We start from the raw sequence: 57,255 nt of genomic DNA, 5'->3' as shown, positions 1-57,255 counted from the left end.
GAGCCCCGCGTACTCACGCTTGGAGCGGTGGTACAGCGTCTTGGCTCGTTCAAGGAGCTCTTCTGTCATGCGGTCGTCTCGGAGCACCCTCGTGGCTTCGGCTACGGCAGACGTCTTTGTAAGCAGGGCTTCCACAGTGAGCGGCATAGCCGACGGGCCGACCGCTCGGATCAGCCCGGTGCCGCCGCTTGGTCCTGGAGCTCCCTCCTCCGGATGGCTGCCGTCATGCCCGTTGTGCGGATCTCGTGGGCCATCTGTGAGCCAGCAGGTCAGGCGAGAGAGACTGGGACGGCGTTCCAGCAGGTCACATGAGGTGGGGATGCGGCCAGAGTGACGCTCTTGAAAACCGTCGCATTCGGCACCTTCTGAACTTTCTCTGCCCCATCAAGCCCCGGCTGCGCGCCGCTCCGCCGGGCGCGCTTCCCGGCTCCGCTGCGGGCGCCGCTCCTGCCTCCGGCGGGGGATCGGCCGGCACCGGGATGGAGGGGCGCCGTTCGCGGGTGCGGGTCCGTAGTAGCGTGCGCGGGGAGCTGGGGAGGGTTGTTGGTTGAGGAAGTGGGCGGCTAGCGGCCTTGGTGAAGTTTGCTGCTGATGCTTGAAAGCCCCTACCCAACACAGCGTTGAGCTTCGCCCCCAGACCCTGCTTACGGCTGGAAGTACTCCGACATCAGGCGGCTGACCCATTCCGGCTGCTTGATGTTCACCGGGCGGAACTCCGCCATCGTCGGCTTCAGGTCGATGACCGGGGTGCCCGAGACCGCGTCGAGGCCCACCACCGTCAATTCGCGGCCGTGGACGGATTCGATGGCGCAGCACGTTACCCCGATGCGGTTCGGTCTGCGGGGGCCGCGGCCAGCGAATACGCCAACGGACGGGAGGTCGGAGCGGCCGCGGTAGGGGCGGGGTTCGCGGTAATCGTCGTGTTCCGGGAACTGGTCGAAGATGAAGAGGACCTCCACGTGGGAGAAGCCTTCCAGACCCTGGAGGCACGCCTCGCCGAAGCGCTCGTCGATGGTGATCGTGCTGCGGACGGCACCCCAGTTGTCCGTGTGCTGGACATCCGTCCTGTCGTTCCGGACCGTACCAATCGGTGTGATCTCGAAGCTCGGCATGGCTAGAGGCTATCCTCACCGCGCCCATACCAGCGTCGAGGCCATCGGCACCGCCGTCGACCACGCCCGAACCCGCCAACGAGACCGCATCCAAGGATCAGCAGCAAACTTCATCAAGGTCGCATCGCGCGCTGTGGTGGGTTTGTCAAGAGTGCCCCTCTTCGCTGACACCAGTACCTGACACCAACAGGGCCGGACAGCGGCGGACACCGCCGAACGTCGACGGATAGTCAGTCGAGGCGGGAGACGACTTGGCTGACGTTCCAGGGGCCCCATGATCGACCTGATAAAGATGCTGCCGAACCGCAAAACCTCGGCCCGCCAGGCGTCGGCTGAGTGGCCGTCAACAACAGCAACTGCGCTCCGCCGTCCAGGCAGTGGAACACCCCGGAACTCGGACCGCATGAACGACGCTTTCACCGCCCTGAAGCTGGCGGCCGGGACGGATATCGTGGCCGTGGCGCTGGCCGCTGGCATCATCACTGCCGAGCAGGGCGAACAGATCAAGACTGTATGGGCTACCCACTTGCAGACCTGACGAGCTGCGGCCTTGCAGCAACTAGGTCGCGCCCAGAGTGGGGGTCTAACTGCGTGACAACGCACACGCACAGCGGCGGACAACCGCGCACACTTGTGGACCATCACAGCAGGTGTGAGCCTCACTGGCCCGTGGTCACAACCCAATCCAAGTTGCTTCGGGACAAAGAGGTCATGGGTTCAAACCCCGCCACCCCGACAGTGAAGTACCAGCTCAAGTGCCAGATCCACCGGGTGGATCAGGCCCTTGAGTGGTTCCGGGGGCCGTTTTGGCAGCCGTACTGGTTGCCTGACGCGCCAGGCAAGGGTCAGAGAACAGGTGCTCAGGGCATGAGCGAAGGATCAGTTGTAGTGTCCCGTCGGCCTGAGAGGGGGCAGAGGAAACCAGGGACGGTTGGTGACTTGCCAGACGTCGATGGGACGAAGGGGCACGCAGGTCTGAAGTGGATTCGCCAACCGATGGCACCAACGAGCGAGAGGGGCGGAGCTCTCGGACTGGAGCAGATCTAGCCGCCAGTACCAACGGTGGTCCCGCAGCTGGTCGAGCAGACGCCGGAGTGCCGGACTGGGAGCCGGGGCATCGAAAATGGCCCCTTCCTCACCATCAGGGCGCCAGATCGGCTCGTGAAGGGCCGGACGCCGAGGACCGAGCTCCTTAAGGTGCAGCGTCATGCTCGCTCGTGACCATCGAGACCCAGGCCGCTGGGTGGCGCTTTCGCGCCTGCGGGCGTACCTGTCGACGAATTCCTCGACCCACCGCCTGTTCTCCAGAGGCGCTGGAAGCGGGGCAGGATCCGCCCAGTGGTCCCTGACGACGTAGGTTCGCGTACTTCCGTCCTCGCTCTGTCGCGCAACCCCCCGTTGGCGCATTCGATAGGCCGCTTGGCGGCAGGCACCGGAGCAGTATCGGCGCCGCCGACCGGTGGGAGGCTGCTGCAGCGGCGGCGAGCCACATCCTGGACGCTCGCAGCGCTGAACAGCGACTCGAGCAGCCTCAGCCCGAAGCACAGGCGAATGGCGTGGGCCGTGCGGGACCCGCAATTCCTGGTGCAGGGCATCGGCGTGCTCTGACCCAGCCAGCTGCTCAAGCGCGGCGGCAACGAGAACACGAAGTTCGAACGAATTAGAGAGCCCAAGCTCACAGGCGAGTTGCTTCGTGGGCGCTCCTAGCACGCTGTGGATGAGGGCCGTACGGACGGGCTCCTCCAGTTCGGACAGGGCGCGACCCAATACGTCTTCACCAGCGTGTCGGCCCACGGGATCCCAGTCCGGTCCAAATCCCTTGCGCCTCACGGAACATCCGCCATCTTGAATTCGCTGGTCACGGGGCTGGTGTGGGTGGTGGGTTGTGTACTCGCGCTGGTCGTGGGCGATTGTCTGGCGTCAAGATCGTCTGTCAGCGCGCGATCTCGATGTTGGTCAGTACGAGCAGGGCGCGCAGGAGCGTGGTGGCGTGACGGACGTGCAGGCGGAGCTTTGTGAGGATGCGCCAGTTCTTCAGGTGCGCGAAGGCGTGCTCGCAGACCGCGCGGACAGACGCGATCAGCTTATTGACCTGCTTCTTCGCAGGGATGAGTGGCTTGGTACGGGCGGCTTTGTAGCCGGTGATGACCACGGAGTTGTCCGGGTCGTCGTCCAGGCCGACGAAGCCGAGGTCACCGATGGCACCCAGCTCGACGGCCCGCAGGCGCTCGACGAGCTTGTTGTAACGGGCGGTGGTGATCTCCGAGGAGCGTCCCGGGCGGGCCGCGGACAGCCACAGCAGCCGGCCCTTGTCGTCGGTGAGGGCGAGGAAGAGCAGGCCGTGGGCCTTGTGTTTCCCGCTGTAGTTGCGGCGGTTGGCCGCTCCTGTGCGGCGCCGGGTGCGGATCAGGGTGCCGTCGATCAGGACGACGTGGCCACCCGTTCGGATGACTTTCTTCAGCACGCGCTCCAGGCGCTGGGCCCGAGCGGCAAGCAGTTCGATCACCTCCAGGACCCAACGACGCACCGTCGTGGCGGAGATGTGGTTGCCGCCCGCCATGTCGGCAAGCCGCTGGTCATGGCGGAGAACCGCGAGGACGATCGTGGCGATCTTCCCGGCCGGCAGCTTCCGCCACCGGGAGCGGATCTTCTTCAGATGGCCACGCAGCAGGTCGCCGAGGAAGGTCAGGGTGGCTGTGGACAGCTGCAGACTGGACTGGTAGACAACCGTCTCAGTGCCCCCGGCAGGGCTGGTTTTCTTTGACATGATCTATCAACTGCCGCCGGGGGCATCGGCGTTACGGCCCGGGCGCATGCCGTTGCTGGACCACACTCACAGCGTGGTGGTGAACTTCCCGTCGGCCAGCTTGCGCAGCCAGCCCCGCTCGGCCAGTCGGTTCAGCTTCGAGCGCATCGCCTCCGAGCGGGCCGGCTCTTTGGACATCCCCAGCTCACCGCAGACCTGCTTGACCATGACCGGCGTATCCGCCCGCCGCACCACGTCCATGATCCGCTGGTAGTCCGCGGGCAGTACCGTCTCGTCTGTGTCGCGCTCGCGCTGCGGCACCAGCAGCACCGCGCGGCCCGCGACCTGGCCGCTACCCCCAGGCGTCGTCCTCGTTTCGGCGTGCAGCTGCTCGGCCAGCCGACGCGCGACCCGCTCGGCGACGGTGAGTTCCTCGAGCTCGTCGCGCACCTCTTGAAGCTGCTGGCTCAACTTCTCTGCCTGCAGTTCCAGTTCGGCCCTGCGGGCCGTGATCAGTCCATGAAGGTCCGGTTCCGCATCCCTGGCCACCTGACGCACCTCCCGCCCGGATCGTACGGACAGGTACCTCGCTCACGCCGGGGAATCCGTGGATCTCTGATCACCTAAACGGCAGAGGATGCGGGAGTTCAGTGCGGCGTTCGCCGGACTTGATCAGCGGTTGGAAGACTAGGCGTACGGGAGGGCCAGATGTTCCTGATCAGGCCGGACGGCGAGTATGACGTCCTGTTGAGACGCGGGCGGGGCGGCCCGGAGCGTCTGCTCCGGGCCGCCCCGCCCATGCGACGTCAGCGTGCGGCGGGGACGGGGTCGTGGGTTGGTGCGGGTGTCTCCTTCGGATCGAGCTCGGCTGTCACCGCGGAGGGAGCGGGGGTGGGGGCGTAGGGGATCTCTCCGCGCAGGACGGCCTTGGCGCGGTCCTCGTCCAGCTCGCCCTCCCACCGGGCGACGGCCAGGGTGGCGACGCCGTTGCCGACCAGGCTGGTCAGGGCGCGGGCTTCGGACATGAACCGGTCGATGCCGAAGATCAGCGCGAGGGCGGCGACGGGGACGTGCGGGATGGCGCTGAGGGTGGCGGCCAGGGCGATGAAGCCGGAGCCGGTGACGCCTGCGGCGCCCTTGGAGGTGAGCAGCATGACGGCGAGCATGGTCAGCTGCTGGGTGAGGCTGAGGTCGATACCGAGGGCCTGGGCGAGGAAGACCGAGCCCATGGTCAGGTAGATGGCGGTGCCGTCGAGGTTGAAGGAGTACCCGGCGGGCAGCGTGATGCCGACGACCGGTTTCGAGGCGCCCGCGTGCTGGAGCTTGGCCATCATGCGCGGCAGAACGGGCTCGGTGGAGGAGGTGCCCAGGACGATCAGCAGTTCTTCCTTGATGTAGCGCAGGAAGGGCAGCAGTCGCAGTCCGTTCAGGCGCATCACGGTCCCGAGGACGACCAGGACGAAGAAGAGGGCGGTCAGCCAGAATGAGCCGACCAGCAGGGCCAGGTGGCGCAGGGTGCCCAGACCGTAGTTGCCGATGGTGAAGGCCATCGAGCCGAACGCGCCGATCGGAGCCAGCCGCATGATCCACCGGATGAGCGTGAACAGGACCGTGGAGAACTTCTCGATGCCCCGGGCGATGCCCAGGCCGGCCTCCCCGCTGGCGTGCAGGCCGAAGCCGAACAGCACCGACACCAGCAGCACCGGCAGGATCTCGTTGCCGGTCAGGGCGCTGACCAGGGTGGCCGGGATGATGGCGAGGACGAACTCGGCGAAGCCCTCATGGGCCGTGGTCGCCTCCGGCGGCAGGCCCTTGGCGGACAGGGTCGAGACATCAACGTGCAGACCGCTGCCCGGCTTGACGACGTTGACGACGACCAGGCCGATCACCATGGCCACGGTGGTCAGCACCTCGAAGTAGACCAGAGCCTTCAGGCTCACGCGGCCGACCGCGCGGGCGTTGCCCATGGAGGCGATGCCGTGGACGACCGTGCAGAAGATGATCGGCGCGATGAACATCTTCACCAGCGCGATGAAGCCGTCGCCGAGCGGCTTCAGGTCAGCGCCGACGGACGGCCACAGCCCGCCCACGGCGGCGCCGAGGAGGACGGCGATCAGGCACTGGATGTAGAGGTGGGACAGCATCCGGCGGATGCGGCCCGGTGGTGCGGTGACGGTACCCGGGGCGGCGTCGTTGCGGCTCATGCGGGGCGTCCTTCCAGGACGGGAACGAGGAGTTCGGCTCGGGCGATACGCCGGGCGGCGCGGTGCAGGAGCACCGTGGGGGACGCGCCGTCCGGTGCGGGGACGGCTTGGGTGGTGATCACGCCGGCGGGGGTGCCCAGGCGCAGCGTGCCGTCGGCGGTCTGCCGGGCGACGCGGTGGGCGAGGGTGCCAGGGATGGCGGCGGCCGCGGCCAGGGCCACGGCGGAGGTCAGGCCGATCGCCGGGTGCGGGGCGTGCATGGAGACCATGCGCACGGCCAGGTCGTACTCGTCCTGGTTGACGAGTATGCCCTGTGTGGTGCGATAGGGGGCAGGCCGGGCGACGATGCCCACCTTCGGCACCGCGTGGCTGACCGGATCGCCCTCGCGGGCCAGGCCCATGGCCAGCGCTGCCTGGCGGCGCAGCAGTGTCAGCGCGGGCACTGCGGTGGCGAACGCGGTGAGGGATTCCGTGCCATCGAGGCCGAACGCCTTGGCCTCGAACAGCGCGGCCGGAGCGCCGGCGTCCACCAGGGATGCCTCGACGGGACCGTCCGGGCCGGTCAGCTCGTCCAGTGCCCGGCCGGTCGGCAGTGCGCGGCCGGTCGTCGAGCCCGTCGGGTCCTGAAACCCGAGCAGGACCGGCACGCCGGGCGCCGAGGTACCCGGGACCACGGCCGTGCCCTCCTCCGGGGCCACGCCCGCGGGGGTGGGGATCGTGCCGGTGAGGCGGGCCCCGGTGTTGACGTTGAGCATGCGGACGGTGGTGGTGTCCGACGCGATCGGCACGAGATCGTGGTGGACGGCGTACAGGGCCACGGCGGTGGCGCAGTTGCCGCAGTTGCTGGCCCACTCCACGCGCTCGTCGCCGATTCCGACCTGTGCGAAGGCGTACTCGACATCCACACCGGCCTCGGTCGACGCCTGTACGACGGCGGCCTTGGAGGTGGTGGAGGAAGCGCCGCCCACGCCGTCGATCTGGCGGGGGTCGGCGGCGTTGAAGGCGGCGAGCAGCAGGGCATCGACGTCCACGCCCGTGGCGGCCACGCCGCGGTGGTCGAAGATCCAGCACTTGCTGGTTCCTCCGCGGATCATCTCGCCCTGCAGACGCAGCACAACTGACTCCTCACAGACGTGGAAGGGGAAGCCCACCGACGGTCTCGCCGTGCGTGGTGTCCTCCACGGTGGGTTACGGCAGCGTGAAGTACAATCTCGGAAATCTGCATGGCTATTAAGCTCAAGTGAACGCTGGAGGTGGCGGCATGCTCGACGTCCGGCGCATCCTGCTGTTCACGGAGGTCGCCCGGCGCGGCTCGGTGACAGCGACCGCCCGCGCCCTCAACTACACCCCGTCAGCGGTATCGCAGCAGATCAGCCGCCTGGAAACAGAGGCAGGCCAGCCCCTGCTGGAACGCCACGCCCGGGGCGTCACCCTCACCGACGCCGGACAGGCGCTGGCCGAACGAGGGCAACGGATCGCACGCGAACTGCAGGCCGCGGAAAACGAACTCGCCGACTACGCCGGCCTGCGCGCGGGCACCCTGCGCATCGGCACCTTCCCCACCGTCGGCGCCTCGCTCCTCCCGCAGGCCGTGATCGCCTTCCGGGACGCCCACCCCGACGTACGGCTGACCGTCCGCAGTGCCCGCATCGCCGGACTCTGGACGATGCTGGAGAACCGGGAGATCGAAATGTCGCTGATGTGGGACTACGACTGGAGCCGAATCGACCGGGAGGACATCGTCATCACCCCACTCCTCGATGACCCGCCGGCCCTTCTCGTCAGCGGCCACCATCCACTCGCCGGCCGCGACGCCGCCTCACTCGCCGACTTCGCACACGACCCCTGGATCACCCGCGCCGAACATCACCCGGTGGCCGAAGCCCTCGTCCGCGGCTGCCGCGCCGTCGGCTTCGAGCCCCACATCGCCTACGAGGCCCACGACTACCAGGAAGCCCAGGCCATGGTCGCCGCCGGCATCGGCGTCGCCCTCGCCCCCACCCTGGCCCTGGAGGGCATCCGACCCGGCGTCAACGTCCTGCCCCTCCAGCCGCCGGCCCCCATCCGCCGCATCCTCCTGGTTCGCATGGCCGACCACTCGCTCACCCCCGCCGCCCTGACCTTCGCCGGACTCCTCCGCGACACCGCCGCGGCCCGAACACCCTGACGCTGACACCGAACCACGCCCACCGGTCATGGAACCGTCGCGCTCACCGCCGCCAATCCAGGCCCCGCGCTTCGGTGTTGGACGTGGGCAACGGGCGGCGGCAAGCAACCCTGGCCATACGTTGGGTTCGTGATCCGGAAGGAGCACGGGGTCCGAGGTGGGCGCGGCGAGCGTCGGCTCCGGCAGTGACAGGCCGAGGGCATGGTCGATGTCTTCCACTGCGGGGTGATGGCAGTGGGCGGTCCGCCTGGTCAGCGGATCCGGGGCAGCGCCCTGTCCGGGGGCGCGGCTTTCACGTACTTGACGGCGATCTCGAGGTGGCCCACCTGAAGAACTGGCGCATCCTCACCAAGCTCCGCCTGCACGTCTGTCACGCCACCACGCTGCGCCCGCTATTTCTGACCAACATCGAGATCGCGCGCCGACAGACGATCTTGATGTCGGACAACCGCCCCCGACAAGCACGAGTGCACAACCCACCACCCACACCAGCCCCGTGACCAGCGAATTCAAGATGGTAGATCCTCACGGTGTCACCTCTTCGGTGCCCGCCTCAGAGGGGGACACTGATTCCCTGTCAGCTTCAACGGCTGCCGTGGTCCCGGCAGCGGTGAAGCCAGTGCCAGACAACACCTGCCGCAGCCGGAGCCCCAGGCATCCAACCATGCCGGCCAGTGCGTGGCTGCTGATCTCAAGCACTTTGGGCACGTCTTCAGTTCGGGCCCGGCGCATGGCCTGCCCGGCGATGCGCCCGTGAACCACAATCGCGGCCAGCAGCACGGCAACCACCATCGAGACCATCAGCGTGATCAGGGCGAAAGATGGCACAGAGCTCTTCCTCTCTACGGAGCCGAAAACGCCGAAGGCCCCCGCAGCTACGGGGGCCTTCGGCGAAGCGAACAGCAGAAAGGCCCGCCATAGGGCGGGCCTCATCGAGTGTGGGCACAGTTGTGCCCGACAGAGAGGAACGCTATCGCGAAACCACAGCGGTCGCGTAGGAGTTCAGGAAAATGTCACCACCGCTGGTCAGTGGCGGTGCAAGTCAACCCCGACCGTCACTGCTCGCGTCCAATTGGCAACACAACGTCCAGTTTAGTGCACGGTAGCTTCCTCGGTTTCGTAACCGACCTCCGCGTCCGCAGGTTGCAGCTGCGGCTGAACCAGCGGTTGACGGGCATCCGCTGGCGGTTCCTGTACAGCAGCGGAGTACAGGAACCACCGCAACCGCAGCCGACTGGCAAAAGCCTTCGAAGACCCCACGCCCAGCGTCCTAGACCGCAATGGCCGTCCAGCCGATAGTTCGACGCGAAGAGGTGCGTGCCAGACGCGTGCCAGATGCAGCGGGGAACCACGAGGAACACCGGGGAACGCACTCCGCGGCCATCGGGTGCCAACACCGTTCCGCCGCAGGTCAGCAAGGTTTCCACCGCTGAATCACCCTAGCTTCCCAAGCTGAGAGCGCGAGTTCGATTCTCGTCACCCGCTCCATATCAAACCCCCAGGTCATGAACCCGGGGGTTCTTTGTTGTCTAGACCGGTGTGCGGCATGCGCACCACAACCGCACCACAAGGGCTCGGCTAGCTGCCGGTGGGCTTCTGCTTGTGGTGCGCGCGGTCGTCCTTGTGGTGCTTCGCTCGCTCGGCGCGGACCATGTCGTCGAGCCCGGAGGCTACGTCCCGCTGCCGCTCCTCGTCGGAGTGCTGATAGATCAGCGCGGCTTTCTCGGAGGACTGCCCGGCCCGGACCATCGTGTCTTTGAGGGTCGCGCCCGAACGGGTCGAGAGCGTGTGTCCAGTGTGACGAAGGTCGTAGAGCCGGAAGCCGTCCGGGAGGCCGACGACCGCGCGGGCACGACGCCGCTTCCGACCGAAGGAGGTGCGCCGGAAGGGCGCACCCTTCTCGCCGACAAAGACCAGGCCCTCGGGTCCCTTCTCGGCGAACCAGGCAAGGTGCTGTTTCACCTCCTTGTGCAGGAAGGCCGGGAGGACGACGGGACTGGACTTGTGGGGCGAGGACTCCTCCGGGCTGGAAGGCCAGCCGAACCCCTTCCTGTTCTGTGACACCGACCTATCGCCGGACAGCTCCCCGTGGCTTGCGGGCCCAAGCCTCTCTGAGGGGTGCAGCGAGGAACCGCCGTTCTAGCTCCGCCTGGTCCGTGATCACCGAGTCCTGCCGATCGCTGAGTTACAACCTTCTCTACGGGTTCAAGTGCCCGCGCAAGCGCGGGCTGGCCCCCAGGGCCCGGCCCCTCTGCGCCTTCGGCGCCGGGGCCGGGCCCTGGGGCCGCAGCAAGCAACGGCCCTGAGTGGAGACCTAGACACGGAGTCCCCCTGGCAGGACAAGCCTCCGGGGGGAGCGGTCAGGCTCCGAGATGGACGGGGCGCCGTTCGCGAGTGCCGGCTGGGTGTGGCGTGCGCGGGGAGCTTCCATCCCGTCTGCCATCGACCCAGGCAGAGCCGAGCAGACGCGGCCCATGGCGTCCAGGTCGTTCGTACAGTGGCGCGCTCCACCTGGACGCCATGGACCAGGCCCGCTCCACGGTGTGTGGGCCGACGGCAGACGGGATGGAAGTTAGGGGCTGAGGTGGGTTGAGGCCAGCGGCAAGCGGCACGGCGTAGTCAATGACCAGCACGGGCATGCCTACTCGGGCAGTTCTCCTCGTGTATGCGGAACTGAGAGTAGGGTCCCGGCTGGATCCAGCCTTCCAGCCATCCGGTAAGCCACTGTGCGAGCGACAGTGTGGTCGGCACCAGAACACAACAGTCGTTGGGATCCCAATCCCAGATGTGTCCTTCTGGAGTTCCGAAGTCGACCAACGTCCACATGGCGCAGCCACGGTCCATGAGCGGGACAACCCCCGGTGGCAGTACAGGATCGATGGACGAAGCCCAACTGCGGTGAACCTCGATGATGTCCTGTTCGTCGCTGTACCACTCACCGTTGTCAGTCAGCGACACGCACTGCCAGATGCCGAATCCGCCGTCGGCGACCTCAAGATACAAGCGCCGCAACAAGTGGGGGAGCGTATGGCCGATGGCTGCCTCCGCCCTCGCAACGTCTGCGGGTGAAGCCGGTGGCGGTAGGCCTCGGTCAGAGACGGCTACACGGACCGCCTCGATGAGCTCGTCTTCAGTCATGTCCTGTCCCCCTGTGCAGCGATCTCCGGATGCAAGCCCCCTCGCCACGGTTGCGGAGCCTACCTATCGAGCAGAACGGGCCGTGCCCCGACGTGCCACTCTCGTGCCAGAACGGGCGGGGACTCACGGGGAACCAGGGTTTGCAGGGTGCCTTCGGCCGAACTCTGCCTAGGTACGGAATCCTCAGGTCACGCGCGCGGTCGCCCAACCTCGCTCCTAAAGCGGTGGTCCACACCCGGCGGGTGGGATCATCCGTGGATGGCAGACGCGCAGCTACCCCCGGGGTGGACCCTTCAGCAAATCGCCGACGTATCCGGGGACCAAGAGGCTGTTGTCCTAGACCCAAACAGGGCGGTGAAGTGGGTGGCCTTCGACGGAGCCGACGAGGTGCTGCAACCAGAAATCGTGCTCGGGTTCCACAGTCTGTGCCTCGTGAAGCCAGTCCACGACGACGACTGGTACATGGGCAGCCTGTACGAAGACGGCAGCATCGACTGTTGGACAGCCTACGGCGACCTATACGAGGCACTACGCGGCCTGTAGGGGCACAGGCCGAGAGTCTACGTAACTGCGCTACAACGACCCCACACCGAGGCGGACGTCCACGGACTCTCGCGAACAGTTCACACAGGTCAAGGACCGTTGAGCCGCAGCCCATCGGGTCGGACGCATTGCTTTCGGGACGAAGTGGTCATCGCCCAAGGGCCAGGCACCGGGTCGACGTCCTGTTCGCCAGCTCCGCGCTGGCACCTTCTACGAGTCGAGTCCAGCCTCAGCGGTCAGCTGGACCGCGGGTCCGTCATCAGCACCACGCGGTCCGCAGCAGGATCGAACCCGAGCACTCGGTTCCCGTAGTCGCCTTCGGCGGTCATGGCCACCGGCTTGCCCAGCCGCCGGCCGACCGCGGCCAGAAACCCGCACAGCACGTCCACTCCTGCCTGGCCCTGCAGCTCGTGAAGGTCGACATCGAAGTCGATCTCCTCGGCAGACATCGGACGGAAGATCACCAGCACGCCCGGGACGGGCCAGACCCGCAGATCGACCGTCTCAGCATCGGCACGCGTCAGCACCTCCGCCGCAGGAGGCAGCGGCCCGGCGACGCCACCCTCCAAGTATTCCCACGCCCAACCGCTCGACCGGACCAGTTCGAACACCACCTGCCAGTCCTCCACCGAGGTGCCCTCCACAGACACGTCCGGCAGAGCACCCATCAAGTCAGGGTCGAAGAAGTTCCTGACGTCGTCCCACAGCAGATCCGGCATCTCGCCATGCTGGCCGCCAAACCCATCAAGCGCAGCCCGATTTCCTTGACGAACCACATAGAGGCACCCCAGGCATGGCCAAGGCTCAACTTCCGAGTCGTGCCATTCGCGTGCCAGATCCTGCGGGGACTCACGGGGAACAGCGGGGACCAGGCCACGGATCTCCAGATACTGGAACCCGCTCCGCCGCAGGTCAGCACCGTAATTAGCTCTAGAGAACCCAAGCTTCCCAAGCTGAGAGTCCAGCCACTCAGTACGGCCGCTGAATCTGGTGCTCTTCCAACGCCGTGGAGTAGCGGGTCAGCAGAGCGTCGAAGTGCGCCAGTAGAAGGCCGGCGGACTCTCCCGCCTTGGCCAGGTCGCCAAGTTCGCCAGGCCTCCACCAACTCAGCCATGTCGCTGCGAAGGATGTGGAGGGAGTCGCCCTGGACCAGCACACCGGGGAAGCGGCGACCGGGCAGGCGAACCACAGCATCGTTCCCACCGTCAGTGAACAGCTCAGCCTCAACGCGCTCCATCGGGCCATCCAAGCTGACATCACCAGCACTGATACAGAGCGGCAACATCAGTGGCCATCCGTTGCACGAAGGCCGTTCCAAAAGCTCGTCTCACAGCGCACCTCCGCAGCTAAAGCTGGAACAGCGTCCGCTCCTGACCGACCACCGCGCCGCGCAGAAGATCCTTCGCACGCTGTCGACTACGGTGCGGTGTCTTGCCGAGCTACGCAATCAACTGGGTTTGGGGCATGGCCGCACCACCTCCAGCCCTGCCCTCACGCGGCACGCACGGCTCGCGCTCAACAGGGCGGTCACCTCACGGAGTTCCTTCTCGACACGTGGCAGGAACGCGTCGAGAAGGGAACTCTCAAGATCGCTGGCTGATGCCTACAGCACTGGTTCGGGTTGCGGTTCCGGTTGCCGCGCTGGTGCGGTCCTCGGTTGCCACAGTGCGATGTTCCTTACGTAGCCGTAAACCACTGAGGTCATCGCCAGCATGAGAAGTGGTCCGGACACCCACGGATGCTTGGCCATCTCCAACGGCAGATAGCGATAAGACACCAAGAGCGCAGCGAAGACGGTTGCGCCGTAAGCGACCAGCTGGGTCCCTGATCGATCCCAGCCGCGGTCGAGCGAGCGCAGAGCTGCCTCGATCGTGAGCGTAAACACCACGCCGGCGATGAGATCCGCGCCGTAGTGGTAGCCAAATCCCAGCGTTGCGCCGAGCGTAGCCATCAGCCAGAACGTGCCTGCGAATCGCAGAATCCGTGGGCCCTTCCGGGAATGAATGAAGATCGCGGTAGCCCACGCTGTATGCAGGCTGGGCATGCAGTTCCGTGGGGTGATCTCGTCGAATGGCATGTGGTGCGGGGCATTGATCGGCGGCGGCGTTTCCGGCCACAGGTTGGCCACCGCCCATTGCTCGCTGGGCGGCGTTTCCGACCACAGGCTGACCGACGCCCAGTGCTCGGCGCCGGTGCCATAGGCGAAGATCGGTCCGACCACCGGGAAGATCATGTAGATGGCCGGCCCGAGGAGGCCGATCACCAGAAAGGTGCGCACCAGATGGTGCCCCGGGAAGCGGCGCTCGACCGCCACGTTACGCAGTTGGTACAGCGCGACGATGACCGCGGCCACCGCGAGCTGACCGTAGACGATGTCGAGAAAATTGAAGCCGATCGGGCCGGTGGCCGTGACAATCCGGCCTACCAGCCACGACGGGTTGCCCAGCGCGTGATCGGCGGTTGCCACGTACTGATCGAGCACCGTTGGACGGGTCTTGGAGGTGATGAGTAGCCAGGTGTCGCCGGTCTTGCGGCCGGCCACCAGCAGCAGGCCCAGCCCGACGCCCTTCAGCAGCAGGACACGTTCCTGGCCGGTGCGGCGCGTGACAGCGATGACCGCATAGCCCAGAATCACCCACAACGCGCCGTTGCCGAAGGGGTGGCCGTCGGTCAACTTGGCGTCGACCGCCCACCGGACCACCAAGAAGGCGACGTCGATACCGATCGCGGCACCAGCCGCGATGAACCGTTGCCGCCAGGTGAGCACCACCATCATCAACGCCATACCGGCGTACAACAGGAAGCCTGATTTGGGGGCGAATATCACCTCTCGCACCTGGTTGGTGATCGGCCCCGGCAGGCCGTAGCGACGTGCGGCAATCTCCAGCGCGATGAGGAATCCGAGGGCCGCGACACCCGCCACGGCCCAGAGTCTCGCCCGTGGTTGACGCCACACGGAGAACGCGATTCCGCACTTTATTCGCGAAAAAGCCTGCGATGGTATATATCTCAATTTTCGGCCGATTTTCTACACTTTGATTGAAGGTCAGGGTGGGTTTCGCTCGTCACCTTCCGGTCGGGCCACTTTCTCCCTCACGAAGAGCGGCCCGCCCGATGGGGGAAGGCGGAAAGATCACACTCCGGGTTCCGCCTCGCTCTTGGTGTGGCACGGGACGCGTCGCCCGATCGTTCGCTCCGGCTCGGCGAGGCGAACACAGATCCTAAGCTGCCGAGGTCGACGTCCCGCCGCCGGCGGGGCAACCAGCCGAGAAGAGGTCACGTGCCACGGCCGTGGCAGATTCAGCGGTCAGAAGCGGTCAACAAAAGTGACTCGCGGGCGCATCCGTCTCTCATACCTTGGTCGGGAGGCCCGCAGCTCACCGGCCGAGCACCGCAGCCTCTCTCCTCAAGCGGTGATTACTCGCCCGCCCGCCGTACGCCAGTGCAGGCCACCAGTGCGCCGCCGCCTTCGGTGAGGAAAAGCATGAAGATCCATGCCCCATCGGCAGCTGTGACCTGCCCAAGGCGCACCGGCTGGTCATGCCGGCCGAGGAGCTGCACCGCTCGTTCCAGGCCCAAAGTCTCGACGCCCTTCCGCCGCGTGTGCCGAAGTCGGCGCGCATAAGTCCGGGCATGAAACTCGGCGGGCCAAGTCCCGTCCCAACACAACGTAGGTACCGCCGCCAAGGAGGGCAGCCAGGGCTGCCACGGATGCCTCGTCGTCACCGGCCTGCAGCCGCATCAACAGATGCCGTTCCATTGCCACCCCCGTCGGCATCCTGCGGTACAGCAGCGCTGTACCGCAACCACAGCAACCGCTCGCGGCCACTACCGTCTCCCTGGGGCCCCGTAGCGGCCGAAATGACGCTCGCTGACCGATCTGGCCAGAGCTACGGATCAGACGCTCCTCTGCCACAAGCGTGCCGACAGGACGCAGCAGCGGTGAGTGTCTCAATACCTGACAACGCTCTCGGTGTCGGTCGAACGCCGGCTCAGATTTCCGTGAAGCCGGCCACGCTTCCCTGCGCCGGTGACGCTCCGCCACTGGTGCCGCGACACTCAGCGAGTGTGAGGAGCTGCTGAAGACGGTGTTGCCGCACCTGAGCAGGGTGCTGGTGCAGGAAGTGAGCCCCGAGGGTGGAGTGTTACGCATTGTGGCGAGAACCCCGAGGTCGGTTCCGGCGTCGTGCCCGGATTGCGGGGCACCGTCGGTGCGACGGCACAGTGGGTACCAGCGCCGGCTCGCGGACGGCGTGGTCGGCGGGCGGCAGATGTCCATCGAGCTGACCGTCCGCCGGCTGTTCTGCGATGCGCCGGAGTGTGTCCGGGTGACCTTCGCCGAACAGGTTGAGGGGTTGACGGTGCGCTATGGGCGTCGAACTCTGCAGCTCAGGGGCTTGTTGAGTGCGATCTCGGTGGCTCTGGCCGGTCGGGCGGGCGAGCGGCTGGCAGCCCGGCTGCCGGTGCCGGTCAGCCAGACCTCGTTGCTGGGGCTGGTCATGGCCCTGCCTGATCCGCCCGCCGGGACGCCGCGGGTGCTCTCGGCCGGCGCGAGGAGTGGTGCGCGGCCGGAGGTGGTTGCGTCCATGGAGGTGATGTACGGGTTCGACCCCGGGGGTTTGCTCCGGCGTCTGGCTGATTACCGGCGTTGGAAGGCGTTGTCTCGACACACCTCCGACTCAGTCCGTGCCGCGGGGCGCACCCCGACGGCTCCCGCGCAGGTCAGAGGGCAATTGGCGCGCGATCGGCGCAATCTCTCCGGAGCCGCGGCCACTTCTGGCGTACAGGGGAGACTATCTGACACCCCATCACACGCCGCTGCCCCGCGCACGAGGACCATACGCGGGGCACCCTGGGCGATGCGGGTCAGGCGACGACCTGGCCTTCGTGCAGCTTGCGGATGTCGTCCGCGTCGTAGCCGAGGTCCGCGAGCACCTCGTCGGTGTGCTCGCCGAGCAGCGGCGCACCCTTGATGTCGGGCTTGAAGCCGGAGAACTTGATCGGGCTGCCCACGGTCAGGTAGGTGCCGCGCTCCTTCTGCTCGACCTCGACGATCGTGCCGCTCTTGCGCATGTCGGGATCCGCGGCGAGCTCCTTCATGCTGAGCACGGGCGCGCAGGGCACCTCGAACGTGCGCAGGATGTCGACCGCCTCGTACTTGGTCTTGTCGGCCAGCCACTTCTCGATCTCGCCGAAGATGTCCATGATGTGCGGCTGACGGGCGAGGGCGGTGTTGTACTCCGTGTCGTCGGCCCATTCGGGCCTGCCGATGGCCTCGCAGGTGCGCGCCCAGTTCTGCTCCTGGATCGTGAAGTAGATGTAGGCGTTGGGGTCGGTCTCCCAGCCCTTGCACTTCAGGATCCAGCCCGGCTGGCCACCGCCGCCGGCGTTGCCGCCGCGGGGCACCGCGTCCCCGAACTCGCCGTTCGGGTACTGCGGGTACTCCTCCAGGTAGCCGACCTTCTCCAGACGCTGCTGGTCACGGAGCTTGACCCGGGTGAGGTTGAGTACGGCGTCCTGCATGGACACCGACACCTTCTGGCCAAGGCCGGTCGCGTTGCGCTGGATGATCGCGGTGAGCAGGCCGATCACCAGGTGCATACCGCTGTTGCTGTCACCGAGGGCCGAACCGCTGATGGTGGGCGGGCCGTCCCAGAAACCGGTGGTGGACGCGGCGCCACCGGCGGCCTGGGCGACGTTCTCGTAGACCTTGAGGTCGTTCCACTTCGAGTCGTCGTTGAAGCCCTTGACCGAACCGAAGATCAGCCGCGGGTTCAGCTCGTGGATGTAGTCCCACCCGAGGCCCATGCGGTCCATGGCGCCCGGCGCGAAGTTCTCCACCAGGATGTCCGCCTCGCGGATCAGCTTCTCCATGACCTCCTTGCCCTCGGGGGACTTGGTGTTGATGGCCAGCGAGCGCTTGTTGCTGTTCAGCATGGTGAAGTAGAGGGCGTCGAGGTCGGGGATGTCGCGCAGCTGACGGCGGGTCACGTCGCCGCCGTTGATGCGCTCGACCTTGATGACGTCGGCGCCGAACCAGGCGAGCATCTGGGTGCATGCGGGACCGGCCTGGACCCCGGTGAAGTCGATCACCTTGATTCCGGCGAGCGGCTTTTCACTCATGTTGGCTTCCTTCTCCTGAAAGATCTCGGTGCGAGGGCGCGGAACTACGAGGGAAACGAGGGGAGTTACTTCTTCGCCGGCGTGATGTTGCCGACGGTGATGCCCTTTGGGTTGAGGTGCGAGATGTGGCCGCTCTCGGTGCCGGCCGAGGGGTCGATGACGCAGTCGATGAGCGCCGGGCCGCCCGAGGCCAGCGCCTCGGTCAGAGCGGCGGTGACCTCCGCGGGCGTGGTCGCGCGGTAGCCCTTGCCGCCGAACGCCTCGATCATCAGGTCGTGGCGGGCCGCGCGCATGAGGGTCGTCGGCGAGGGGGCGTCGTCGAGCGGATTGACGTCATCGCCGCGGTAGACACCGCCGTTGTTCATGATGACGGTGACGACGGGCAGCTTGTAGCGGCAGATCGTCTCCAGCTCCATGCCACTGAATCCGAAGGCGCTGTCGCCCTCCACGGCCACGACCGGCGCACCGCTCTCGACGGCGGCGGCGATCGCATAGCCCATGCCGATACCCATGACGCCCCACGTGCCGCTGTCGAGTCGGTGGCGCGGTACGTGCATGTCGATCACGTTGCGCGCGATGTCCAGCGCGTTGGCGCCTTCGTTGACGATGTACGTCTCGGGGCGCGCGTGCACGACGTCGCGTACGGCCTTCAGGGCGCCCATGAACTGCATGGGGTGCGGGTCGGCCTTGAGGCGCTCCGCCATCTTGGCCACGTTCTGCGCCGACCGTGCCCCCAGCTCCTCCCGCCACGCTCCGGGGGCGGCGATCTGGCCGGGCTTGGTCCGCTCGGCGAGCGCGTCGAGCACCGACTCGATGTCTCCGACGAGCGGGGCGGCGATGGGCTGGTTGCTGTCCATCTCCTTGGGCTCGATGTCCACCTGGATGAACTTGGCGTCGGGGTTCCACTGCGGTGCTTCGCCGTGGCCCAGCAGCCAGTTCAGGCGGGCGCCGACGAGCATCACGACGTCGGCCTTCTTCAGCGCCAGCGAACGGGCGGTGGCCGCCGACTGCGGGTGGTCGTCGGGCAGCAGGCCCTTCGCCATCGACATCGGTACGTAGGGAATGCCGGTGGACTCGATGAACGCACGGATCTTGTCGTCCGCCTGCGCGTACGCGGCGCCCTTGCCGAGCACCACCAACGGCCGCTCGGCACCTGCCAGGAGCTCGATCGCTCGGTCCACCGCATCGGGTGCGGGCAGTTGGCGCGGCGCGGGGTCGACGAGACGGCTCAGCGTCTTGGCGCCCGCCTCCGCGTCCATGATGGAGCCGAGCACCGCGGCGGGGATGTCGAGGTAGACCCCGCCGGGGCGCCCGGAGATCGCGGTGCGCAGCGCGCGGGCGATACCGCGGCCGATGTCCTCCACCCGGCTCACCCGGTACGCGGCCTTGACGAAGGGCTGCGCGGCGGCGAGCTGGTCCATCTCCTCGTAGTCGCCCTGCTTGAGGTCGACGAGGTGGCGCTCGCTGGAGCCGGAGATCTGGACCATCGGGAAGCAGTTCGTGGTCGCGTTCGCCAGTGCGACAAGACCGTTGAGGAAGCCCGGTGCCGACACCGTCAGCGCCACGCCCGGCTTCTTCGTGAGGTAGCCGGCGACCGCCGCCGCGTGTCCGGCGTTGCTCTCGTGGCGGAAGCCGATGTAGCGGATGCCCTGCGCCTGTGCGAGGCGGGCGAGGTCGGTGATCGGGATGCCGACCACCCCGTAGATGGTGTCGACGTCGTTCATCTTGAGCGCGTCGACGACCAGGTGGTACCCGTCGGTGAGCTCGGTCGGAACGTCGGCTGCTGCCGCGGTCTCCATTGTCGAGGGGGCGGTCATGGTCCGAGGTCCTCCTTGGGCAGGTCCTGCCGGTGCGGCTACTCCTCTCACCTTCCGCAGCACGCCTGTCCGCGTCCAAGACCCATCGACGACCAGCCGATAAACAGCATCTATCGATGGCTGGTGGGGGCGTCGCAACTCCCTTGATAGATGGCTGCTATCGGCCGTTCGCCAGTACGTATTGGACGCGCACCGCGCGCCACCGCAGGCTCGCAAAGGACTGCTTCATCGCAGCAGAGCACTGCTTCATCGGACTTGGCACGAGGAGGTGGGGTCATGGCCGTTCCGGCCGCGGCATCCGTGCGCGACGCGAACCGGTACCGGCCCCCGGCGGTCACGGGCCTCATCGATCTCCTCGACGGGCAGGTGCGCGAACGTCCGCGCGCCCGGGCCCTCGTCTTCACCCGGGACCGGGTGCACCTGTCCTACCGGGCCCTCGCCACCCTGGCGGAGGAGGTGGCCGCCCGGCTGGGCGGCGCGGGGCTGCACCGTGGTGACGCGGTCGGCCTGATCTGCGCCAACACCGCCGAGTTCGTCGTCGCGCTGCTCGGCGCGGCGCGGGCCGGTCTGGTGGTCGCTCCGCTGGACCCCGCGCTGCCCGGGTCACAGCTGTCCGCCCGGTTCGAGGCGCTGGGCGTGCGGGCGGTCCTCCTCGGTCCGCCCGCGGCCGACGCCCAGCCGGTCGCCCCAGTGCGGGTCCCGACCTGGGCCCTGCGCGTGGACGTCTCCCGTGCCGGGACGGCTGCGGTCGCAGTCGAAACCGGCGCGCGTGCGGTGCGCCACGTCCGGGGCGCGGCACAGGAACTCTCGCCCGACGACGCCCTCGTCCTGTTCACCGCCGGAACCACCGACCGGGCCAAGATGGTCCCGCTGACACACGCCAACGTGGCGGCGTCCGTGCGGGGCATCTGCGCCACCTACGAGTTGGGGCCCGGCGACGCGACGGTCGCGGTGATGCCGTTCTTCCACGGCCACGGGCTGTTCGCGGCGCTCCTGGCCTCCCTGGCGAGCGGAGGATGCGTGCTGCTGCCCGAGCGGGGACGGTTCTCGGCACGCACGTTCTGGGACGACATGCGTGCCGCGGCCGCCACCTGGTTCACCGCGGTCCCGACCATCCACGAGATCCTCCTGGACCGGTCGGAGATCGAGTACCCGGGCCCGCAGGTGCCGCCCCTGAAGTTCGTACGCAGTTGCAGCGCCCCCCTCAATGCGGCCACGCAGCGGGCTTTGGAGCGCACGTTCGGCGCGCCGCTGCTGTCCGCGTACGGGATGACCGAGTCCACGCACCAGGCGACCAGCGAGCCGCTGCCGCAGCGGGGATCTCTGAAGCATGGGTCGGTCGGCCGGCCGACCGGAGTGGACCTTCGCGTGGTCGACCGGAACGGGCGCGTGTGCCCCGTCGGCATCCAGGGCGAAGTGTGGGTGCACGGTCCCGCCGTCGCCCGCGGCTACCTCGCCCATCCGGCCGAGACGGCGCACAGTTTCGCCGACGGGTGGTTCCGCACCGGTGACCTGGGCTCACTGGACAAGGACGGGTACCTGTCCCTCACCGGGCGCATCAAGAATCTCATCAACCGCGGAGGCGAGAAGATCTCGCCCGAGTATGTGGAGGACATCCTCGCGGGGTGCCCCGGAGTCTCCGAGGCGGCCGTGTTCGCCGTCCCCGACGCGACGTACGGGCAACGAGTCGGCGCCGCCGTGGTCGTCCGCGAGGGCGAGAGCATCGGGTCCGAGGAGATCCTGCAGTACTGCCGTGACCGGCTGGCCGCCTTCGAAGTGCCCGACCGGCTCGTACTCGCCGCCGCTCTGCCGCACACCGCCAAGGGAGGGCTGGACCGGCTGGCGGTGGAGGCTCGGTACGGGCAGCAGTGAGGGGGCACGGTACTGGCAGCAGTGAGGGGCGGGGGCCCGCTCACCTCACGCGATGCTCGGCCGGCAGGGGTTGGCCGAAGAAGTCGTCCAGCGACAAGCCCGTCGCCGCGTTGACGAACGCCCGGGCGGCGACCGAGCCAGGGGTCGCCGCGTGGATCGCCACCGAGACCTGGGCCCCGGCCTCCGGGTCGACCAGTGGCAGCGCTCTTGTCCTGCCGATCACGGGCATCGCGCGCAACCAGGTGTGCGGCACGATGCTCGCCCACTCACCGCCGCCCACGTGCGCGTAGAGGGAGGCGATCGAGTCCGTCTCCACCTGCGGGGTCACCACGAACCCCTTGTCCGCGAACACGGCGTCGATGATCTGGCGGATGCGCATGTCGGGCGTCAGCAACGCGAGCGGCAACTGGGCCGCGTCCGCCCACGTCATGGTGGAGGCCTGGGACATCAGCTGGTCGTCCGACACCAGCAGCATGTACCTCTCCTGGTAGAGGGGAACGACCTGCAAGCCCTCCTGGTCGCCCGGGTCGAAGTGGGCGATCGCCACATCCAGCTCGAAATCGCGCAGTTGGCGGTGGAGTTCCTTCGTCGACAGCCGGGAACGGACTTGCACTTTGGCCAGCGGGTGCGCCGCGCAGAACGCGGCCACGGGAAGCGCCAGAGTCGTCGACGCCGTGGGGTCCGTCCCGAGCCGCAGCGTGCCCGTGATGCCCGACTGTACGGCGGCCACCTCGGCCTTGAACGCGTCCTGTTCGGCGAGGATTCTCTTGGCCCACACGACGAGGCGTTCGCCCTCCGGGGTGAGGCCCTGGTAGTTGTGCCCGCGGTTGATCAGCGTGACGTTCAACTCCCGCTCCAGCTTGGCGATCGCCGCCGAGAGCGCGGGCTGGGACACATAGCAGGATTCCGCCGCCCGGGCGAAGTGCCGCTCCCTCGCCACCGCCACGAAGTACTCCAGCTGCCGGAACAGCATGACGACTCCTCTCTGCCTGGGGCCGCGCCGGCACTACAGACGGTCGAGCCGCATGCCATGTGATCAGCCAGAGCCTACCGATCGTGGCAAGCCGCGCCCTTCGTTCAGTAGCGGGGCAGCACGCTGGGCAGGCACCGACGCTGACCACCGGCTGGATACACGCCCCGCGGCCGGACCGCTCAACCGGTGGCGTCGGCACGGGCCAACCAAGGGCGGCCGCCGACCGGTTGCCCGGCACTCGGTTGTCGTCGGTGGCTTCCCGATAGGGCCCGCGCCGTACGCGGGTTCCGGGAGGGGACTCCGCGCCGCTCACGGGGTCCCCTCCCGCTCGGGCTGCGGAAGTGGGTCAGCGCATCAGCTTCACCGCCGCGACCACCAAGGGGTCGAGGCCGTCCGCTCCGGCGTCGACGAACTCGTACAGTCGACTGCGCATGCGCGGGTCCCAGAACCTGCCGATGTGGCCCGCGACCGCCTCGGCGGCCTGTTCCCCCGGCAGGTGTCCGAGGTTCGCGGCGATGTCGTTGGCCATCCGGCATTCCGGTGGCACCGTGGCTGTCATCTCAGTCCACCACCGTGACCAGGTCGTCCTGCGCCGGCTCCGCTTCCCGTTGCTGGAGCGGGCGCGCGAGCCCGACCTGCACGGCGGTCACCTTGTACTCCGGGCAGTTGGTCGCCCAGTCGGAGTTCTCCGTGGTCACCACGTTGGCGCCGGTCACGGGATGGTGGAACGTGGTGTACACGACCCCGGTCGGCATCCGGTCGGAGATCTCCGCGCGCAGCGTCGTCTGCCCGACGCGGCTGGCGAGCGTCACCATGTCGCCGTCGGTGATGCCGCGTACTTCCGCGTCGTGGGGGTGCAGCTCCAGTACGTCCTCGGGGTGCCAGGCGACGTTGCCCGTACGACGCGTTTGCGCGCCGACGTTGTACTGGCTGAGGATCCGCCCCGTGGTCAGGACCAGCGGGAAGCGCCGGGTGCTGCGCTCGTTCGTCGGTACGAAGGCGGTGACCACGAACTTGCCCTTGCCGCGGACGAATTCGTCCACGTGCATGACGGGTGTTCCCTCCGGAGCCGACTCGTTGCACGGCCACTGGACGCTGCCGAGCTTGTCCAGCACCTCGAAGGACACACCCGTGAAGGTCGGTGTGACCGAGGCGATCTCGTCCATGATCTGGCTGGGGTGGTCATAGGACATCGGGTAGCCCATGGCGGTGGCGATCTCGCTGACGATCTGCCACTCGTGCTTGCCCGTCTTCGGCTTCATCACCGCGCGGACCCGGTTGATCCGGCGTTCGGCGTTGGTGAACGTGCCGTCCTTCTCCAGGAACGACGCACCGGGCAGGAAGACATGCGCGAACTTCGCCGTCTCGTTGAGGAACAGATCCTGTACGACGACCAGTTCCATGGCCTCGAGCGCGGCGGTGACGTGCTTGAGGTTGGGGTCGGACTGGGCGATGTCCTCGCCGTGGACGAACAGACCGCGGAAGGTTCCGTCGATCGCCGCGTCGAACATGTTCGGGATACGCAGTCCGGGCTCGGCCAGGATGGTGCCGCCCCACAGGTTCTCGAACACGTTGCGCACGGCGTCGTCGGAGACGTGCCGGTAGCCGGGCAGTTCGTGCGGGAACGAACCCATGTCGCAGGAGCCCTGCACGTTGTTCTGGCCGCGCAGCGGGTTCACTCCGACGCCGTCACGGCCGATGTTGCCGCACGCCATCGCGAGGTTGGCCATGCCCATGACCATGGTCGAGCCCTGGCTGTGCTCGGTGACGCCGAGGCCGTAGTAGATGGCCCCGTTGGGTGCCTCGGCGTACAGCCTGGCGGCGGCCCGCAGTTCCTCGGCGGGTACGCCGGTGATCGGTTCGGCGGCCTCCGGGCTGTTCTCCGGGCGGGCGATGAACTCCGCCCACTCATCGAAGTCTTCGCACCGCTGGTCCACGAAGGACCGGTCGACCAACCCTTCGGTGACCACCACGTGCGCCATGGCGTTGACCACCGCGACATTGGTGCCCGGCCTGAGCTGGAGGTGATGCTGGGCCTCGATGTGCGGCGAGCGCACCAGATCGATACGGCGCGGGTCGACCACGATGAGCTTGGCACCCTCGCGCAGCCGGCGCTTCATCCGCGAGGCGAACACCGGGTGCCCGTCCGTGGGGTTCGCCCCGATCACCATGATCACGTCGGCCTCGGCGACCGAACGAAAGTCCTGGGTGCCGGCCGATTCGCCGAAGGTCTGCTTGAGCCCGTATCCCGTCGGGGAGTGGCAGACCCGGGCGCAGGTGTCGACGTTGTTGTTGCCGAAGGCCGCGCGCACCATCTTCTGTACGACGTAGACCTCTTCGTTGGTGCACCTCGACGAGGTGATGGCGCCGACCGAGCTCGATCCGTACCGGTCCTGGAGCTCGCGCATCCTGTGGGCGACCGTGCCGATCGCCTCGTCCCACTCGACCTCGCGCCATGGATCGGTGATCTTGTCGCGGACCATCGGCTTGAGCACCCGGTCGGGGTGCGTGGCGTGTCCGAAGGCGAAGCGGCCCTTCACACAGGAGTGGCCCTCGTTGGCTCCGCCGTCCTTGTACGGCACCATCCGCACCAGCTCGTCGCCGCGCAGCTCGGCCTTGAACGAGCAGCCGACACCGCAGTACGCGCAGGTGGTGATCACCGATCGGGTCGGCATGCCGAGCTCGACCACCGAGCGCTCCTGGAGCGTCGAGGTCGGGCAGGCCTGCACGCAGGCGCCGCAGGAGACGCACTCGGAGTCCATGAAGCTCTCGCCGGCGCCCGCCGAGACCTTGGAGTCGAAGCCGCGCCCCTCGATGGTCAGCGCGAACGTGCCCTGCACCTCGCCGCAGGCCCGTACGCAGCGGGAGCAGGCGATGCACTTGGACGGGTCGAAGTCGAAGTAGGGGTTCGACGTGTCCTTCTCGGCGTCGAGGTGGTTCTCGCCCTCGTAGCCGTACCGGACCTGCCGCAGCCCGACCACGCCGGCCATGTCCTGGAGTTCGCAGTCGCCGTTGGCCGGGCAGGTGAGGCAGTCCAGCGGATGGTCGGAGATGTAGAGCTCCATGACGCCCTGGCGGAGCTTCTCCACCTTCGGCGTCTGCGTGCTCACCCGCATCCCGTCCGCCACCGGTGTGGTGCAGGACGCCGGGGTGCCCCGCCGGCCGTCGATCTCCACGACGCACAGCCGACAGGAGCCGAAGGCCTCCAGGCTGTCGGTGGCGCACAGCTTGGGTATGTCGACCCCGGCCAGCGCGGCGGCGCGCATCACCGACGTGCCCTCCCGGACGGTCACCGGCAGGCCGTCCACTTCCACCGACACCGTGGCCTCGCCGGGCCTCTCCGGGGTGCCGAAGTCGGGTTCCTTGAGCAGTGTCATGCCGTGCCCTCCGTCCTCACGCCAGTCGCTTGTACGGGTTGGATCTCCAGGCTTCGACGGCCGCCGAGGAAATCGTCGGGGAAATGAGTGAGGGCGCTGCGTACGGGCATCGGCGTCAGACCGCCCATCGCACACAGCGAGCCCTCGGTCATCAGGTCGCACAGATCCTCGAGCAGGGCCAGGTTCTCGTCCCGGTGCTGGCCGGCCACGATCTTGTCGATCACCTCGACGCCGCGCACCGAACCGACCCGGCACGGGGTGCACTTGCCGCAGGACTCCTCGGCGCAGAACTCCATCGCGAAGCGCGCCTGGGCGGCCATGTCGACGCTGTCGTCGAAGACGACGATCCCGCCGTGGCCGACCATCGCACCGGCGGCCGCGAACGCCTCGTAGTCCATCGGCAGGTCGAACATGGACGTCGGCAGATAGGCGCCGAGTGGTCCGCCGACCTGCACCGTGCGCACCGGGCGTCCGGAGAAGGTCCCGCCGCCGTAGTCCTCGACCAGTTCGCGCAGGGTGACGCCGAACGCCGTCTCCACGATGCCGCCGTGCGCGATGTTGCCGCCGAGCTGGAACACTTGGGTGCCGCGCGACCGCTCGACGCCGAGCTCCTGGTATGCCTTCGCCCCGCCGGCGAGGACGGTCGGCACGGTGGCCAGCGTCAGGACGTTGTTCACCACGGTCGGTTTGCCGAACAGGCCCTCGATGGCGGGGATCGGCGGCTTCGAACGGACCATGCCCCGCTTGCCCTCCAGGCTCTCCAGCATGGAGGTCTCCTCGCCGCAGATGTACGCACCGGCGCCGACCCGGACATGCAGGTCGAAGTCGAGCGCCGAGCCGAGGATGCCCTTGCCGAGCCATCCGTGCTCGCGGGCGATGTCGATGGCCGAGCGCATCGTCGCCACCGCGTCGGGATACTCCGAGCGGATGTAGAGGTAGCCCTCGCTCGCACCGACCGCGTGTGCGGCGATCGTCATGCCCTCGATGAGCATGAACGGGTCGCCTTCCATGACCATGCGGTCGGCGAAGGTCCCGCTGTCGCCCTCGTCGGCGTTGCAGCAGACGAACTTCAGCTCGTCGGTGCAGTCGAGCACGGTCTTCCATTTGATGCCGGCCGGGAATCCCGCGCCGCCCCGGCCACGCAGCCCGGATGCGGTGACCTCCGCGACCACGTCCGCGGGTGCGCGCTCCAGGGCGGCGCGCAGCCCCACCAGCCCGCCGTGCTCCAGGTAGTCCCGCGTCGACAGGGGGTCGGTCACCCCGACTCTGGCGAAGGTGACGCGCGTCTGGCGGGCCAGCCAGGGCAGTTCGTCCACGACGCCGAGGCGCAGCGGATGGTCCGCCCCGTCGAGCAGGCCGGCGGCCAGGAGTCCCTCCACGTCCGAGGGGGCCACCGGCCCGTAGCCGACGCGGCCCCGCGGGGTCACGACCTCGACCATCGGCTCCAGCCACAGCATGCCGCGCGATCCGTTGCGTACGACGTCGATGGCGAAGTCTCCGCGAGCGGCGGCACGTTGCAGGGCGTTCGCGACCTCGTCCGCGCCGACGGACCTGGCCGCCGAGTCGCGGGGGACGTAGACCGTCGCCGCGGAGTGCGAGGAGTTGTTCATCATGAGACCGTCCCGTTGAGGATCGAGCCCAGCTGGGCCGGGCCCACTCGTCCGTACAGCCGACCGTTCGCCTCCACCGACGGCCCGAGCGCGCAGTTGCCGAGGCAGAAGACCTGCTCGACGGTCACCGAACCGTCCGCCGTCGTCTCCCCCAGGGTCAGTCCGGCCTCGCGGGCGTAGCCCACCAGGCTGTCGGCTCCCAGGGCCTGGCATGCCTCGGCGCGGCAGATGCGCACCGTGGTGCGTCCCGCGGGCTCGCGGCGGAAGTCGTGGTAGAAGGTCACCACTCCGTGGACGTCCGCCCGGGAGAGGTTGAGTTCGTCGGCGAGCACCGGAATCGCCTCTTGCGGCACATGGCCCAACTCGGCCTGAACGGCGTGCAGTACGGGCAGCAGCGCACCGCGCTGACCCCGGTGACCGGCCACCACTTTCCGGACCACGTTCTCGACCGTCACGTCGCTCCCGCTGGTCGTCATGATCGCTCCGCCTTCCGTCACGCGGGTCCCCGGCGAGGGTTGCAGGAGACTTGGACAATACCCCATACAGGCTTCTGTATACAGAACTCCATCAGAAAGAACGCGGGCCGATCCCGAGTGCGAGCGCGCGGGAAGCCGGTGCGACACCTGGGACCCCCTGGCCGACCAGCGGCCACCCCCAAAGGCGCACGCCATCTTGCATACCAAAACCTGTATGCTGAGGCGGCCGTCGGCAACTGTCTCGGCGGCCACCACTTGGCAGAGCCGTCGGCCCTCGCGGACCCGGTGGCAGAACGGGGCAATCATGCGCGAGGCACTCACGGCCGCAGCGTCCCGGCGCGTCACCCGCCCGGCACCACTGCGCCAGGCCGTGTACGACGCCCTGACCGAACTGATCGTCAGCGGCTCCCTCAAGCCCGGCCAGCACCTGGTCGAGGCCGAGCTCGCCGAACACCTCGGCGTCAGCCGCCAGCCGGTCCGCGAAGCCCTGCAACGACTGCAGACCGCCGGCTGGGTAGACCTGCGCCCCGCCCAGGGCGCCTTCGTCCACTCCCCCACCGAAGAAGAGGCCGCCCAACTCCTCGGCGTCCGCTCGGTACTGGAGACCTACTCGGCCCAGCTCGCCGCCCAGCACGCGAAGCCGGAAGACATCGAACGCCTCTGGGAGTTTCAGCAGGAAGGCGTCGACGCGCTCGCCGAGGGCGACGTCGAACGACTGGTCGCGGCCAACACCGCCCTGCACGCCTTCATCACCTCCGTGGCCGACAACGCCGTACTGGCCGAACTGATCTCCCAGGTGGGCCAGAAGGTCCGCTGGTACTACACCCCCATCGCCAAGCCCCGCGGCAAGGAAGCCTGGAACGAGCACAGCCAGCTCATCAAGGCCATCGCCAAGGGCGACGCGGACCGCGCGGGCGAGGTCATGCGCAAGCACACCGAACGCACCACCGACTTCTACCGCAAGCAGATCGCCGCCGGGTCGAGCCAGGGCTGACCGAACGGGCCGTCGTCCGGGCCCGGTTCAGGACGAGGCGAGGGAATCGGCGGGGCGCCGAGCGGACCCGACGTCGACAGCCGGCGGACGGAGGGCCTCGACGCCGGCGGCGGCCCGCAGTTCGAGCAGCCACGGCAGGACGGTGCGCAGCACGATGTCGAGCCCTCCGCCGTCCCCGCCGAGCATCGCGTCGGCGGGAACCAGCACCGGGTCGGCGAGCACGGTGGAGGTCGCACTGCCGTCCGGCCCTCCCCCGCCGGGTCGGGCCGGGACGAACAGGTCCGGTGCGTGCGCCGGAACCACCCAGAGAGTCAGGCCCTCCGGTGCGGTGAGCGGCCGGGAGGACCAGACGTAACTGTCGGCCTCTCCCGCCGCGACCACCTGATGTTTACGGGCGCGCAGGGCGACCACGTCACCGGAGCGAGCGGCAGTGCAGCGCGACGCCCAGAGCTGAGCCTCCACTCCCTGCTCACTGGGGCCGTCCTCCGCCAGGGCGAGGCTGCTGAGGTGACGTCCGGCGGCGATCTCGCCGCGCACCCAGGAGCTGCCGTACGACTCGATGACGGCGACCGCCACGTAGTGGGACTGGAGCACGGCCGCGGTCGCCGGACAGACGCGCGCGGTCCGCGCCACCACCTCGGCGGCTTCCGACAGCCCCAGTCCGCCGCCGTCGAATTCCGCGGAGACGGTGAGCCCCAGCAGCCCGGCGCGGCCGAGGGCCGTCACGGCGCCGCGGGGGAACTTGCCCTGCCCGCCGGTCACTTCGGTGGAGGGCGCGATGACGCTGGTCAGAACTTCGGAGAGAGCGATGCGGTACGACACGGGGTGACCCCCTCGGGAGCGGTTTCTGGTCCGCTGTCAGGCGGTGCGTACAGGGCCGGGGCGACACCCCGGAGGTATTGCATACAGTATTCTGGATCCCCTCCAAGGCGCCAGAGGCGAGGGGAAGGTAATTTCCGCAACTTCGCAACGCCCAGGCCACACCAAGCAGTGGCTATTGCATACTAAACTCAGTATCCCGAGCCGATGGTTGGCGTCAGCAGTCGAACGAGGGAGAGGGCCCATGCCCCACACACCCACCGTGGCAGCCCGCGGCCCGATCAACCGGCCCGCCCCGTTGCGCCAGGCCGTCTACGACGCCCTGACCGAACTGATCATCAACGGCTCCCTCAAACCCGGCCAGCATCTCGTCGAGGCCGAACTCGCCGAAAACCTCGGCGTCAGCCGCCAGCCCATACGCGAAGCCCTCCAACGCCTCCACACGGCCGGCTGGGTCGACCTACGCCCCGCCCAGGGCGCCTTCGTCCACTCCCCCACCGCGGAGGAATGCGCCCAGCTCCTCAGTGTCCGGGCCGTCCTCGAAACCCACTCCGCACGCGGGGCCGCCCAACACGCCACTTCCGACGATGTCGCCCGGCTGTGGGAACTGCAGCAGACCGGCCTCACCGCCCTCGCTGCCGACGACGCCCGCGCCATCGTCGAGGCCAACGCCGCCCTCCACGGCCACATCACCCACCTCTCCCGCAACGCGGTCCTCGCCGAACTCATCCCGCAGGTCGACCGACGCGTGCGCTGGTACTACATGCCCATCGCCAAACCCCGCGGCAAGGACGCCTGGAGTGAGCACGCCCAGCTCATCGAGGCCATCGCCGACGGTGACCCCGACCGTGCCGAAGAGCTGATGCGCCGGCACACCCGGAACACCACTGACTTCTACTGCAAGCAGATCGCCGCACTGGCCGGGCCAAGCGTCTGACGACGCGGCGGGGGCTCAGGTCGTCCGACGACGGGGCAGTGGCTCAGGTCGCCCGACGACAGGACCGGGCTCAGGACCGCGGATCGATCTCCCGCAGCAGCCCCGTCGACACGTCGAAGACGAAGCCGCGTACGTCGTCGGTGTGCGGCAGGAACGGCGAGGTTCGCACCCGCTGCATCGACTGCCGTACGTCCTGGTCGACGTCCCGGAATGCCTCCACCGCCCACGCCGGCCGCTGCCCGACCTCCATCTCCAGCTCGTGCCGGAAGTCCTCGGTCAGGCTCTGCAGACCGCAGCCGGTGTGGTGGATGAGTATGACGCTGCGGGTGCCGAGTGCACGCTGACTGATCGTCAGGGAGCGGATCGTGTCGTCGGTGACCACACCTCCCGCGTTGCGGATGGTGTGGCAGTCGCCCAACTCCAGCCCGAGCGCGGCATGCAGGTCGAGCCGGGCGTCCATACAGGCCACGACAGCTACGCGCAGGACCGGGCGGGCACCCATGCCGGGGTCGACGAATCCGGCGGCGTAGGCGCGATTGGACTCCACGAGCCGGTCGATGACGGTCTCTGCGCCGGGAACGGTGCTGGTGGGCTGGGCGAAACGGGGTGCTGATGTCGACATGCTGGGCTACCTCACTCCGGTCGAGTCGAACAGCGTGCCGGCCTTCAGGGGTTCATACAGTATGCAGTTGACAGTATTCTGAATCTCCGTCGATACGTTGTCCAGGGGCCACGCAAGGCTTCCGCTGCCTCATCCCACGGCGACGGCGGGCTCCAGGCGGACAACGACACCCTTCGACGTAGGCGTGTTGCTGATGTCGGCCACGCTGTCCAACGGCACCAGGACGTTGGTCTCGGGGTAATAGGCCGCGGCGGAACCGGGAGTGGTGGGATAGGCGACCACCCGGAACTTCTCCGCGCGTCGTTCCACACCGTCACGCCACACGCTCACCAGATCCACCTCGCTGCGGTCGGTGAGCCCGAGTTCCTCCAGATCGACGGGGTTCACGAGCACCACCCGGCGGGCGTTGTGGATGCCCCGGTAGCGGTCGTTCCTGGCGTACGGGACGGTGTTCCACTGGTCGTGGGAGCGCAAGGTCTGCAACAGCAGATGGCCCGCGGGTGCGCGCAGCATCTCGAAGTCGTTGCAGGTGAAGACGGCCTTGCCGCTCGGCGTGGGGAACACGCCCTCGTTCACCGGGTTCTGCAGTCGGAAGCCGCCAGGCCGGGCCACCCGGGCGTTGAAGTCCTCGAAGCCGGGAACGACGCGGGAGATCCAGTCCCGGATCGTGCCGTAGTCCGCCTCGAACTTCTCCCAGGGGATGGACGGGTTGTCGCCCAGGGTCCGCCGGGCCAGCCGCGAGATGATCGCCACTTCGCTGAGCAGGTGCGGTGAGGCCGGATCCAGGCGGCCGCGCGAGGCGTGCACCTCGCTCATGGAGTCCTCGACGGTGATGAACTGTTCCCCGCCCGCCTGGATGTCGCGGTCGCTGCGGCCCAGCGTGGGCAGAATCAGCGCGGTGTCACCGCAGACGGCGTGGGAGCGGTTGAGCTTGGTGGAGATGTGCGCGGTGAGTCGGCACCGCCGCATCGCCCGTTCGGTGACCTCGCTGTCGGGAGTGGCCCGGATGAAGTTTCCCGCGACTCCGAGGAAGACCTTGGCGTCGCCGTCGCGCATGGCCCGGATGGCGTTGACCGAGTCGAGGCCGTGTTCGGTGGGCGGGGTGAAGGCGAACTCGCGCTCCAGAGCGTCCAGGAACTCCTGCGGCATCCGTTCCCAGATGCCCATGGTCCGGTCGCCCTGCACATTGCTGTGGCCGCGCACCGGGCAGACGCCCGCCCCTGGTTTCCCGATATTGCCGCGCAGCATGAGGAAGTTGACGATCTCACGGATGGTGGGGACGGCGTGCTTGTGCTGCGTCAGCCCCATGGCCCAGCAGACGATGATCCCCTCGCTCCGCAGGACCCGCTCGCCCACGGCCTCGATCTCTTCGCGGGTCAGCCCGGTGGCGTCGAGGATGTCGTCCCAGGAGGCCTTGCGGGCCTGCTCGACGAAGTCGGCGAACCCCGTCGTGTGCGCCTCGATGAACCCGTGGTCCAGCGCCGTTCCCGGCCTGGCGTCCTCGGCCTCGAGCAACAGCAGGTTCAGCGCCTGGAAGAGCGCGAGGTCGCCACCGGGGCGGATCTGCAGGAACTGGTCGGCGATGGGGGTGCCGCGCCCGACGATTCCGCGGGCCTTCTGCGGATGCTTGAACCGGATCAGCCCGGCCTCGGGCAGCGGGTTCACAGCGACGATGTGACCGCCGTTGCGCTTGGTCTCCTCCAGGGCGGAGAGCATGCGCGGATGATTGGTCCCCGGGTTCTGGCCCACCACGAAGATGAGGTCGCAGTGGTGGATGTCGTCCAGGCTCACGCTGCCCTTGCCGATGCCCAGCGTCTCCTGCAGCGCGAAGCCGCTGGACTCATGGCACATGTTGCTGCAGTCGGGCAGGTTGTTCGTGCCGTAGGCCCGGGCGAAGAGCTGGAGGAGGAAGGCGGCTTCGTTGTTGAGCCGGCCCGAGGTGTAGAAGAGGGCCTCGTCGGGCGAGTCCAGGCGGTCCAGTTCCTCGGCGACCAGACCGATCGCCTCGTCCCAGTCGATCGGCTCGTAATGGTCCGAACCGGGCCGCTTGACCATGGGCTCGGTCAGCCGGCCCTGCTGGTTGAGCCAGTAGTCGGACTTCTCGCCGAGTTCCGAGACGGAGTGCTCCCGGAAGAAGTCCGCGGTGACCCGGCGGGAGGTCGCCTCGTCGTTGATGTGTTTGGCGCCGTTCTCGCAGTACTCGTTCTTCGCCCGCCGGCCCGGGGCGGGTTCCGGCCAGGCGCATCCGGGGCAGTCGAAACCCTTGGTCTGGTTGATGTTCAGCAGGGTCAGCGCCGTCCGCCGGACGGACGTCTGGCCGAGCGAGTACCGCATCGCGTGCGTCACCGCGGGCAGTCCGGTCGCCCAGGTCTTGGGCGGGGTGACCTCCAGACGGTCTTCCGCCGGGTCTTCCATGGCACTCATGAACTGGCCTGCCTCTCTGCCGTTCCCGCTCAGAGATCAGCTTCGGCCCGCCCGTCGGAAAGAGTCAAAGAGCGAACAATTTCCAGGTGATAAACGCCGCCTATCAAGCGGGGCGGGAAACGAAAGCCGTCCCGGGCGCGGCGGTTGACGCCGCGCCCGGGACGGAGTGGAGGTGCGGCACGCGCCGCCGTCGGTCGAATCGCTTCAGATCACGCCCTGCGCCTTGAGCAGCGGCAACTCATCGTGGGAGATGCCGAGTTCGCCGAGGAAGATCTCTGCGTTGTGTTCGCCGAGCAGCGGGGATCGCTCGATCTCGACAGGGGAATCGGACAGTTTCAGCGGATTGCCGACCGTGACGTACGATCCGCGCTCGGGGTGCTCGACCTCGACAACGATCTCGTTGGCGGCGAGCGAGGCGTCCTCGATGATCTCCTTGGTGGACAGGACAGGCCCGCACGGGATGTTGTGGGCGTTGAGCGCTTCCAGCACCTGCCACTTGGGGAGGGTGCTGGTCCACTCCTCGATGAGCTGGAACATCTTGCCGAGCTTCGGCAGCCGCGCTTCGGGGGTGGCCCACTCGGGATCGTCGGCCAGCTCGGGCCGTCCGATGAGCTCGCTGATCGGTTTCCAGCCGACGGGCTGCACGATGACGTACACGTAGTCGTTCGGGCCTCCCGGCGCGCATCTGACCGCCCAGCCGGGCTGACCGCCGCCGGACGCATTCCCGGACCTGGGCACCTCGTCGCCGAAATCCTCATTCGGGAACTCCGCGAGCGGGCCGTGCGCGAGCCGCTGCTGATCGCGCAGCTTCACCCGGCAGAGGTTGAGCACGGCGTGCTGCATGGCGACATTCACGCGCTGGCCGCGGCCGGTGTGGGTGCGTTGGAAGAGGGCGGCGAGGATGCCGGCGACGGCGTGCATGCCGGTTCCGGAGTCGCCGATCTGCGCGCCGGTCGCCAGCGGTGGCCCGTCCTCGAAGCCGGTGGTCGACATTGACCCGCCCATGGCCTGCGCGACGACTTCGTACGCCTTGAAGTTGGTGTACGGGCCTTCGCCGAAGCCCTTGATGGAGGCGTAGACGATCCGCGGGTTGATCTCGCGGATGCGCTCCCAGGTGAAGCCCATGCGGTCGACTGCGCCCGGGGCGAAGTTCTCGACCATGACGTCGGAGCGGCGGATCAGCTCGGTGAGGATCTGCTTGCCGCGCTCGGTCTTGGTGTTGAGGGTGATGCTCCGCTTGTTGCTGTTGAGCATCGTGAAGTAGAGGGAGTCGACGTCCGGGAGGTCCCGCAGCTGCCCCCGCGTGATGTCTCCGGTCGGCGCCTCCACCTTGACCACGTCGGCGCCGAGCCACGCGAGGATCTGCGTCGCGGACGGGCCGGACTGCACATGCGTCATATCGAGGACGCGCACGCCTTCAAGAGCCTTCGTCATGATCGCCACCTCACTTGTACGTCGCGGTCAGCCGAATCCACACTGTAGATTGCATACCGTATGGAGTTGCTTTCATGGTTGCGGCAGACGCGAAGGATGTCCAGGGCGCCGAGGAGATTTCGCTCCCCCCGCTCTGTCAGCCGTTCAGTCACGCCTCTGCTCGGGGCGGGCGGGCGCGATGATGGTCGCGGCGGCTCCCGGAGGCGCGAGGCTTTCCTCGCCCAGGACCTGGCAGCGCGCCAGCCCGTGGCGCGACCACAGTGCCGCTGTCCACGCGCACAGCAGCGCGTCGATGAGGTCCTCGCGGTGTTTGTAGTCCCCCGACGCCAGAGGCGTGGGCTCATCCATCAGTCGGCGCGAAACCGAGTGGGAGGAGAGCACGAGGGGCGGATCGGCCGTGGCCAGGCTCGCCATGCGCGCGATCAGCCGGTCGCACTCGGCCGCGCGCACCGCTCGCCACTGGACGCTCGGCACGCGCGCGGGCCGACGTTTGTACGTGGGGCGCTCCTGGTCGTAGCCCAACTCGGCCGCTCCGACCAGGGTGGTGTACGGGTAGCACTCGGACAGGACCAGGCCGCCCGTCGGTGGCCCGGCCCTGCCGTCGTCGTACACCCAGCCCGTTGCCCGCAAGCGTTCACGCAGGAGTACTCCCGCAAGACGGGGAGAGCTCTGGTTCGTGCTGTTCGCACTCACCTTCCACCGTCCGTACCGTCGGCCGACCTCCCGCTCGCACGGCCGCTGGCCGGTCGGGTTGTCGACGACCAGGGACGCGTCGACGAAGCACAGGGACGCTCCGTCCACGGCCACCTCGCCGATCCAGGACATCGTCTCCTCGAGCCCACGGGTCCAGCCGCAGTCGATCACCTCGCCGAGTCCGTCGATGACGGCGACGCCCGTCTCGTTGGGTTTGGTCCGGATCCCACCCGGCCTCCATGCGAGGTCGATACCGATGAACCGCTCAATGGCCATGTGTCGGTAGTACCAGAGAAGTCGGTAGCACCAGAGAAGCGGTCGGCGCGGGGCCGACGGCTCGCACCGCGTATGCGGCGGCGCTCCCGCGGCTCTGTCGCGGGAGCGCCGCCGTGTTTAGCTCGTGCCACCAGATGTCACGCCTGCCGTGTCGGCAGCACGATCGCCTGGCGCAGGTTCACATGGCGGGCGCGGCTCGTCGTGTAGGCGATCAGGTCGGCGATGTCGTCCGCCGTCAGGCCGGTCAGGGCGTCGAACATGCCGGCCAGCTGGCCGGACAGCTCCGCGTTGTCGATGTGGTCGCCCAGCTCCGTGTCCGTAAGACCCGGCTCGATGTTGGTGACCCGGACGTCGCGCGGGCCCAGCTCCGTGCGCAGGGACTGCGAGAGGTACGTGAGCGCGGCCTTCGTCGCGCCGTACACCGCGTAGTTGGGGAACGCGATGTGCGCGCCGATCGAGGAGATGTTCACCAGGTCCGCCGTCCGGCCCGCCTCCGCCGCCGCGATCAGGTCCGGCGCAAAGGCACGGATGACGCGCAGTGCCCCGGCCACGTTCGTGTCCAGCATGCGCTGCCACTCATCGGCGCGGCCGTCGGTGACCGGGTTCGGCAGCATCACGCCCGCCGCGTTGACCACCAGGTCGACCTCGCCGTACGCGGCATGCACCCGCGAGGCGGCCGCGTCCACGGAGGCCTGGTCGGTGACGTCGGCGGCGACGGTGAGGGCCTGCCCGCCGTCCGCCTCGATCTTGGCGGCCAGCTCCGTCAGCCGCCCGGCCCGGCGTGCGAGCAGCGCCACCCGCACGCCGTGCGAGGCGAGCAGCCGGGCGGTGGCCTCTCCCATACCGCTGGCGGCTCCGGTGATGAGGGCGGTGCGGCCGGTGAGGGCGTCGTACGACATGGGGAACTCCTGGGTCGGTGGTTGTCGCCGGGCGTTTCCCGGCGACAACCACCACCCTGTGCTCGGCCGCCGCCCTTACCCAGGGCTGACGTTTTCCTGGGTCCGGCAGTACCAGGATCGGATCGCACCCGGCACCTAGGATTTCGTCCATGGACATATCCATGGACGGGGAACTCGGCGACTTCCTGCGCTCCCGGCGCGCCCGCATCCAGCCCGCGGAGGTCGGGCTGCCGGGCCACGGCAGGCGGCGGGTGCCGGGGCTGCGCCGTGAGGAGGTCGCCCAGCTCGCGGGGGTCAGCGTCGACTACTACATCCGCCTCGAACAGGGCCGCGGTTCCTCCGTATCGGATGCCGTACTCGACGCCATCGGGCGCGTCCTGCGCCTCGACGACACCGAGCAGGAGTATCTGCGTACGGTGGCCCGGCCCGCCGCCACCGCCCGCCGCAAGTCCGTCGCCGGGCGCGCGCCCCAGAAGGTCCGCCCGGGGCTGCGTCTCCTCCTGGACACCATGGAGAAGGCCCCCGCGTTCGTACTCGGCCGCCGTATGGACGTGCTCGCGTGGAACGCCCTGGGCGACGCCGTCGTCGGGTTCTCGCAGATGCCGCCCAAGGAGCGGAACATGCCGCGCCAGGTGTTCCTCAACCCGCAGGCGCGCGAGCAGTACCCGGACTGGCCCGCGGTGGCCGCCGAGACGGTCGCCCACCTGCGCCTGGACGCCGGGAACCATCCACGGGACAAACAACTGGCCACGCTGGTAGGTGAGTTGTCGCTGGGAAGCGAGGACTTCCGCCGGCTGTGGGCGGACCACCAGGTCAAGGAGAAGACGTACGGGGCGAAGCGCATGATGCACCCCGTGGCGGGCGAACTCATCATGCCGTACGAGACGTTGACGGTGTCCGGAGAGCCGGACCAGATGTTGGTGGTCTACACGCCGGAGCCGGGTTCCCAGACGGAGGAGCGCTTGAGGCTCCTGACCAGCTGGGCGGCGACCCCGGCGGTCTGACGGAGCGGCGCCGTCCTGTGGGGTTACGGCGTTCGGCGGAGCGCCACCCTGCGCAGGAGGTACAGCGTTCGGCGGAGGGCCGTCACGGCCCGGCTTGAGTGGTACCGGAGTACTACCGGCCTCCCTTCATTGACGCCTCGGGTACGACGGATCCCGGCCCTCGGACTCCTAACGTGGCAGGTGAGGAAGCCAAGCGGGTTCCGGCCCCCCGAACGTGAGGGAAGAACGAACGATGATCGAGGCACATCAGCTGACGAAGCGGTACGGCGAGAAGACGGCGGTCGACCAGCTCGACTTCGTCGTCAAGCCCGGCACGGTCACCGGCTTCCTGGGCCCGAACGGCGCGGGCAAGTCCACGACCATGCGGATGATCGTCGGGCTGGACGCGCCGTCCAGCGGCAGTGTGTCCGTCAACGGCAGGCGCTACGCCCAGCACAGCGCGCCGCTGCAGGAGGTCGGCGCGCTGTTGGAGGCCAAGTCGATCCACCCCGGTCGGTCCGCGTTCGACCACCTGATGGCGCAGGCCCACACCCACGGCATTCCGCGCCGCCGGGTGGACGAGGTCATCGACCTGACCGGACTCCAGTCCGTGGCCAAGAAGCGCGCGGGCGCGTTCTCCCTGGGGATGGGCCAGCGGCTGGGCATCGCCGCCGCACTCCTTGGCGACCCGGCCACCATCATGCTCGACGAGCCGGTCAACGGTCTGGACCCCGAGGGTGTGCTGTGGATCCGCAACCTGCTGACCGGGCTCGCGGCGGGCGGCCGTACCGTCTTCGTCTCCTCGCATCTGATGAGTGAGATGGCGCTGGTCGCCGACCACCTGATCATCGTCGGACGCGGCCGCCTGCTGGCCGACACCACCGTGCAGGACCTGGTCCGCACGGCCGGCGGAGACACCGTGACCGTGGCGTCCGACCAGTCCGCCCGGCTGCGCGAGGTGCTGGCCGGCCCCGGCGTCGAGATCACCGGCGAGGTCGGCTCCGAGGAGCTGCACGTGACCGGCCTGTCCGCGCGTGCCATCGGCGTCAAGGCCGCCGAGCACGGCATCCCGCTGTTCGAGCTCAGCTCCAGGACCGTCTCCCTGGAACAGGCATTCATGGACCTGACCCGCGACGCCGTCGAGTACCACGCCACCGCCGCCGTCGAGGCCCCCGGGAGGGCCGCATGAGCACCATCACCGTGACCGACAGCTCCGCGCCCACGCCGGTGCAGACGCCGCGTCCTCAGTACAAGGTCACTGGGCGTCGGGTCCTGCGCTCCGAGTGGGCCAAGCTGTGGTCCCTTCGCTCGACCTGGATCACCCTCGGTCTGGGCCTGCTGTTCCTGATCGCGTTCGGCCTGATCGCCGCCGCGCACTACAAGTCCGAGCTCAACTCCGGTCGTCCGCTGCGCCCGGATGACGCAGGAGCCACCGCGCTCAGCCTCTCCCTGTTCGGCACGAACTTCGCTCAACTGGCCCTCGGTGTCCTGGGCGTGCTGGTCACCGCGGGCGAGTACTCCACCGGCATGATCCGCTCCACGCTGGCCGCGGTGCCGCGCCGCCTGCCGGTGCTGTGGTCCAAGTCGGCGGTGTTCGGCCTGGTCGCGCTGGGTGCCTCCCTCATCGGCGTCGTCGTCGTGTTCCCGATCGCGAGCGGCATCGTCTCCGGCACGCCCGCGGCCCTCTCGCTCTCCCACTCCGGTGTCCTACGCAGCCTGCTGGGCGCCGGTCTGTACCTCGGCCTGGTCGGTGTGATCGGCACCGCTCTGGGCGCGCTGCTCCGCTCGGTCGCCGGTGGCATCTCGGTCCTGGTCGCCTCGCTGATGCTGGTCCCCGGCCTGATCTCGCTGCTGCCCAGCTCGTGGCAGGACAACATCAGCCCGTACCTGCCGAGCAACGCGGGCGAGTCGATGTTCGCGCTGACCCACGACTCGACGGCGCTGTCGCCCACCGCCGGGCTCCTGGTCTTCCTCGGCTGGACGGCGCTCGCGCTGGCGGGCGCGGCCTACCGTCTCGTACGCACTGACGCCTGACGCGTACCGTCCTCGCGACCGGCGCGGCACCCGACCCGACCTGGTGAGCCGGTCGGGTCCGCGCCGGTCGGCCGCTCCGTCGCACCGTGCGGACGGCCCCACAATGGACAGGTGACCCCCATGAGCCCGGACCAGTGACACCCATGAGCATCGACGACACCGCCCACCTGGGGGTATTTCCCGACCCGCCGTCCGCGGAGGCGGACCTCCCGTGGAATCACCCCCTGGCCAGTGGGCTGTCCCGCCTCGGCCGATGGCTCAAACAGGGCGACCGGAACCACCCATGGATCCTGGACGCGGGTGTGATCGCTGTCGTGGTGCTGATGTTCTGCGTGCCGGACCTGGTGCACGACGACGACGGCCGACGACGCGCGTTCGACACCAACTTCACTCATCTGCCCTGGCCGGGGACGCTCGCGCTGCAGGCCGGACTGGTACTGCCCCTGCTGTGGCGGCGCAGAAAGCCTTCCCTCGCCTTCGCCGTGATCGCCGCGGTGTTCTTCCTCCAGCTGGCCCTGGGCGTATGGCTGCGCGCCGATATCGCCCTGTTGATCGCCCTCTACAGCCTGGTGCTGCACGGAGAGCTCCGGCGCCTGCCCGTGGCCTGCGCCGTCACCGCAGGCGCCCTGGGCCTGCTCACGCTCCGGCTGCCGCCCGAAGTATCCGTCCTGGACGCGCTGTTCTTCCTGTTCAGCACCATCACCGCGGCGGTCGCGCTCGGTCTGGCGGTACGGATCCGGCGCGCCCAGCTCGCCGTCCTGCGCGACCGCGCGACCCGCCTGGAGATCGAACGCGACCAGCGCAGCAAGCTGGCCGCCGCCGCCGAACGCACCCGGGTGGCCCGCGAGATGCACGACATCGTCGGCCACAACCTCTCCGTCATCATCACGCTCGCCGACGGTGGCGCGTACGCGACCGATCGCGCCCCGGAACGCGGCAAGCAGGCGCTGGTCCTCATCGGTGACACCGGACGCCAGGCGCTGGGCGAACTGCGCCGCATGCTCGGCGTCCTGCGCGAGCAGACCCAGACCCCCGCCGCTCCCGAGCTCAGCCCCCAGCCCGGCATCACGGACATCGACGCCCTGTGCGCCCGGATCCGCGCCGCCGGTCCACAGGTCCTCTACCGCACCGGCGGCGAGCTGGACACCTTGGACCGCGGTGTCCAGCTGACCGTCTACCGCATAGTCCAGGAGGCCCTCACCAACGCCCTCAAGCACGCGGGCCACGACACGCGCGTCGACCTGGCGGTGAGCGTCGAGGACACGCGGCTGCACATCGACGTCCACGACACCGGCCGGGCCGGCGCAACCGTCCGGTCCGGATCGCCCCACGACGAAGGACACGGACTCGCCGGCATGAGAGAACGCGCAGCCCTCTACAACGGGACCGTCACCGCGGGACCCGCCCCCGGCGGCGGCTGGACGGTGCGGGCGGCCCTCGACCTCACCCCGCTGCCCGCCGCAGGAGCCGACACGGGCGGTGCGGCGTGACCACCGTGCTCATCGTGGACGACCAGCCACTGCAACGCCTCGGCTTCCGCATGCTCCTGGAGAGCACCCCCGACACCGCGGTCGTCGGCGAAGCGGCGCACGGCGGCGAAGCCGTCCGCAAGGCCGCCGAACTCCGCCCGGACGTCATCCTCATGGACGTACGGATGCCCGGCATGGACGGCATCGAGGCCACCCGCCGCATCGTCGCCTCGGGTGACCGCTCCCGCGTCCTCATCCTGACCACCTTCGACCTGGACGAGTACGCCCACGCGGCGCTGCGCGCAGGAGCCAGCGGCTTCCTCCTCAAGGACGCCCACCCGGAAGAACTCCTGGCCGGGATCCGCGCAGTCGCGGGCGGCGACGCAGTCATCGCCCCCACCCTGACCCGCCGCCTCCTGGACGCGTACGCCCGCCACCTCCCCCACGAGTCGTCGAGCCGAAAGGCCGACGACCCCAGGGTGCGCGCCCTGACCACCCGCGAGCACGAGATCCTGGTCGCCATCGGCCAGGGCTGGAGCAACCGCGAGATCGCCGAGCGCCTGGTCGTGGCGGAATCGACGGTGAAGACCCACGTGGGCCGGGTGCTGGCGAAGGTGGGAGCGCGCGATCGCATTCAGGCCGTCATCCTGGCCTATGACCTGGGGCTGGCGCGGCCGAACGCACCGGAGTAGCGCGGATCCATCCGCAACCGGCCGCCGCTCAGGCTGAGGTCAGCCCCCTTGCGCCGGGCACCTGGGCAGGTCTCCGTGTGGGATGTCCGCACGCCAGGTGCGATGGATTTCGGCGGTCCGGCCCGCGCCACCCAATCACTCACGCACTGGGCGGTTTCACCACGACCAGGCGGACGATGGTGCCCTCGATGATGGGCGGGTGTCTGTTGGGGTCGATCCAGGCTGCCCGCCGCCTCGGGTGCAGCCGGTCCCATGCCTGCGCGGTCGTCTTCCCATGTGGGCGGGTGTTGGTGACCGACGCGGCCTGCTCAGCTGGTACCTCTACAGCATCCGAGCGTGCGTAGGTCGCCATGTGACCTGTGCCCAGCCGTACATGCCGTAGAGAGTCAGGTGGCAGCCTCCCCCTGGAGCTGCCTCGGCGAGCAGCTTCTGGGCCTTGCCCATGCTGGGGAACGGTTCACCGATTTGGCGGCCGTCAGGGATGGAGTGGGCTCGTACCAAGCCATCGGTACTCAGTGTGAACGCCACGGCTTCTCCTGAGTCCAGCCGTGTCATGCTCAGGGCCCGTAGTTGGTCCGGGTCGAGGTCAATCTCACCCAGTCTGCCTGAATGATCCACGAGGTTGATCGAGGGGTCCCAGATCTCTGTGCCGAGCAGTGCGTAGGCCTTACCGTCATGAGCGGAGGCTGCCGCGATGCACCCACCCTTCAGTGGCCGCTCTACCACCAGTTCTCGCCGTGGCGTGTTCGTACGTAGGTCGAAGACGCTTGCTCGATCGGGCTGGTTCGAGATGATAGCGATCGGGATTTCTTCGTCGTGGGCGGTGGCGATGGAGTCCACGCTCCAGTCGTCGGTTGAGCCAAGGGGCCAATTCCAGCCGTTGTGTCCGAGCTCTTTGCCGTTTGACAGGTCATAGACGGCCACGTTGGCTCGCTGGCTTCCAACGATTCCGAGCACGTGGCCGCGACGAGTTGTCAAGGTCTCCACGACACCGACGCCGTGCTTGCGATTTGCGTACAAGCGTGTGATGGGCAGTCGGGTGTCGAGGTCCCACAGCCACGCGCCGTCGGCTCCACCGCTGATGACGACGTTCTGGCCCGTTGGAAGCACCGCGGCTTTCGCATCGTGAGCGTGCGTGTACAGGCCTTCACGTGCCTGATGCGCGAACGGCCGCCCAATCTCTTCTCCGGTTCTGAAATCCAGTACGTGGACCAGTCCGGTCGACACGTCGGGGGACAGCATCACCTTGCGACCGCCTTTGAGGACGCCTGTTCCGGCACCGTTCCAGCGGCGGACGGGCAAGCCTTGCCTCGGCCGGCTGTGCTCGAGATCGTGGATGAAGCTGGTGCGTCCGTCGTCGGTGACTGCAACCCGCCGTCCGTCGGTCAGCTGGAGGAACGGCCCTGATCCTCCGATGCTGTCGCATCGATGCGCGCGGTGAGGCTGGGTCAGGTGCACTACTGGCCTCAATCGCAGCGTGCTGAGCGGCTGGTCAAGCGGTCGGCCGTCGATGGTGTCGATGACCTGCCAGCCGCCGTCGCATATGACGGCAACGTCTGTCCCGTCCGGGAGTGACGCCGTGGCGGTGGCCTCAAGGACATCAGCCGCAGGCCGGTACTGCTCCTGCCTGCGGGTCATCACGTTCCAAGCGCGCGTTTGATCGGCCGTCTTATGAAAAAGGATGAATCGTTGTGCTTCATCATGGCCAAAGGTGGCAATACACGCCTGTTCTGCACTATGCGGGTCCAGGCGGATAGGCAGGGTGTGCATGAGATTGCCGTTGTCCAGGCTCCGGATCTGCGGGTGAGACGGACGATCCGCTGCCCCGATGGTCACTGCCACGGGCCCCTGCGGCAGTGGCAGTACAGCCAAGACGCGTCCGGCGAAGCTCACGCCGGTGGGTCGCCCAGTCTCTGGATCCCAAACATATGTGACAGCCTTTTCTCGGTGTCCTGTGGTGACGACTGCGAGGGTTCGACCGTCGGGATGCGGCAGCACTGCTCGAACTTGGCCTTTGATTGGCGGCCCTACAGTGGTTCGCGAGGCCAGATCGACGAGATGGCTGTCGGAAGCGTAGAAGCTCTCCTTAATCAGGACGACTACTCTGCCATCACGCAGCCTGGCGGCACCGTTCTGCTCTCCTCCCAAAGGTGCCCCGATCGTCTGTCCCGACGACAGGTCGACTACCACCGCTCCATTCGCCTCGCTCATCCTGGTGATGGCGACGGTGCGCCCATCAGGAAGTAGGGCAGTAGATACTGAGGCCGAGCCTAGAGGTACTGCCTGCATGGGTAGCCAGTTCGCCCAATCGGGGTGCCATTCAACTCCGGACAACACCTCGGGGATAGGCACTCCTACCTCGGCAAGGGACAGTGCCAGAACCATGGCGTTCGAAGTGGGATTTTCGAAGTCCCAGTAGTAGGCAGCGCCCCGCAGGGCTCTCAACAGTGTTGCCTGTGGCAGTGGCAGCCGGTTGTGCAGGCCCCTCATCTGCAGGATGTGCGTTATATCCAGGTAGGCGAGTAGGTGCAGGTTGAGCAATCGCTCGTCCAGGGCATCGCCAGCGTTGGCATGCACCGCTGCGTACCGTCGTGCGTAGGCCGGCGGTGAGGTGTGCATGGCCAGACTCTCGGCCGCGAGGCCGGTCAGGGCCCGAGCAATGGCACGTTGCTCGGCCCGCTCCTGATTCTCCGATGAAACCCCGTGGTCGGCATGGTTGTCCCTGCTGGGCTCGATCAGCCTGCGCCACTCACTTCTGAATAGCTGGCGCAACGCGTCGTGAAAGAGGCGGTACACAGTGGCACCGTCTTCGACATCGGTAACTAGATAGGCCCCCATGCGGGAATCCAGAAGCCAGGCGATGTCGGCATCGCCGTAGCTGCGAGACGTGTCCGCCTGCACACAGGCGGACACGCTGGGCCAGATACGCGCCCAGGGCATGCCTTTGCCCTGAGCCAATCCAACCGCGCGCAGCAGGTGCACCGCGCGCTCCCGGTCGGCCTTCCTCGGCAGCGTCGCCTGCAGGTCCTCGCGGAAGACACCGGTGATCCCTTCATTCACCGCCTGCAGCCACGTGGCGTCGTCAGGATCGACCACGCGGGCCCGGCGGGTGAGAGATGAAGCTGACAGACGGGCGATCAGGAATGAAGTGCCGACGCGAGCCGCGATGCGCTCGCTGGCTTGTACGGCCACCGCCGGGCATGCAGCGTATGGTGATCCTGGCGCCGTCAGCAGCAGCTGTTCGGCGTATGCGGCGACGTCCTTTGGGTGCCACCAGGGCAATTCGTCGACCCTGATCCGCCTGGCCTCCAAGACCTCTTCTGCGTAGTCGGCCAGCGGGCGCACACGGTCTGCTTCAGCTATAACGTCGGTGGCTTCGCGGCGAGGGGAGCGCACACCGATGAGTAGACGGAGCCACTGCCGGGACGGTCCGACGCCCAGGCGGGCCAGAACCTGGTTCAGTACGTCGTGCGGGTGGTTGGCCTCGTCAAGAGCGTCCACCACGAGCGTCACCGCTGACTGGCGTTGTCTAAGCCATGTATGCCAGCTGGTGATCCACTCTTCAGTGGTCGCAACCGCCCGGCTACTGTCCGGCTCGTCGATGCCCACTGCCAAGCAGATCTGTGCGGCTATCTCTACCGGGGTTTTGCCTGTGCACACGACGGCAACATCGACAGCCTTCGCTCCCGGATCCAGGTCTGCGGGGATCGCCGCTATCTGCACGTGATGCTCGGCCCTGAAATCCGGGGCACTGAGTGTGACCAAGCGGGCAAGAACCGCGGATTTTCCGCTGCCAGCACAACCAGTGATCAAAGTGGTTTCCGGGTCACCGATGGACGTCTTGACCAGTTCCCGTATCAGTGCCTCGCGACCGCTGAAGAGCCAGCCCGACTCTTCTGCGCGTGCCACTCCCCGAGACCGTGGGTTCCAGTGCTGGATCAGTTCTGCCTGAGGAAGCGCCATGTCACGAAGAGCGGGAGGCAGATCGACTCGCGGACTGCCTTGATAGCAGGGGTTGGGCAGGCATAGGTGCGGTCCGCTGCGCTGACTTCCAGGCAGAGGCGTCAATAGGTCTGAAGACGTGTTTAGGCGACGCTGAACTTCGCTGAGGAACGTCTCCACGTTCAGGAAGGGTGCTTCCTGTCCGGCGTACTTGCGGCCCAGAGGGGATGTGAGTTCGGCGAGGAACTCGGAGATGGCCGTGGTCAGCGCCCCGGGAACCGCTTCCGCATCGCGGCTAGCGCTGGGCAGAACAAACCAGGTCCGTGGGATGTCCGCATCCAGCACGGCGGTCTGGGCCGCCGTCGCACCTGCGAAGCACATGTCCAAGACCAAAAACAAGTGTTGAATGTCTGTTGCAGCTAGCCAGGTGATGAGGTCGGCCGTGCGAAGAGCAGTCGCCGGCAGGCGTTTGCCCGGCATTGTGGTCTTCAGGACGGTCCAGTGAGTCAGGCCCCGCTCACTCGTCATGCCGTGCCCGGTGACAAAGATGACCGCCGCGTCGGACTCATTCCATGGCAGCCCACCCTCCGGATTGAGGTGGTCGTGAATCTCGCGGAGAGTGGGATTGTCGGCGAGGGATGAGAAGACCGGTGTGAAGTTTCGGTCCGGCCCTAGCTTGCAATCGCAGAGCCATTCACGCATGACGTCTACCTCTTGCTGCACAGGTAGGGGCGGCCAGCGAGGATGGTCATAGGCGCCGGTGGCTATCGCAACGAAGTGGCGACGCAGAGCAGTCGGGCTACCCGGATCATCCGTCATACGTCAGCCCAGCCCGGCAGGGCTGCGCGCACCGCTTCTCCGGCCTCTCGTTTCCCTAGATACCGGGTGACGGCGTGAGGATCGTCGCCGTTGTCGACGCGGTGGTCCGTCACCCCCGGCCACAATGCAGACAGCTCCCCCGCGCAGGCGACCGGATCTGCTGGATCCCAGAGGTTCACCCACGCGCCGACACGACGGCCGGGCAAGTAGCGCACGGTCCCGTATAGCGGATTGGGCATCAGGGATCGTACGGTTCGCAGCCTCAGGGGGGATCCCAGCGTAAGTAATAGGTCCAGCCTGTGCCCTCGGTTCTGTCGCAGGTATTCGAACGCGACTACCGATCCCAAGGAATGACCAATGAGCACGCGGCCTTCAGCCGCGCACATCCGCAAGCGCCGGTCCACCTCATCCTTGATAGATCGCTCAGTCAGGTAGCGTCGCACCTGCCGTAGCTCGCCTATCAGCAGGGCGCTGGCACGATGGCCGAGGCGGCGATCCAGGGCGGCCAGGACAGGTCGTAGCACTGCAGGAACCCTCGGGGCTGCCTTGGTCTCGGTATGGGCCATCAAACGCACCTCCTCCTCCGTGACGATCTCCAACGCTGCCGACATCAGCCATGCAGCTTCCTCGTCCGAAAGGCCCATGCTCCAATTCGCTCCAGAGTCAGAGCCTTTCGACAGCGGGCCGCTTGGCCCCAGGAACACGTCACCGTAGAAGGCTATGTCCAGTCTGGGCTCTGCAACGGCTTCGCCAGATGCCCGTTCCAGACCGTCGCGCAGCGCCAAGGTCCAGGAACCGAGAAGCTGATGACGGCCGAGCTGTTGTTGGCCGATGCCGTGCACTCCCACGAACATGTGGATCTCTCTGCTTTCCTTGTGAGAACCGCAAGAGTGGCGGCTCCTGGGCACAGTCGAATCAACCGTGCCATGACTTCGGGCCCATCTACACCGACTTGATGCAACTCGGCACTCAAATCGCTTGTGGTTGCCGGTGGCTTGCATGGCGGCAGCCGCCTTGCCGAAGAGACCGCTGAGCATCCCGTCGCCGGCCGAGGCCGCAGGCTGTGAGCCCCGCGCGTTCGGACACCGGGCATCCGTCGTCCCGGCACCGGCTCAGCCCTCAGCTCGAACCACGACCGCTCCATGACCTCGGAGCGTGCCGATCTTCACTCATTCAGGTTAATCACCCTGCGTGTCCGCACAGGGTGGCACCAATGCGGGCATCCCCCACGGCGGGGTGGCTCGGCGACCAGTGGGAGGCTGCCGATCATGGCAACACACAGTTGTCGCAGACGATCGCGATGCGGATCTCGGCTGGGTAGAGGGTGCGCAGGTAGCGGCAGAACTCCGTAACTGCGTCCGCCTCTTGATCGGCATGATGTGGCCGTAGAGCTTGCCGCGGTCGCCCCAGGAGGCGTACGCGTTGTGCGGGGCGAAGAAGCCGATGGTGTTGTAGCCCCAGTAGTCGGTAAAACCTCGCTCGACGAGTTCGTGGCCCCGGATGAAGGCGATCAAGGAGCGGTGGATCCGCTCCTGCAGGGCCGAGCTCCTCGACCGCACCCTCATCCCTTGAGCGCCAGGAGCGCCAGGTCCTCAGCGGCGCCGCCTGCCTCCGCGTCTGCCGTTCTTTCGGTGGCCGCGCTGCTGAACAAGGCCGACGTGGGCCTTGCGCTCCCGGGGCTCACGCTCGGCGAGGGCCTGAAGGTCCGCGAGGCCCTCCCGGTCCGGGTGACCGGAGGCCAGAGCCGCCCGGAGGGCCTCTTCGGCCTCGCGACCCTGTTGGCGTAGTACCTCCCTCACCCCGTCGGCGCCGGTCGCCTCAAAGAGCTGCAACAGGCTTTCAGCGACCATGAGCAGGCTTTCCGGCTCCGTGAGGTCCTCGGGGGTGAGAATCTCCCGGCGGGCCAGGAGGCTCAGCGCGGTGGGAGCCAGCGAGGGGTCCGAACGCAGGCTTCGCAGCAGGAGCTCCCCGTCGTCGAGCGATGAGACGAGGACGTCCAGCATGGCCTCGGCCCGGGTGCGGAACGGCATGGTCCGCACCGCGCGGACGAGCTGCTCCAGCGCCGCGGACCGGTCGCCGTGGACGGCGAACCACGCGGCGAGCTCCGCCCGGGCGGACTCCGGATCGTAGTGATCGGCGAGGACGCCCAGCAAACCGGCCGGCGAGGCCTGGGCAAGCTCGCCGATCAGGGGTGCATCCCGGCCTTCGGTCAGCAGCCGACGGCGCACGGAGTCCGTTCCGAGGTCAGTGAGACGGATCAACTCGACCGGGCCCGAGCTCAGTTCGGACTTCAGTTTCCGGGCCCGCTGGGTGGCCTCGTTATCCAGCAGAGCGTCACTCAACAGGGCGTCATCGGGCGGGGCGCCGTCCAACAGGGCGTCACCCGACAGGGTCTCGTCCGGCAGGGTCCCGTCCTGCAGGGCGTCGTCCAGCAGCCCGGCAAGTCCGGTCGGCATCCCTGGCAGTATGCCGGACGGCGTCTCGAGGTCGTCATCGTCCTCGTTCGGTACTCCGGCCCACCCCTCGAGGTCGTTCTCGCTCATCGCCAGATCCGCGAAGACAGGGTCGGCCATCCCCTGGTGGCACTCGATCGCCCCCAGGTCCTCCAAAGCACCCAGCACGGTGCGCAGATCGTCATCGGCCTGTTCGAACCCGATGGAGTCCGTGGCGAAGACCTCGAGCAGGGAACTCGAGCGGTAGGCGAGGCGGACGGTGTCCCGCAGCCCGGGCCAGGGCATGGGGTACGGCAGGCTGTAGAGGGTTGCCAGTACGTCGGGCAGGACGACGTCGTACACGTCGTACACGTCGAACAGCACGGATTCTCCGTACCTGCCGCCGCGCCCGCCCCTCACTGGGCTGGGCAGCTCGCGGAACGCGTCGAACGCGCGCCGCCACAGCGCAAGCGGGTCGTTCAGCACAGGCTTGGCCTTGGCCACCGCGTACAGCCTCCCCTTGGCGACTCGTATCAGCCTGGCTGTCTTCGCCCACTCCACAAGGAGGTTGAGGCGCGGCAGGTCCGCGGACGAGCGGACCGAGTCCGTGTCGTCTCCGGTGTCCAGCCGCTCTACGAGTTCCCGGGCATCTGACAGACGCAGCCTGCCGGAACCGGTGAGCGTTCTGCCGTCGCGCCCCGCCCACTCGGCCAGGCCGCGCAGCTGCCGCAGGACCGGTGACCGGCCGGCCTGCTCCCGCAGGACGTCGTCGCCCGGGAGCGCGACCGGGAGCTGCGGCTCGGACCGTACGGGCCCGGAACTGCGCATGTGCCGCTCGACGATGGCCTGAAGCACCTCGGGGTCGTAGGGCACCTCGCCACCCTGTGCCCGCCCCACGAAGTCCTGCAACGCCTGCTCGTCGTGGACGTCGACGCCCTGCTCCGCGGCAGTAGTGATCCAGAACTTCGCCAGGCCCCAGAGGCTGCGGTCGGCCATCGCCTCCGCGTAGCGGGGCGCCGCCGCGTCGACGGCCTCCAGCACCTCGGGCAGGGACGCCCCCCGGGGATCGGCAAGATGGACGTCGTCCAGATACCGCAGCAGGCACCGCAGAGTGCCCGGCGCATCGGCGGGCTCCTCGTCGGGAAGTACGGTCACCGTCCGCGGAACCCAGTCGAGCAGGAACTCCTCGATGTGCCGCTGGTCCCACAGTCCCAGCCTGCCGTCCGGCGTACCGAGATGGCGGTAGTCCAGCGCGGCTTCGACGACGGACGGATCGGCGTCGATCCCGTTCTCCCAGGCCCACTGTTCGAACCGGTGGACAAGAAGACCACGAACGGCCTCGTACTCGTTCTCCTCCGCGGGATTGAAGATCATCCGCATGGTTTCCCGCTCTTGTCTTTCGCAGGGCTCTGTCTCGTTGCCCACGCTACCGGCCGTGACGAACAAGCCGGTCCCAGATCCGACAGGACGCCGAGAACGGGTGCGGCAGTGCTGCCGCGGGTGCTCACCACACAGGCGCACCGGTTCTCCCTGCCGTCCCCCGTCAGGCGCACCGCACCAGATGCGTCGCGGTGCGAGCGGAACAACCGTCGAGGACAAGGTGGGCGGCACCCTGGAGGAAGGGAAGGTGTGAAGGCGGGAGAGGAGGCGTGATGCGGACCAGCGACGAGATCTATCACCGGGTCCGCTGGGACCCGCGGTTCGACCCGGCCCGGTTCGTGCTGGGGATCAGCCAGCGCGGGGATGCCCTCAAACGCATCCCGCTGCCTTCCTTCGTGCCCGGGGGCGACATCCCGTGGCACCGGGTGGTGTTCATCGAGGCGGACGGCGAGGTGGTCTGGGACCGGGCCACGGGTGTGGACCGCATCGACACGTCGGGCGCCGGCCGGGTGCGGGACCCGCAAGCGGACCTGAGCTTCGACACGAGCTCCGGCTGGGGCCTGCCCGGCGGCACTCTCGACGTGCCCCCGACGGCCCGCACGGCGGTGGCCTGGATTCCGCCTGCGGAGCTGTGGCCGCCGATCCAGGACATCCGCCAGGACTACGATCCGCAGATCCACCGCTGGCCGCCGCACGTCAATGTGCTCTTCGGCTTCGTGCCGGAGTCCGACTTCGAGCGGGCTGCCCCGCTGCTCGCCGCGGCGACGGCCGAGACGCCGGTCTTCACCGCCCGGCTGGACGGGGTGCGCACCTTCCGGCACAGGGCGTACTTCACCGTGTGGCTCGACCCGACGGCGGCCGGCAAGGGGCCGTGGGCGGACCTGCACCGCGTACTGCAGCAGCGGTTCCCGCGCTGTCGTGGGCCCGCCAAGAACTTCGCCCCACATCTGTCCCTGGGCCGGACCCGGGATCCGCGGCGAGTCACCGCCGACTGCGCCACCCGGCTCGACGCCATGACGGCGACAGTCTGGGAACTCGTCCTGCTCTCACGCAGGGGCGACGGGCCGATGCGGCCACGGGCCACGGTCGCCCTGCGCACGGGAACAGTCCGCCGGCTGCCCGCGCCTGACCTCGAAGCGCCGGGCCCTGAGGACACGGCCTGGCTCTCCGAGATCACCGACAGGTGAGGCACATAGCCAGGTGAGGCAAAGCGCCGCCCGGGATTCAGGTCGGATGGGCGGTGGCGGCCAACTACTCCCTCGCCCCGCGCACAGTACGGAACAGGCCCCGGAGCACCTGCCCCGGGGCCCGTTGACGCCCAAAGTCAGGCGGGCGTGATGTTCTCCGCCTGCGGGCCCTTCTGGCCCTGGGTGATGTCGAAGGTGACCGCCTGGCCTTCCTGCAGCTCACGGAAGCCGGAGGCGTTGATGTTGGAGTAGTGCGCGAAGACGTCCGGACCACCGCCGTCCTGGGCGATGAAGCCGAAGCCCTTTTCGGCGTTGAACCACTTGACGGTTCCGCTGGCCATGCCGGTGCCTCTCAGTCGATGTCAGGAACCGCGCCGCGCGGCCCCAGAGGTGATCGCCCTGGTCCAGCACTGCACAGCAAAACGCCCACGCCAAAGCGCGGGCAGGTGCTGCGAACCACGACATCTGGGAGCGACGCTACACGGCGAAACCGGCCCCCACCAGAGAGCAACAGCCATGATCCGCATCGGGTTGCGCGGTCCCTCCATGCCCGAAGCAGCGTCCGGGCTCCGGCCCCGGCGTGACCCCGCCGAGGCCGGGCAGCGCACGCGCCGCCTGTTCGAGGTCCCGTCAGTCGGTGTCGCGGGCGATGCAGCGGCCGACGTGAGTCCACGTCGGCTCGGCGGGTGATGCAGCGGTCGGGGTCGGGGGACTGCAGGTAGCGGCGAAGGAGGTCGGGGTCGAGGTCCTGGCGCTGAAGATAGACGGCGATCGTGCCGACGAGGAGGTGGTTGGGGACGAGGGCGTCGGTCAGGACGTACAGGACCAGGCGCTGCCATTCGTTCACATGGGGCACGTGAGCCACGATGTGACGCGCCGCGACCCCCACCGGCCACGGCGGAGGCCGTCGCGCTCATCGCCGAGCTGTACGCGGAGGGGTGAACCGCTCCGAAGAAGGGCGGCGCAGCCTGATCGCGGTGACGGCCGTGGCGGCCCGTCAGGCGGCGCGGCTCGGTGCCGGCTCCCGCTCGGAGAGATGCGCTGCCGCGCGGCGGGGGAGCAGCAGCGGGGTCGCCAGCAGGAGCACGCCGGCCAGGCCGATGGCCGTACGTGGGCCGAGCAGGCCGCCCAGCACGCCCCAGACGGCCGTCAGGAGCGCGGTCGAGGCCTTGGTCGTCACCGCCCAGGCGGACAGCGTGCGGGCGACCCGGTCGGTCGCGGTGCGCTCGAGGCGGTAGGTGGTGTAGACGGGGTTGAAGACCCCGCAGCAGAAGATGAGCCCGAGCTCGACGCCCATCACCAGCAGCAGCCCTCCGGTGCCCGGCCCCAGGAAGGCCAGGCCGACGGGCCAGAGCGCGCGCAGCGCCCCGGCCACGACCAGGACCTGGTGCTGCCCGAACCGGGTGACGAGCGGTCGGGCCAGCCGCGAACCGAGCAGCCCGCCGATCGAGGGCGCGGCGAAGGCGAGGCCGTACTGCCACGGTGCGAACCCGAGTCGGCCGAGCATCAGGACGGCCAGCAGCGGCTGGGCGGCCATTACCAGGCCGTTGAATAAGGCGGTGTTGAAGAACAGCGGTCGCAGCGTCGCGTCGGCGAGGATGTACCGCCAACCGTCGAGCAGGTCCCCGGCCCGCATGCGCGCGGCCTCCCGGCGCTTGGGCAGCGGCTCGTGCCCGCCCGTCGCGCGGATGCCCAGGGCCGAGAGCAGGTAGCTGACCGCGTCGGCCACCACCGTCGCCACCGGACCGAGGAGCCCGATCGCCGCGCCGCCCAGCGGCGGTCCGATGATCGTGGTCGTCCAGGCCGTGGACTCGAATCGGGCGTTGGCGACGAGCAGGTCCCCGGCCGGCAGCAGCGTCTTCAGGTACGCGCCGGAGGCGGCGCGGAAGGTGATGTCGGCCGCCGCGACGACGACCGAGACCAGCAGGAGCTGAAGGAAGGTGAGGACGCCGAGCGCGAACGCGGTGGGGACCGTCAGCAGCGCCGCGAACCGCACCAGGTCCATCGCGATCAGCACCGGCCGCTTGCGGCGGAACTCCGCCCACGGGCCGAGCGGCACCGCCACGGCCGCGCCCACCGCAGACCCCACGGAGGAGAGCGCGGCGACCTCGGCCGGTCCGGCGTGCAGCACCCGGATGGCGATCAGCGGGAATGCGCCGAAGGCGAGCCACGTGCCGAGGGCGCTGGTCCCGTACGCTCCCCAGAGCCACCCGAACCGCCGCCCCAGCCGATGTCCGAGCAGATGTCCCAGCCGGTGCGCGCTCCTCATGCCCGACGCCCCTCGTCACTCAGCCTGCACAACCGATCCGCGTTCGGAAGCATCAAATCGAGCACCATAGCCGGGGGTCAAACAACCGCAGGGCCGCCTGGCCACAACCAATGGTTGTGGCCATAGGGTGTCGGCATGGACCTCGACACCGTCCGGACCTTCGTCGCCGCCGCCGAAGCGGGGCAGTTCCAGGAGGCCGCCGCCGAGCTGGCGGTCACCCAGCAGGCTGTCTCCAAGCGCATCGCCGCGCTGGAGCGCAACCTCGGCGTGCGGCTGTTCACCCGCACCCCGCGCGGCGCCGAGCTCACCATCGACGGGCAGGCGTTCCTGCCCCACGCACGCGAGCTGCTGCGCGTCGCCGAGCGCGCGGTCGCGTCCGTGCGCACCGGCCGCCGTCCGCTACGCGTCGACGTGATCGCCTCGCGCAGCGCGCAGTCGGGCCTGATGCGCGGCTTCCACCGCGCGCACCCCGAGATCGAACTCGACGTGGTGATGCTGTTCGACATCGAGACGGCCGTCACCGCCATTCGGTCCGGTGCGATCGACGCGTCCTTCCGCGCCGTCGCCGCGCCCGGCCGGCCCCTTCCCGAGGACATCGAGTCCGTCCGGGTGCTCGACGAGCCGCTCCAGCTCCTCACCGGCCCCGCCCACACACTGGCGGGCGCCCGGTCGGTGACCGTCGCTCAGCTCGCCGGGCACCGGATCTGGATGCCCGGCATCGTCCCCGGTACCGAGTGGGCCGCCTACTACGACGACCTCGTCGCCGAGTTCGGCCTCACCATCGAGGCGACCGGCCCCAACTTCGGCTCCGACGCGCTCCTCGACACCATCGCCGACACCCCGGCCCTGGCCACCTTCATGGGCGAGCAGACCCGGCTCATCTGGCCCGCCGACCACGGCCTGCGCCGCATCCCGGTGACCGACCCGACGCCCGTCTACCCGCACTCGCTCCTCTGGCACCGCGACAACCCCCACCCAGCGCTGGCCACCCTCCGCGCCCACCTCGCCGCCACAGCGGCCGGCCACGACGCCGCCGGGACCTGGGCGCCGGGCTGGGTGATTCCGCGCTGAACGCAGCCGCGTCCACGACCATCGTGGCCGGATCGACGGACGGTGGGTCGGGGGCAGGCGTGCCATCGGCACACTCAGGCTCTCCCCCTCCGTATGCCTCATATGCCTTGACGGTGATCAAGGCTCTGAACTGCCGATTCAGCTCAGAAACCCCAGATAAGTCCGGACGGGCCGGCGCGGTCCGGACGCTGAACGAGCGGGCGGCCCCGGCTCCTCGACGACAGCCGCTCGCCGGACATCCCCACTTCGTTGAGAAGGGGACCGAGTGAGGCGAGGAGTAGCCCGGCCGTTTTCAAGAATCCCCATCAGCGCGGCGGTGATGCGGAACGCACCGTCGCGGTCCCACAAGGAGGCGGTCGTGACCACGACGGCCAGCAGCAGCCCGCCGGTGTCGACCGCGACGCGCCGCTTGCGGCCTTGATCTCCTTCATCTTCCGGGCGAACCGCCCACCGATCGAGCGCGCGGGGGCCGTTCGCACCGTCCGGAGGTTCCGCCCGGCACCTCACACCTTGTGCCGACGCCGTCGACGAAGGCGCGTCAGTGGTGGTTGCCGTGCCGGCCGAGGGTCTCCACGGGGGTCGCGCCGGGGCGGGTCCACTGCGGCACGGGCCGGCTGGTCGGGCCCCAGGTGGCGACGCCGTCGGCGTCCGAGCGCCAGTACCAGCAGGCCTGGCGGCCCTCGGCCGGGTACCCCTCGCGGACATCGCCGATCACGGGCCAGCCCTCGGGGTTGTCCTCCCACGCCTCGCCGCGGCCGTAGGGCGTCATGTCGAGCAGGCCGAGGGACCCGTTGACCGGCTCGTTGCCACGGCCCGTCGTGGAGTAGGTGAGGAACACGCGGTCGCCGTCGCGCAGGAAGCAGGTGATATAACCCATTTCTCCGCCGACCGGCTCCTCCACGCCCCGCACCGAGTACCAGGGCTGGGTGTAACCCATGAACTCGACGTAGGGAGCCACCTCGTCCCACGGGCCCGAGGTCAGGACGGCGAACGAGACGCCCCGGGCGTTGAGGTAGACGGCGTCCTTCACGTGCCAGGCCGTGGTGGTGCAGCCCTCGCACTGCCCCTGGTGCGGCGCGCCGTCGTACCACATGTGCTTGTAGACCACGAGCTCGTCGCGGCCCTGGAACAGGTCGAGGAACGGGACCGGCCCGTCAACGCCGGTGACCTCGACCGCGCCGTCGAGCTCGACCATCGGCAGCCGCCGCCGGGCCGCGGCGATCGCGTCGCCCTCACGGGTGTGCGCCTTCTCGCGGACCAGCAGCTCCTCGCGCGCCGCCTGCCAGGTGGCCAGGTCGACGACTGGCGGCTTGCCGGGGAGGTTGCTGCTCGCGTTGCCGGGCGTGGTCGTCATGGTGTCCTCCGTGGTGTCTCGTGCCGGGCAGCGTCGTACGACGTCCTACGACGCTCACCAGAACAGACTCGCGACCCGGCCGGAACTCATCGCGGCAGGGGGCGCCCTCGGCCGAGCCTGCACGGACCACATCGGGCTGACAAGTTCACAGACGCGCTTTGAGCATGCGGTCGGGGCCCCCGCCGCGAAGCTGAGAGCCCGTCGTAACACGTAGACAGGTAGACAGCCTCAAGTCCGGACAGATCTGGGCAGTCGGACCTCCGTGCTCTCTCAGCTTGATGTTTAACCTCGCTGTTGTTTCAAGCGGACATGCTCGGTGAGGGTTTCGACTCGTTTCACGGTCTTCCCGGGCTCGTGGCGTGGTGCT

Annotated in this window: 47 protein-coding genes and 3 pseudogenes (1 of these 50 only partly in view); 15 read left to right on the top strand and 35 right to left on the bottom strand. The window is 68.3% G+C overall.

The features are described from left to right. On the bottom strand, positions 1-135 hold the start of the coding sequence (locus tag ACFY0T_RS17545; protein ID WP_388870666.1) for a hypothetical protein. It extends 162 nt beyond the left edge of the window; the window shows 135 of its 297 coding nt (coding positions 1-135); the start codon lies at positions 133-135; its stop codon lies off the left edge, out of view. A 509-nt stretch (positions 136-644) separates the two neighbouring features. Next, positions 645-1,112 carry an SAM-dependent methyltransferase gene (locus tag ACFY0T_RS17540; RefSeq protein WP_388870663.1) on the bottom strand — a complete coding sequence of 156 codons (468 nt, stop codon included), beginning with the start codon at positions 1,110-1,112 and terminating at the stop codon, positions 645-647. A gap of 274 nt (positions 1,113-1,386) precedes the next feature. Here ACFY0T_RS17540 and ACFY0T_RS17535 point away from each other — a divergent pair, with 274 nt between their 5' ends. Continuing rightward, positions 1,387-1,650, top strand: coding sequence for a hypothetical protein (locus tag ACFY0T_RS17535; RefSeq protein ID WP_388870660.1), 264 nt, complete (start codon positions 1,387-1,389; stop codon positions 1,648-1,650). Positions 1,651-3,045: 1,395 nt separating this feature from the next. Here ACFY0T_RS17535 and ACFY0T_RS17530 read toward each other — a convergent pair. The 4 genes from ACFY0T_RS17530 to ACFY0T_RS17515 form a co-directional block, all read right to left on the bottom strand. Beyond that, on the bottom strand, positions 3,046-3,879 hold the full coding sequence (locus ACFY0T_RS17530) for a transposase family protein (RefSeq protein WP_388870657.1): 834 nt from the start codon (positions 3,877-3,879) through the stop codon (positions 3,046-3,048). Between the two features lie 66 nt (positions 3,880-3,945). Further along, positions 3,946-4,407: a hypothetical protein gene (locus ACFY0T_RS17525; RefSeq protein ID WP_388870654.1), complete on the bottom strand. Its 462-nt coding sequence runs from the start codon at positions 4,405-4,407 to the stop codon at positions 3,946-3,948. Between the two features lie 257 nt (positions 4,408-4,664). After that, the gene (dctA, locus tag ACFY0T_RS17520; RefSeq protein ID WP_388870651.1) at positions 4,665-6,062 is read right to left on the bottom strand and encodes a C4-dicarboxylate transporter DctA; all 1,398 of its coding nucleotides are present in this window, start codon (positions 6,060-6,062) and stop codon (positions 4,665-4,667) included. Next, positions 6,059-7,177, bottom strand: a complete 1,119-nt coding sequence (locus ACFY0T_RS17515) for a PrpF domain-containing protein (protein ID WP_388870648.1) — start codon at positions 7,175-7,177, stop codon at positions 6,059-6,061. The genes dctA and ACFY0T_RS17515 overlap by 4 nt, the downstream gene beginning before the upstream one ends. 146 nt (positions 7,178-7,323) lie before the next feature. Here ACFY0T_RS17515 and ACFY0T_RS17510 point away from each other — a divergent pair, with 146 nt between their 5' ends. Beyond that, positions 7,324-8,229, top strand: coding sequence for a LysR family transcriptional regulator (locus ACFY0T_RS17510; protein WP_388870645.1), 906 nt, complete (start codon positions 7,324-7,326; stop codon positions 8,227-8,229). A 251-nt stretch (positions 8,230-8,480) separates the two neighbouring features. Here ACFY0T_RS17510 and ACFY0T_RS17505 read toward each other — a convergent pair whose 3' ends face one another. The 4 genes and pseudogenes from ACFY0T_RS17505 to ACFY0T_RS17490 all read right to left on the bottom strand — a co-directional run bounded on the left by ACFY0T_RS17505 (position 8,481) and on the right by ACFY0T_RS17490 (position 11,367). Then, positions 8,481-8,603: a hypothetical protein gene (locus ACFY0T_RS17505; protein ID WP_266529969.1), complete on the bottom strand. Its 123-nt coding sequence runs from the start codon at positions 8,601-8,603 to the stop codon at positions 8,481-8,483. Positions 8,604-8,754: 151 nt separating this feature from the next. After that, positions 8,755-9,057: a hypothetical protein gene (locus ACFY0T_RS17500; RefSeq protein ID WP_388870642.1), complete on the bottom strand. Its 303-nt coding sequence runs from the start codon at positions 9,055-9,057 to the stop codon at positions 8,755-8,757. Between the two features lie 750 nt (positions 9,058-9,807). Beyond that, positions 9,808-10,221: pseudogene (locus tag ACFY0T_RS17495) on the bottom strand (site-specific integrase); the annotation flags it as partial. A gap of 627 nt (positions 10,222-10,848) precedes the next feature. Next, on the bottom strand, positions 10,849-11,367 hold the full coding sequence (locus tag ACFY0T_RS17490; protein WP_388870639.1) for an SMI1/KNR4 family protein: 519 nt from the start codon (positions 11,365-11,367) through the stop codon (positions 10,849-10,851). 258 nt (positions 11,368-11,625) lie between these two features. Here ACFY0T_RS17490 and ACFY0T_RS17485 point away from each other — a divergent pair, with 258 nt between their 5' ends. After that, complete coding sequence (locus ACFY0T_RS17485; protein ID WP_366139390.1) at positions 11,626-11,910, top strand: hypothetical protein; 285 nt, start codon at positions 11,626-11,628, stop codon at positions 11,908-11,910. 236 nt (positions 11,911-12,146) lie between these two features. Here the strand turns inward: ACFY0T_RS17485 and ACFY0T_RS17480 are convergent, their stop codons facing one another. From ACFY0T_RS17480 to ACFY0T_RS17470, 3 genes and pseudogenes are all read right to left on the bottom strand, one after another. After that, on the bottom strand, positions 12,147-12,629 hold the full coding sequence (locus tag ACFY0T_RS17480) for a hypothetical protein (RefSeq protein WP_388870636.1): 483 nt from the start codon (positions 12,627-12,629) through the stop codon (positions 12,147-12,149). A 250-nt stretch (positions 12,630-12,879) separates the two neighbouring features. Beyond that, positions 12,880-13,104: a DUF6959 family protein gene (locus tag ACFY0T_RS17475; RefSeq protein WP_388870633.1), complete on the bottom strand. Its 225-nt coding sequence runs from the start codon at positions 13,102-13,104 to the stop codon at positions 12,880-12,882. Then, positions 13,061-13,195 (bottom strand): annotated as a pseudogene (locus tag ACFY0T_RS17470) (DUF6959 family protein); the annotation flags it as partial. The gene ACFY0T_RS17475 and the pseudogene ACFY0T_RS17470, both read right to left, overlap by 44 nt. Before the next feature lie 13 nt (positions 13,196-13,208). On the opposite strand from ACFY0T_RS17470, the gene ACFY0T_RS17465 reads away from it, so the two are divergent. Next, positions 13,209-13,595 (top strand): abortive infection family protein, encoded by a 387-nt coding sequence (locus tag ACFY0T_RS17465; RefSeq protein WP_388871512.1) that lies wholly within the window; start codon positions 13,209-13,211, stop codon positions 13,593-13,595. Here ACFY0T_RS17465 and ACFY0T_RS17460 read toward each other — a convergent pair. Then, positions 13,514-14,866 carry a phosphatase PAP2 family protein gene (locus tag ACFY0T_RS17460; RefSeq protein ID WP_388870630.1) on the bottom strand — a complete coding sequence of 451 codons (1,353 nt, stop codon included), beginning with the start codon at positions 14,864-14,866 and terminating at the stop codon, positions 13,514-13,516. The two genes, ACFY0T_RS17465 and ACFY0T_RS17460, sit on opposite strands and share 82 nt — an antisense overlap. 1,132 nt (positions 14,867-15,998) lie before the next feature. Here ACFY0T_RS17460 and ACFY0T_RS17455 point away from each other — a divergent pair. Continuing rightward, entirely contained in the window at positions 15,999-16,883 is an 885-nt protein-coding gene (locus ACFY0T_RS17455) for a transposase family protein (RefSeq protein ID WP_388870627.1), read from the top strand. Here ACFY0T_RS17455 and frc (ACFY0T_RS17450) read toward each other — a convergent pair. Together frc (ACFY0T_RS17450) and oxc are read right to left on the bottom strand one after the other, a co-directional pair. Continuing rightward, a complete protein-coding gene (gene frc / locus ACFY0T_RS17450; RefSeq protein ID WP_388870624.1) occupies positions 16,777-18,033 on the bottom strand; it encodes a formyl-CoA transferase in 1,257 nt (418 codons plus the stop codon). The two genes, ACFY0T_RS17455 and frc (ACFY0T_RS17450), sit on opposite strands and share 107 nt — an antisense overlap. Positions 18,034-18,098: 65 nt before the next feature. Next, positions 18,099-19,850: an oxalyl-CoA decarboxylase gene (gene oxc, locus ACFY0T_RS17445; protein ID WP_388870622.1), complete on the bottom strand. Its 1,752-nt coding sequence runs from the start codon at positions 19,848-19,850 to the stop codon at positions 18,099-18,101. 276 nt (positions 19,851-20,126) lie between these two features. On the opposite strand from oxc, the gene ACFY0T_RS17440 reads away from it, so the two are divergent. Next, positions 20,127-21,722 carry a FadD7 family fatty acid--CoA ligase gene (locus tag ACFY0T_RS17440; RefSeq protein WP_388870619.1) on the top strand — a complete coding sequence of 532 codons (1,596 nt, stop codon included), beginning with the start codon at positions 20,127-20,129 and terminating at the stop codon, positions 21,720-21,722. A 40-nt stretch (positions 21,723-21,762) separates the two neighbouring features. Here the strand turns inward: ACFY0T_RS17440 and ACFY0T_RS17435 are convergent, their stop codons facing one another. From ACFY0T_RS17435 to ACFY0T_RS17415, 5 genes are all read right to left on the bottom strand, one after another. Beyond that, positions 21,763-22,695, bottom strand: coding sequence for a LysR family transcriptional regulator (locus ACFY0T_RS17435; protein ID WP_388870616.1), 933 nt, complete (start codon positions 22,693-22,695; stop codon positions 21,763-21,765). A 346-nt stretch (positions 22,696-23,041) separates the two neighbouring features. Next, on the bottom strand, positions 23,042-23,254 hold the full coding sequence (locus tag ACFY0T_RS17430; RefSeq protein WP_388870613.1) for a formate dehydrogenase subunit delta: 213 nt from the start codon (positions 23,252-23,254) through the stop codon (positions 23,042-23,044). Position 23,255: 1 nt separating this feature from the next. Next, a complete protein-coding gene (gene fdhF, locus ACFY0T_RS17425) occupies positions 23,256-26,072 on the bottom strand; it encodes a formate dehydrogenase subunit alpha (RefSeq protein ID WP_388870610.1) in 2,817 nt (938 codons plus the stop codon). Further along, positions 26,069-27,682 carry a formate dehydrogenase beta subunit gene (locus tag ACFY0T_RS17420; protein ID WP_388871510.1) on the bottom strand — a complete coding sequence of 538 codons (1,614 nt, stop codon included), beginning with the start codon at positions 27,680-27,682 and terminating at the stop codon, positions 26,069-26,071. The genes fdhF and ACFY0T_RS17420 overlap by 4 nt, the downstream gene beginning before the upstream one ends. Beyond that, a complete protein-coding gene (locus ACFY0T_RS17415) occupies positions 27,682-28,158 on the bottom strand; it encodes an NAD(P)H-dependent oxidoreductase subunit E (RefSeq protein ID WP_388870607.1) in 477 nt (158 codons plus the stop codon). Before ACFY0T_RS17415 ends, ACFY0T_RS17420 begins: the two co-directional genes overlap by 1 nt. A gap of 304 nt (positions 28,159-28,462) precedes the next feature. Here ACFY0T_RS17415 and ACFY0T_RS17410 point away from each other — a divergent pair, with 304 nt between their 5' ends. Then, positions 28,463-29,152 (top strand): GntR family transcriptional regulator, encoded by a 690-nt coding sequence (locus ACFY0T_RS17410; RefSeq protein ID WP_388870604.1) that lies wholly within the window; start codon positions 28,463-28,465, stop codon positions 29,150-29,152. A gap of 27 nt (positions 29,153-29,179) precedes the next feature. Here ACFY0T_RS17410 and ACFY0T_RS17405 read toward each other — a convergent pair whose 3' ends face one another. Continuing rightward, the gene (locus ACFY0T_RS17405) at positions 29,180-29,974 is read right to left on the bottom strand and encodes an acyl-CoA dehydrogenase family protein (RefSeq protein ID WP_388870601.1); all 795 of its coding nucleotides are present in this window, start codon (positions 29,972-29,974) and stop codon (positions 29,180-29,182) included. Positions 29,975-30,215: 241 nt separating this feature from the next. Between ACFY0T_RS17405 and ACFY0T_RS17400 the strand changes: the two genes are divergently transcribed. Beyond that, positions 30,216-30,908, top strand: coding sequence for a GntR family transcriptional regulator (locus ACFY0T_RS17400; protein ID WP_388870599.1), 693 nt, complete (start codon positions 30,216-30,218; stop codon positions 30,906-30,908). 70 nt (positions 30,909-30,978) lie between these two features. Here the strand turns inward: ACFY0T_RS17400 and ACFY0T_RS17395 are convergent, their stop codons facing one another. From ACFY0T_RS17395 to ACFY0T_RS17375, 5 genes are all read right to left on the bottom strand, one after another. Further along, on the bottom strand, positions 30,979-31,530 hold the full coding sequence (locus ACFY0T_RS17395) for a beta-class carbonic anhydrase (RefSeq protein ID WP_388870596.1): 552 nt from the start codon (positions 31,528-31,530) through the stop codon (positions 30,979-30,981). 129 nt (positions 31,531-31,659) lie between these two features. Beyond that, positions 31,660-33,954 (bottom strand): FdhF/YdeP family oxidoreductase, encoded by a 2,295-nt coding sequence (locus ACFY0T_RS17390; protein ID WP_388870593.1) that lies wholly within the window; start codon positions 33,952-33,954, stop codon positions 31,660-31,662. Positions 33,955-34,158: 204 nt separating this feature from the next. Next, entirely contained in the window at positions 34,159-35,388 is a 1,230-nt protein-coding gene (gene frc / locus ACFY0T_RS17385) for a formyl-CoA transferase (protein ID WP_388870590.1), read from the bottom strand. Between the two features lie 144 nt (positions 35,389-35,532). Beyond that, a complete protein-coding gene (locus tag ACFY0T_RS17380; protein ID WP_388870587.1) occupies positions 35,533-36,357 on the bottom strand; it encodes a DUF429 domain-containing protein in 825 nt (274 codons plus the stop codon). 137 nt (positions 36,358-36,494) lie between these two features. Then, positions 36,495-37,256, bottom strand: a complete 762-nt coding sequence (locus ACFY0T_RS17375; RefSeq protein WP_388870584.1) for an SDR family oxidoreductase — start codon at positions 37,254-37,256, stop codon at positions 36,495-36,497. Positions 37,257-37,417: 161 nt separating this feature from the next. Between ACFY0T_RS17375 and ACFY0T_RS17370 the strand changes: the two genes are divergently transcribed. The 5 genes from ACFY0T_RS17370 to ACFY0T_RS17350 all read left to right on the top strand — a co-directional run bounded on the left by ACFY0T_RS17370 (position 37,418) and on the right by ACFY0T_RS17350 (position 42,434). Beyond that, positions 37,418-38,260: a helix-turn-helix transcriptional regulator gene (locus ACFY0T_RS17370; RefSeq protein ID WP_388871507.1), complete on the top strand. Its 843-nt coding sequence runs from the start codon at positions 37,418-37,420 to the stop codon at positions 38,258-38,260. A 232-nt stretch (positions 38,261-38,492) separates the two neighbouring features. Beyond that, positions 38,493-39,428: an ABC transporter ATP-binding protein gene (locus ACFY0T_RS17365; protein WP_388870581.1), complete on the top strand. Its 936-nt coding sequence runs from the start codon at positions 38,493-38,495 to the stop codon at positions 39,426-39,428. Beyond that, positions 39,425-40,273 (top strand): ABC transporter permease, encoded by an 849-nt coding sequence (locus tag ACFY0T_RS17360; RefSeq protein WP_388870578.1) that lies wholly within the window; start codon positions 39,425-39,427, stop codon positions 40,271-40,273. Before ACFY0T_RS17365 ends, ACFY0T_RS17360 begins: the two co-directional genes overlap by 4 nt. Positions 40,274-40,416: 143 nt before the next feature. Next, entirely contained in the window at positions 40,417-41,763 is a 1,347-nt protein-coding gene (locus tag ACFY0T_RS17355; protein WP_388870575.1) for a sensor histidine kinase, read from the top strand. Continuing rightward, a complete protein-coding gene (locus ACFY0T_RS17350; RefSeq protein ID WP_388870572.1) occupies positions 41,760-42,434 on the top strand; it encodes a response regulator in 675 nt (224 codons plus the stop codon). The genes ACFY0T_RS17355 and ACFY0T_RS17350 overlap by 4 nt, the downstream gene beginning before the upstream one ends. Before the next feature lie 139 nt (positions 42,435-42,573). On the opposite strand, the gene ACFY0T_RS17345 is transcribed toward ACFY0T_RS17350, so the two are convergent. The 5 genes and pseudogenes from ACFY0T_RS17345 to ACFY0T_RS17325 all read right to left on the bottom strand — a co-directional run bounded on the left by ACFY0T_RS17345 (position 42,574) and on the right by ACFY0T_RS17325 (position 51,001). Next, positions 42,574-42,786: a hypothetical protein gene (locus ACFY0T_RS17345; protein ID WP_388870569.1), complete on the bottom strand. Its 213-nt coding sequence runs from the start codon at positions 42,784-42,786 to the stop codon at positions 42,574-42,576. Next, positions 42,756-47,078 carry a hypothetical protein gene (locus ACFY0T_RS17340; RefSeq protein ID WP_388870566.1) on the bottom strand — a complete coding sequence of 1,441 codons (4,323 nt, stop codon included), beginning with the start codon at positions 47,076-47,078 and terminating at the stop codon, positions 42,756-42,758. The genes ACFY0T_RS17345 and ACFY0T_RS17340 overlap by 31 nt, the downstream gene beginning before the upstream one ends. Before the next feature lie 113 nt (positions 47,079-47,191). Further along, positions 47,192-48,049: a hypothetical protein gene (locus tag ACFY0T_RS17335; RefSeq protein WP_388870563.1), complete on the bottom strand. Its 858-nt coding sequence runs from the start codon at positions 48,047-48,049 to the stop codon at positions 47,192-47,194. 427 nt (positions 48,050-48,476) lie between these two features. Beyond that, positions 48,477-48,595, bottom strand: a pseudogene (locus ACFY0T_RS17330) (Mobile element protein); the annotation flags it as partial. Between the two features lie 192 nt (positions 48,596-48,787). Continuing rightward, positions 48,788-51,001: a hypothetical protein gene (locus ACFY0T_RS17325; protein WP_388870560.1), complete on the bottom strand. Its 2,214-nt coding sequence runs from the start codon at positions 50,999-51,001 to the stop codon at positions 48,788-48,790. 278 nt (positions 51,002-51,279) lie between these two features. Between ACFY0T_RS17325 and ACFY0T_RS17320 the strand changes: the two genes are divergently transcribed. Then, positions 51,280-52,194 (top strand): RNA repair domain-containing protein, encoded by a 915-nt coding sequence (locus tag ACFY0T_RS17320; protein WP_388870557.1) that lies wholly within the window; start codon positions 51,280-51,282, stop codon positions 52,192-52,194. A gap of 137 nt (positions 52,195-52,331) precedes the next feature. Here the strand turns inward: ACFY0T_RS17320 and ACFY0T_RS17315 are convergent, their stop codons facing one another. Beyond that, complete coding sequence (locus ACFY0T_RS17315; protein ID WP_037751662.1) at positions 52,332-52,535, bottom strand: cold-shock protein; 204 nt, start codon at positions 52,533-52,535, stop codon at positions 52,332-52,334. A gap of 656 nt (positions 52,536-53,191) precedes the next feature. Then, positions 53,192-54,463: an MFS transporter gene (locus ACFY0T_RS17310; protein ID WP_388870554.1), complete on the bottom strand. Its 1,272-nt coding sequence runs from the start codon at positions 54,461-54,463 to the stop codon at positions 53,192-53,194. 135 nt (positions 54,464-54,598) lie between these two features. Between ACFY0T_RS17310 and ACFY0T_RS17305 the strand changes: the two genes are divergently transcribed. After that, positions 54,599-55,534: a LysR family transcriptional regulator gene (locus ACFY0T_RS17305; protein ID WP_388870551.1), complete on the top strand. Its 936-nt coding sequence runs from the start codon at positions 54,599-54,601 to the stop codon at positions 55,532-55,534. Between the two features lie 538 nt (positions 55,535-56,072). Here the strand turns inward: ACFY0T_RS17305 and ACFY0T_RS17300 are convergent. Further along, on the bottom strand, positions 56,073-56,888 hold the full coding sequence (locus tag ACFY0T_RS17300; RefSeq protein ID WP_388870548.1) for a DUF899 domain-containing protein: 816 nt from the start codon (positions 56,886-56,888) through the stop codon (positions 56,073-56,075). Between the last annotated feature and the right edge of the window lie 367 nt (positions 56,889-57,255).

Source organism: Streptomyces sp. NPDC001530 (assembly GCF_042894545.1).
Classification (GTDB): domain Bacteria; phylum Actinomycetota; class Actinomycetes; order Streptomycetales; family Streptomycetaceae; genus Streptomyces.
This window is presented reverse-complemented; position numbering and strand designations above follow the sequence as displayed.

Coding starts and splice junctions, on each gene's coding strand:
- ACFY0T_RS17540 (WP_388870663.1), bottom strand. CDS start 1,112: ATGCCGAGCTTCGAGATCACACCGATTGGTACGGTCCGGAACGACAGG.
- ACFY0T_RS17535 (WP_388870660.1), top strand. CDS start 1,387: ATGATCGACCTGATAAAGATGCTGCCGAACCGCAAAACCTCGGCCCGC.
- ACFY0T_RS17530 (WP_388870657.1), bottom strand. CDS start 3,879: ATGTCAAAGAAAACCAGCCCTGCCGGGGGCACTGAGACGGTTGTCTAC.
- dctA (WP_388870651.1), bottom strand. CDS start 6,062: ATGAGCCGCAACGACGCCGCCCCGGGTACCGTCACCGCACCACCGGGC.
- ACFY0T_RS17510 (WP_388870645.1), top strand. CDS start 7,324: ATGCTCGACGTCCGGCGCATCCTGCTGTTCACGGAGGTCGCCCGGCGC.
- ACFY0T_RS17490 (WP_388870639.1), bottom strand. CDS start 11,367: ATGACTGAAGACGAGCTCATCGAGGCGGTCCGTGTAGCCGTCTCTGAC.
- ACFY0T_RS17485 (WP_366139390.1), top strand. CDS start 11,626: ATGGCAGACGCGCAGCTACCCCCGGGGTGGACCCTTCAGCAAATCGCC.
- ACFY0T_RS17480 (WP_388870636.1), bottom strand. CDS start 12,629: ATGCCGGATCTGCTGTGGGACGACGTCAGGAACTTCTTCGACCCTGAC.
- ACFY0T_RS17475 (WP_388870633.1), bottom strand. CDS start 13,104: ATGCTGTGGTTCGCCTGCCCGGTCGCCGCTTCCCCGGTGTGCTGGTCC.
- frc (WP_388870624.1), bottom strand. CDS start 18,033: ATGAGTGAAAAGCCGCTCGCCGGAATCAAGGTGATCGACTTCACCGGG.
- oxc (WP_388870622.1), bottom strand. CDS start 19,850: ATGACCGCCCCCTCGACAATGGAGACCGCGGCAGCAGCCGACGTTCCG.
- ACFY0T_RS17440 (WP_388870619.1), top strand. CDS start 20,127: ATGGCCGTTCCGGCCGCGGCATCCGTGCGCGACGCGAACCGGTACCGG.
- ACFY0T_RS17435 (WP_388870616.1), bottom strand. CDS start 22,695: ATGCTGTTCCGGCAGCTGGAGTACTTCGTGGCGGTGGCGAGGGAGCGG.
- ACFY0T_RS17430 (WP_388870613.1), bottom strand. CDS start 23,254: ATGACAGCCACGGTGCCACCGGAATGCCGGATGGCCAACGACATCGCC.
- fdhF (WP_388870610.1), bottom strand. CDS start 26,072: ATGACACTGCTCAAGGAACCCGACTTCGGCACCCCGGAGAGGCCCGGC.
- ACFY0T_RS17420 (WP_388871510.1), bottom strand. CDS start 27,682: ATGAACAACTCCTCGCACTCCGCGGCGACGGTCTACGTCCCCCGCGAC.
- ACFY0T_RS17415 (WP_388870607.1), bottom strand. CDS start 28,158: ATGACGACCAGCGGGAGCGACGTGACGGTCGAGAACGTGGTCCGGAAA.
- ACFY0T_RS17410 (WP_388870604.1), top strand. CDS start 28,463: ATGCGCGAGGCACTCACGGCCGCAGCGTCCCGGCGCGTCACCCGCCCG.
- ACFY0T_RS17400 (WP_388870599.1), top strand. CDS start 30,216: ATGCCCCACACACCCACCGTGGCAGCCCGCGGCCCGATCAACCGGCCC.
- ACFY0T_RS17395 (WP_388870596.1), bottom strand. CDS start 31,530: ATGTCGACATCAGCACCCCGTTTCGCCCAGCCCACCAGCACCGTTCCC.
- ACFY0T_RS17390 (WP_388870593.1), bottom strand. CDS start 33,954: ATGAGTGCCATGGAAGACCCGGCGGAAGACCGTCTGGAGGTCACCCCG.
- frc (WP_388870590.1), bottom strand. CDS start 35,388: ATGACGAAGGCTCTTGAAGGCGTGCGCGTCCTCGATATGACGCATGTG.
- ACFY0T_RS17380 (WP_388870587.1), bottom strand. CDS start 36,357: ATGGCCATTGAGCGGTTCATCGGTATCGACCTCGCATGGAGGCCGGGT.
- ACFY0T_RS17375 (WP_388870584.1), bottom strand. CDS start 37,256: ATGTCGTACGACGCCCTCACCGGCCGCACCGCCCTCATCACCGGAGCC.
- ACFY0T_RS17370 (WP_388871507.1), top strand. CDS start 37,418: ATGGACGGGGAACTCGGCGACTTCCTGCGCTCCCGGCGCGCCCGCATC.
- ACFY0T_RS17365 (WP_388870581.1), top strand. CDS start 38,493: ATGATCGAGGCACATCAGCTGACGAAGCGGTACGGCGAGAAGACGGCG.
- ACFY0T_RS17360 (WP_388870578.1), top strand. CDS start 39,425: ATGAGCACCATCACCGTGACCGACAGCTCCGCGCCCACGCCGGTGCAG.
- ACFY0T_RS17355 (WP_388870575.1), top strand. CDS start 40,417: ATGAGCATCGACGACACCGCCCACCTGGGGGTATTTCCCGACCCGCCG.
- ACFY0T_RS17345 (WP_388870569.1), bottom strand. CDS start 42,786: ATGGCGACCTACGCACGCTCGGATGCTGTAGAGGTACCAGCTGAGCAG.
- ACFY0T_RS17340 (WP_388870566.1), bottom strand. CDS start 47,078: ATGCGTGAATGGCTCTGCGATTGCAAGCTAGGGCCGGACCGAAACTTC.
- ACFY0T_RS17335 (WP_388870563.1), bottom strand. CDS start 48,049: ATGTTCGTGGGAGTGCACGGCATCGGCCAACAACAGCTCGGCCGTCAT.
- ACFY0T_RS17325 (WP_388870560.1), bottom strand. CDS start 51,001: ATGATCTTCAATCCCGCGGAGGAGAACGAGTACGAGGCCGTTCGTGGT.
- ACFY0T_RS17320 (WP_388870557.1), top strand. CDS start 51,280: ATGCGGACCAGCGACGAGATCTATCACCGGGTCCGCTGGGACCCGCGG.
- ACFY0T_RS17315 (WP_037751662.1), bottom strand. CDS start 52,535: ATGGCCAGCGGAACCGTCAAGTGGTTCAACGCCGAAAAGGGCTTCGGC.
- ACFY0T_RS17310 (WP_388870554.1), bottom strand. CDS start 54,463: ATGAGGAGCGCGCACCGGCTGGGACATCTGCTCGGACATCGGCTGGGG.
- ACFY0T_RS17305 (WP_388870551.1), top strand. CDS start 54,599: ATGGACCTCGACACCGTCCGGACCTTCGTCGCCGCCGCCGAAGCGGGG.
- ACFY0T_RS17300 (WP_388870548.1), bottom strand. CDS start 56,888: ATGACGACCACGCCCGGCAACGCGAGCAGCAACCTCCCCGGCAAGCCG.